This window comes from Pseudomonas sp. MS01C9 (assembly GCF_058202755.1).
Genome location: NZ_CM177073.1, coordinates 5742960 through 5800630, shown reverse-complemented (window position 1 = coordinate 5800630; position 57671 = coordinate 5742960). Strand labels below are relative to the sequence as shown.

Sequence of the window (57671 nt, the reverse complement as noted above, 5' to 3'; positions counted from 1 at the left end):
ACGCCGCGGCCTTGCGTGCCGGTGACGACCGTCGCGACGCGCTGCTGTCGACGCTGGGCGTGCGGGCCGGGCATACCCTGGCGTTGTCCAGGACGCAGCAGTTGCAGCTGTCCGGAACCCTCGGCTGGCAGCACAACCTGAGCGACACCCGTTCCGAGCAGGACCTGGCGTTCGTCGGCGGTGGCAGCACCTTCGCGGTGCAGAGCGTGTCCATGGACCGCAACGCGGCGGTGGTGGGGGCCCGTGCCGGGCTGGCGGTGGCCAAGGACGTCCAGCTCAACCTGGACTACAACGGCCTGCTCGGTTCCCGGGACAAGAACCACGGCGTCGGCCTGACGCTGGACTGGCGCTTCTGAAAACGTTGCCCGGCCGCTGCTGTGCGAGCGCGTCGGGCAAGGCATATCCACTCATTCCAACAACAAAAAGAGTGCAACAACCATGGGAATCTACGACTACAAGAACTTCGGCACCATCGAATCGAAGGCATTGGTCAGCGATGCGATGGCGATCATGCTGTATTCCTATCACAACCTCGACCACGGTTTTGCCGCCGGGTACCAGCAGAACGGCTTCGGCGCCGGCCTGCCCGCGACCTTGGTGACGGCCCTGCTGGGAGGCACCGACTCCCAAGGGGTGATTCCCGGCGTGCCATGGAATCCCGACTCGGAAAAGCTGGCCCTGGAAGCGCTGCAAAAGGCCGGCTGGACCCCCATCGGCGCCTCCCAGTTGGGCTATGCCGGCAAGGTGGACGGCCGGGGAACGTTCTTTGGCGAGAAGGCCGGCTATACCACCGCCCAGGTGGAAATCCTCGGCAAGTACGATGCCGACGGGCAGCTCAAGGAAATCGGGATTTCCTTTCGCGGCACCAGCGGTCCTCGTGAAAACCTGATCAGCGACTCCATCGGCGATGTAATCCATGATGTGATGGCCGCGCTGGGCCCCAAGGACTTCGCCAGAAACTATGTCGGCGAAGCCTTCGGCAACCTGCTCGGCGATGTCGCGGCATTTGCCCGGGCCCATGGCCTGACAGGCGAAGACGTACTGGTCAGCGGCCACAGCCTGGGCGGGCTGGCGGTCAACAGCCTGGCGGACCTGAGCGGCGACAAGTGGGGGGGCTTCTACAGCGGCGCGAACTACATCGCCTATGCATCACCCACCCAAAGCGCCAGTGACAAGGTCTTGAACATCGGTTACGAGAACGACCCGGTGTTCCGGGCGCTGGACGGCTCGACGTTCAACCTGTCGTCGGTGGGGGTACATGACGCGCACCAGGACTCGGCGACCAACAACATCGTCAGCTTCAACGACCATTACGCCTCGGCGGCATGGAACGTGCTGCCGTTTTCCATCCTCAACATCCCGACCTGGATTTCCCACCTGCCCACGGGCTACGGCGACGGCATGGGGCGGATAATGGACTCCGCGTTCTATGACCTCACCGGCAAAGACTCTACCATCGTGGTCGCCAACCTCTCGGACCCGGCACGCGGTAATACGTGGGTGCAGGACCTCAATCGCAACGCCGAGGCTCATACGGGCAGCACTTTGATCATCGGCAGCGACAAGGATGACCTGATCCAGGGCGGGCAGGGCAGCGATTACCTGGAGGGACGCGCCGGCAATGACACCTTTCGCGACAGTGGCGGCTACAACGTGATCCTGGGCGGTCAGGGCAACAACACCTTGCAGCTGCAACAGTCGGTGAAGGATTTCAGTTTCGCCCATGATGGGGCGGGAACGCTGTACGTGCGTGACGCCCATGGGGAGATCAGCATGACCCGCGACATCGGCACGCTGGTGAGCAAGGAGTCCGGCTCGTTCTGGGGGCTGCTCAAGGATCAGGTGAGCCACAGCGTCACCGCGAACGGCCTGGTCAGCGATGGCCATGTCACCGCGTATGCGTCAGCGGTCAAGGGCGGTGCGGCCAACGATACCCTGGCGGCCCGGGCGACAGGCGACTGGCTGTTCGGCCTGGACGGCGACGATGTGCTGGTGGGCGGCGCGGGGAACGACACCTTCGTGGGCGGTTCGGGCAAAGACGTGATGCAGTCCGGTGGCGGACAGGACACGTTTATCTTCAATGGCGCGTTCGGCCAGGACCGCATCAGCGGGTATGATGCCGGCGACACACTGGTGTTCCTGGGCGTCCAAGGCGCCGGCGCGGGTTACGACTACCGCCAGCACCTGTCGCAGGTGGGCAACGACACCTTGCTCAAGGTAGGCGACAGCTCCGTGACCCTGGTGGGTGTCGGACTGGCCCAGGTAGGAGGCGACGGCCTTGTGTTCGCCTGATTGACTTGATTCGAGGAAGACGTGAGAGGGGGCATCGACCAGGAGGGAAACCGGGCCGTCAAGGCTTCGGCACCGCATGAGGTCATGTCCCCTCGTCACGTATGAGGAGAGGTACTGCAGTGAAGGGTAGACAAGGGTTGTTCATCGGTCTGATGGGGGCAATGGTTTCGGTTGGCGTGCTGGCGGATCTACCGGATCAGTCGATCCTGACCCGGTATGGCATCTCTGCCGACCAGTTGCCCATGGCCGAGGGCGACCACCGCGCAGATGCGCCTTCGCACCTGCCGCGTTTCGAGTTGCAGATGCCCAGGTCCTGGATCAGGGTGGACATCGAGGCGGCGAAGAGGCCGGGCATCACCGGAAACATCAGTATCGATCGTTCCAACCGGCAGGAATACGAGCATTGCCTGCGCATGCAGGAACAGTCCTTGCGAAGGACGGGGGCGACCATCAGTTGCGACGAGGGCGGCCTGGCCCTGGAAATGGATGTCGATCAGGTCCGCTGAGCGAGAGCGGCCCCCCGGGGGCAGAGGGCCTGTAGAGGATCAGTCTTCCTTGCGGATCGTCGCCACTTCGTCGGCGCGAACCCGGACTTTCTTGCCCGAGATGTCTTCGAATTCATAGAAGCCATCGGAGGTGCGGGTGTTGGGGGTGTCCTGGGTCAAATACTGGGTGCCGTTCTGCAGGGTCACCACGGTCGGCGTCGAGCAACCGGCCAGCGCCAGGAACGCGGCAGCGGCCAAAGGCAGGCCCAGAAATCTGATGTTCATATCCATAACCTCTCGATCAAAGGCGCGGTCAGGCTGATTCGACCGCGCCACTACTGTAGTCAACCGCCATTGGTCTCGCTTGTTGTAGGAAAGTTCATCGCTGGCCGCAGGATTTCACCTTTAAATATAGGAGACCGCTCATCTTTTGCAGTTGCCTGTGCCCTTCGTTGCTGATATCTGTACGCATAACCAGTATTTGTGACGCTTCTTTCCGTGACCGCCAACCCCCTCGACGATCCGTTCTACTATCTGAACAACTTCCAGCAGGTACTCGCCTGGTTGACGCAGCGTTATGCCGATGTGCTCAGCCCCGAGGAACAGCGCTTCATCGATGAGTTCGCAGCGGTCCCCCGAGCGTCCCAGGCCCTGCTGGTGCGAATGGTGATGCGCAAGGGATTGCGCTTTCGGCACAGCAAGCTCAGTTATTGCGAAATCGGTGACATCGGCACCGCCGTCGAACCGTTGCTGGCCCTGGGTTGGGTCGTCGAACAGGTTCCCGTAAGCCTCGCCGAGTTGTTCGACGTACTGCTCAAACCGGAAATTCTCCTGTGCCTGGGGCACCTGATCGAGCGGCCCAAGGCGAAGAAGACCGAGTGGCTCCAGGCCCTGGGCGAGCAGTTCAACGAGCCGCAGCCGTTCCACGCCTGGTGTCCGCAACTTGAGGATCGGCTGTACAGCTTGACCATCATGGGCATCTGCGATCGTCTGCGGCTGATGTTCTTCGGCAACCTCTATCAGGACTGGTCGGAATTCGTACTGGCAGACCTGGGCATCTTTACCTATGAAACCGTGGCGTTCAGCGCCGAATCACGGGGCTTGCGCAGCCGTCGGGACGTGGATGCCTGCGTATTCCTGTACGAGTGCCAGCAACGCCTGGAAGCTGGTGAGGCCCCCCAGGACATCGTCGCCCAGGTCAATGCCCTGGAGCTGGGCAACCCGTGGCTGGAGCGCCGCCGGGGCAAGCTGTTGTTCCAGGTCGGCCAGTATGGCGAACGCATCGCCGACTTTGCCTTGGCCCTGGGCATCTACCGTGACTGCACCTACCCCGGGGCCCGTTTGCGGATGATCCGTGTGCTGGAGCGCATCGGCGAGTACGCCCTGGCCCTGGCATTGAGCGAAGAGGCTGCGGGGGCCCCCCAGGACGCCGCCGAGGCCCAGGCCCTGCTCAGGATCGTGCCCCGCCTGCGGCGCAAGCTCGGCGGCCCGCCGGTGCCGCGCATGCTGGCCCGGGAAGTGGAGCGCCTGGACTTGCAACTGCCGCGCATCGACCCGACCCTGTCGGTGGAATATCACGTCCAGGCCCACCTGCACGATGAAGCCGCTCCGGTGCATTACGTCGAGAACAGCCTGATCAACTCGCTGTTCGGGCTGCTGTGCTGGCCGGCGATATTCGCACCGTTGCCCGGGGCGTTTTTCCACCCGTTCCAGCGTGGTCCGGTAGACCTGCTCAACGAAGATTTCCACGCCCGTCGCGCCGACCTGTTCGCGGACTGCTTTGCCGAGCTGGACGACGGCCGCTATCGCCACACCATTATCCGGCGCTACGTGGAAAAGTGGGGCATCCAGTCGCCGTTCGTGTTCTGGGGCGCCTTGTCCGAAGAGCTGTTGAACCAGGCGCTGGACTGCCTGCCGGCCGAGCACCTCAAACACTGGTTCAACCGCCTGCTGCTGGATATCAAGGCCAACCGCGCCGGCATGCCGGACCTGATCCAGTTCTGGCCGCAGCACAAGACCTACCGGATGATCGAAGTCAAAGGCCCCGGCGATCGCCTGCAAGACAATCAGTTGCGCTGGCTGGAGTTCTGCCATGAGCATCGGATGCCGGTCGCCGTGTGCTACGTGCAATGGATGGAACAGGGCGCATGAGCCAGGAGCCGGTGTACAGCATCGCCGTGCGGGCACTCTGCGAGTTCACCGCCAAGACAGGCGACCTTGACCTGCGATTCACCCCGTCGCCCACGGCCCTGGAGGGTATCGTCGGTCATCGCACCGTGGCGTCGCGGCGCAGTGAGGGCTATCAGGCCGAAGTCAGCCTCGAAGGTAGCTACCGTGGGGTGAAGGTCAGGGGCCGGGCCGACGGTTATGACCCGCTGTGCAATTGCCTGGAGGAAGTGAAGACCTATCGGGGCGACCTGTCCCGGCAACCGGCCAATCATCGTCAGTTGCACTGGGCCCAGGCCAGGATCTACGGCTGGCTGATGTGCGACAGGTTGCAACTGCCGCGCATCGATGTGGCGCTGGTGTATTTCGATATCGTCAGCGAAAGGGAAACCCGCCTGGCGCAAAGCTTCGAGGCGACCCAGCTGCGGGATTTCTTCGAGCAACAGTGCGCGCTGTTCCTCGACTGGGCCGAGCAGGAGGTTGCCCATCGACAGGCCCGCAACGACGGTGCGCTGGCCCTGGCCTTTCCCCACGCCGGCTTCAGGCCGGGACAGCGACACCTGGCCGAGTCGGTGTTCAAGGCCGTCAGCACCGGTCGATGCCTGATGGCCCAGGCGCCCACCGGCATTGGCAAGACCGTCGGTACCCTGTTTCCGATGCTCAAGGCCCTGGCGCCGCAGAAACTGGACAAGGTGTTCTTTCTCACGGCGAAGACCCCGGGTCGCAAACTGGCCCTGGATGCGGCACGGGTGCTGACCCGCAGCGCGCCGTCGATGCCGTTGCGGGTATTGGAGATGATTGCCCGGGACAAGGCTTGCGAGCATCCGGACAAAGCCTGCCACGGCGAGTCCTGCCCGCTGGCCCGGGGGTTCTATGATCGCCTGCCGGCTGCCCGCCAGGCCGCGAGCCAGGTCACGCTGCTGGATCAGGCCGCGTTGCGAGAGATCGCACTGGCCCACCAGGTGTGCCCGTACTACCTCAGCCAGGAAATGGCCCGTTGGGCCGATGTGGTGGTGGCCGACTATAACTATTACTTCGATTTCAGCGCCTTGCTGTTCGGCCTGGCCCAGGCCAATGGCTGGACCGTCGCGACCCTGGTGGACGAAGCCCATAACCTGGTGGAGCGGGGCCGGCAGATGTACAGCGCGACCCTCGACCAGTCGACCCTGGCCGCCGTGCGCAAGAGCGCTCCCGAACCGCTGAAGAAAGCCTTGCAGCGGGTCCACCGGCAATGGAACGCCCTGCACGCGCCACAACTGGCGATCTACCAGGCCTACGACAAACCGCCGGACAAGCTGCTGCAGGCCTTGATGCAATGCACGACGGCCATCGGTGATTATCTCAACGACCATCCCCAGGGCCTGGACAGCGCATTGCAGGCGTTCTACTTCGATGCCTTGCAGTTCGCCCGGGTGGCGGAGTCGTTCGATGAGCACTTTCTGTTCGATATAGACAAGCGCGAGCCGCACAGCCAGCGCAGCCGGTCCACCCTGTGCCTGCGCAACGTGGTGCCGGCCGGTTTCCTGCGGCCACGGTTCACGGCCGCCCGGGCCAGCGTGCTGTTTTCCGCGACCCTGAGCCCCCGGCATTATTATGCCGACCTGCTGGGCACGCCGGCGGACACGGTCTGGATCGATGTGGAGTCGCCATTCCAGGCCGAACAGCTGGACGTCCAGGTGGTCAGCCGGATTTCCACTCGGTTTGCCCATCGCCAGGCATCCCTGGAACCGATCGTGGCGTTGATGGCCCGCCAGTTCAGCGCGCGTCCTGGCAATTACCTGGCATTCTTCAGCAGTTTCGACTATTTGCAGCAAGTGGCCGGGCTGTTTGCCGAGCGTCACCCGGACATCGCCACCTGGACGCAATCGCGGGGCATGGGAGAAGCCCCCCGCCAAGCCTTCCTCGAACGCTTCGAGGAACATGGCCGGGGCATCGGTTTCGCGGTATTGGGTGGGGCGTTCGGGGAAGGTGTCGACTTGCCGGGCTCCCGCCTGATCGGCGCGTTCATCGCGACCCTGGGCCTGGCGCAATTCAACCCGGTCAACGAGCAGATCAAGCAGCGCATGGCCGCGATCTTCGGCGACGGTTACGACTACACCTACCTGTATCCGGGGTTGCAGAAAGTCGTCCAGGCCGCGGGAAGGGTCATTCGTACCCAGCAGGACCGTGGCGTGGTCATGCTGATCGACGACCGTTTCGGCGAGGCCAGGGTGCGGCACTTGTTGCCGCGCTGGTGGTCAGTGACGGAGGAACACCCCCAGATGGCCCACCCGAATGTTCCGTCGGGCTTGCCTGGTGCTTTTTCCTGAGAGCAGACTTGCCCCATACTTCGCAAAAACGCCTCCACGGATGCCCTGGCCAACATGCCCGATAACGACAACAAGCCCATCCTCATCAACGAAGAACAGCGTTTTCGCCTGCTCATCGATGCCGTGGTCGACTACGCCATCTACATGACCGATCCAACGGGCATCATCATCAGCTGGAACTCCGGTGCCCGACGCTTCAAGGGCTATGAGGAAGCGGAAATCATCGGCCAGCACTTTTCCCGTTTCTACACCGAAAAGGACCGTGCCGCCGGACTGCCGCAACGGGCCCTCAGTACGGCGGCCCGGGAGGGGCGCTTCGAAGGCGAAGGCTGGCGGGTGCGCAAGGACGGCACGCAATTCATGGCCCATGTGGTCATCGATGCGATCCGCAGCGATACCGGCGTATTGCTGGGCTTTGCCAAGATCACCCGTGACATCACGGATGTCACCCAGGCGCAGTTGGCCCTGGAGCAAGCCCGCGAAGCGCTGTTCCAGTCCCAGAAGCTGCAAGCCATCGGTCAACTGACGGGTGGTATCGCCCATGATTTCAATAACCTGCTGACGGTGATCCTCGGCAACCTGGAGATCGTTCGCAAGCGCATGCCTGGCGACCCCAAGCTTGCCCAACTGCTGGACAACGCAACCCAGGGCGCGTTGCGCGGCGTTTCCCTGACCCAGCGGATGCTGGCGTTTGCCCGTCGGCAGAAACTGACGTCCGAATCGGTCCAGTTGCCGGCCCTGGTGCAGGGCATCAGTGGTTTGCTGCAAAGCTCCCTGGGCCCGTCGTTCCACATCCAGACTTCCTTTGCCCCTGGCCTTTCCCCCGTGCTGGCGGACGTCAACCAACTGGAACTGGCGATCCTCAACCTGGCGACCAACGCCCGTGATGCCATGCCCAACGGGGGGCGTATCCTGATCGCGGCCGATGAGCGACGGGATACCCCGGCCTCGCCACAGGCCGCCATGAAGCCCGGGCGCTATGTATGCCTGTCGATCATCGACGAGGGCGAGGGCATGGATGAAGCGACCCTGGCCTCGGCCGTCGAACCGTTTTTCACCACCAAGGGAGTGGGCAAGGGCACCGGCCTGGGGTTGTCCATGGTCCATGGCCTGGCGGAACAGCTGGGCGGCCGCCTGCTGCTGCTCAGCGAGAAGGGCGTGGGCACCACCGCTGAACTGTGGCTGCCGGTGGCGCAGGCCCAGGTGTCGCAGAAGGCCCAGGTGCAGGACTCGGCTTCACTGATGACCCAGGAGTTGCTGGTGCTGGTGGTGGACGATGACAGCCTGGTGCTGACCAGTACCCGGCTGCTGATCGAAGACCTGGGACACCGGGTCCTTTGCGCGTCCTCCGGGGCCCAGGCCCTGGAGCTGTACGAATCCAACCAGGACATCGACCTGGTGATCACCGACATGGCCATGCCGCAGATGGACGGCTCGCAGTTGGCCAAACTGCTTCGTGACCGGCAGCCCACCTTGCCCATCGTCCTGGCCACCGGTTATGCCGAACGCCTGGAAGGCTTCGCCACGCAATTGCCGCGCCTGACCAAGCCGTTCAAGCAGATCGACCTGGTGAAGGCCATCGGTCAGACGATGAAATGAGCGCAGGGCCCCCGGTTCGCAGCGCTATGTGGTGTTCTTCCTGAACCCCCGCAGGTTCATTGCGCACAGGCAGAACTGCAACACGATCAGTGCATAGGCATCCGTATGCAGGCCCCAGATCACCCATAGGATGTTGCTCGCGATGAAACAACTGAACCCAGCCACCCGCCGGCGCGGCTGGCGCGAGCCGATCAGCCAGGCCGCCAGTACCGTCACCACCATCGCGGGCCATTGCACCCATCCAACATAATCCACCGCTTGCTCCTCGTGCTTTCGATGATCTACAGACCGCAGGCAGCGCCCCGACGTTTCGTTGGACCGGCGGTCCATCGACTTGAACTTGCCCGATGGCGCGTTCCTCCAACGAAGCTCAATCATCATCGAGGAATGACCTGCGCAATGCCCCGCATCCTGACCAGCCAGACCCAGGAAGAAGAACTGACGGAACACAACGCCAAGCTGTTCGGCTCTCCCAAGGAGCGGCTGGATTTCTATCGACGGGAGATCCAGTACGAAACCAGCATCCTGGCCAATCGAACCGATGCCTACCTGGCCGCCCAGTCCTTCCTGGTGATCGCCTTCGCCTCATGCATGGCCAACCTGAACCCGGAGTGGGGCAAGTTGTTCACCCTGGTGGTGCCACCGTTCCTGGCGCTACTGGGGTTCTTGAGTTCCCTCAATGCCTGGCCGGGCATACGCGCGGCCTACGAGATCATCGACCACTGGCATTTCAAGCAGAGCGAGCTGCTGCGCGCCGAACCGATGATGGGGCTGGTCTATGACGAGTCGCCGTTGTTCAGCGAGCGGGAATCGACCCACAAGGGCTATCGCAAGTCGCTGCTGTTTTCCCTGCGCACGCCCTGGATCTTCGCTACGTTCTGGGTACTGCTGGGAGGCTATTCGATCTTTATCCAGGTGACCGATCCGGGGGGCTAGGCCGACGGTCCGGTTGCTTGCGACTCTCATACCAGGTCAGCGTTGGCTGGGTGCTCAGGCCATGGACCAGGATACTCAGGGCGACCACCGACAAGGTCAGGTTGGTGCACAGTTGCGCCACGTCGGGTGGCAGCACATGGTTCAAGGCGAAGAACAGATAGAACAGGCTGCCGATGCCGCGTATGCCGAACCAGCCGATCAGCAGGCGTTGGGGCCGGTCCAGCAGGCGGCCCCAGGGCATTGCCAACACACTCAGTGGGCGGATGAGCAGAAACAGCAGTGCTCCGATGGCCAGGGCGCGCCAGTCCCAATGGCTGGCCAGCACGACCCCCAACAGGGTGACGAGGAACACCTCCATGGCGCGTTCCACCAGGCTGCCGAAGGCCAGCATGTCCCCCATCATGACGCCAGCGGCCACCTGTCCTTCATCCAGCGATTGTGTGTCGCCCACCAGCGCCTCGGGCGGCGCGACGGTCTCATGGCCCACCACCGGTTGTACCAGGTGCTCGGCGGGCGGCGCGTCCTTGTCGGTGGAGGCGACCTCGGCCTGACGCAGGCCCAGCCCGGCGGCGAACACCGAGAGAAAGCCATAGCCCTGGATCGACTCGGCGGCGACATAGGCCAGGGCGATCAGCGCCAGGGCCAGGTAATCGTTGGGGGAGAGGGTGCTATCGGCATTCCTGATGCGCATCGACAAGGTGAGCTTGCCGATCCCGCGTCCCATCCAATAGCCCACCAGCAAGCCGGCCGGAACAGCCCACAAGACATTGCGCAAAGTCCACTCCAGGAGGAAACCGCTGCCGTCCTCGCGCAGCATCAGCAAACCCAGGATCACGAACGGAAATGCCGTACCGTCGTTCAACCCCGCCTCGCCGGACAGGCCAAAGCGCACCCGGTCGTCGTCGCGGGCATCGTTGACCTGGACCAGCGCCGCCAGCACCGGATCGGTCGGGGCCAGCATCGCGCCGATCAGCAGCGACACGCCCCAGCCGAGACCGAACAGGTAGTGCAGCGCCAGGCACAGGCCGGCGATGGTCAGGATCATCACCGGGCCGGCCAGGCCATAGGCCACGCGCCAGGTGTGGTCCTTGAATGGCAAGCGCAACTTGAGACCGCTGACGAACAACGAAAACACCACGGCGATTTCGGTGAGGTGTTCCATCCAGGCAGACGAGTCGGCGAGGTCCAGCCTCAGCAGATCCAGCCCCATCGGGCCGATGGCGGCGCCCAGTACCAGGCACACCGCCGAGGTGGTGACCGGCATCCAGCGCAGGTAGGAGGAGGTCAGGGCCAGGGTCAGCAGAACGGCACCGAGCACAGCGACCCAAGCGGTGAAAATCATTGTCGCTCCTTGGAGGGGGGCCGTGGTCATGCCAGCCATGGTTACCGGGTGCCCCATCGAATCGAGGCGCTAGAGCCCTTGGGCGAAGCGGTTCAAGGCGGCCTGTCATTCATTCGAGGCATGGGGGGGCGATACGGTTCCGTTTATCCGGCGGCCGTTCAACCGGAGGGAATTTTTCGTCGTGCCAAGCGCTCTGCAATGAAAGAGACGTGCTGGTTCAGCGTCCTGCCGACCATACATGAGGCCCTTATGACTGCGCTGACATCCCTCCACCGGCCTGCCACCGGACACCCGCTTGCAGATGCACCGTTCCCCCAGGCCGGGAGCGTACGCCAATGCTACGAACGGTTGCTCCAAGACCCCGACGACGCCGACAAGCAAGCCGCCGCCCAGGCCTTTCTCCAGCCATGCCTGGAAAAAGCCGCGGCGTTGCCTCAGCAAATGCCCGACGACCCTACAGCCTTGCATGCCTGGGTCGAACAGCACAGCGCTGGCGTGGCCCGGCAATATGCCGATTACCTGGAACGTCGCAAAGGCGGCGGTGCGCGGGAGTTCTTCGGCAGCAAGGCCCATGCCTTGTACTTTCTGCAGGCTGTCGCGCCCACCAAGCTGGTGGACGGCGCCTGGCTCTACGCAGTGCTCAAGCATTGGCATGACCACCGCTTCGAAGGGCTGTTGTGTACCTACCTGGAAGAACTGGGAGATGGCAACCCGGCGCAGAACCACGTGGTGATCTATCGCAAGCTGCTGGCCGAACACGGGCTGGCGGACGCCCCGCAGATCGACGATGAACTCTACCTGCAGGGTGCGGTGCAACTGGCCTTGGGTCATGCCGGCGACGATTACCTGCCGGAAGTCATCGGCTACAACCTGGGCTATGAACAACTGCCCCTGCACCTGCTGATCAGCGCCTACGAGCTGAGCGAGCTGGAGATCGACCCGTATTATTTCACCCTGCACGTCACCATCGACAACGCCAGCACCGGCCACGCCTACAAGGCCGTGCAAGCGCTGCTGCAATTGATGCCGATGGAAGCCGACCGCGAGGCTTTCTGGCGACGGGTCACCCTGGGCTATCGCCTCAACGACCTGGGACAGGGCAGCCGGGCGATCATCGAGTCGTTCGACCTGGAGCGTGAAGTGCTGGACATGCTGGAACGCAAGCGCCCGTTCGGCCAGCACATGCATTCCGATTACTGCAAGTTCGAAGGCCAGACCGTCAACCAATGGCTCTCCAGGCCCGGGCAACTGCAAGGGTTCCTCCAGGCACTGCAGAACAAGGGCTGGATCAAGCGCCACGAAGACCCACGCAACAGCCGCTTCTGGACCCTGATCGAAGGGGCCGGCGCGGCCATGTTCGGGGTCTTCAGCCCCTACGAAAAACAGTTGCTGCACGATTGGATCGCCGGCGACTGGCAGCCCGAGGGCGGCCGCAGTACTCCACGCCGCAACCAGGGGGCTGCCTGCGAGCCGCCGATGCCGGTGGAAGATCCCGATGTCCAGAACCTGCAACAGGCCCTGCGGGGCAAGGCCGCCGATGAGCAGATGCAGATCCTGATGCCCTGGCTATCGGCCCATCGCCACAGTCATCCGGCGGGTCTGTTGGCCACCCGACGGTTCATCGAACTCAAATCCGTACTTCGCTAGGAGCCCTGCATGAATCAGGAAGAACGCCTGTCCGAGCCCGACCTGGCGCTACTGCAGCTTGGCCGCCGCCTGCAAGCGGACGGCTATCGTTTCATCACGCCGACGCCGTTGACCCACGAGCGGGTCAACCAGCGGCCCGGCAACGAACGCTCCAGGACGCTGCGGGATGTGTTCGGCTGGTCGCGGCCGTTTGCGCCGGGGCTGATTTCCGCCGACGAGCAGCGCCAGTTGCAGGATGCGCAGGTGCTGGAAGCGCGCGACGGTCTGCTGTACAGCCGGGTTCGCTGGTCGAGCCTGGACGGGATGCTTTTCGCCCACTCCCGGTTTCCGACCCAGGCCAACGATGCGGTGTTCTTCGGGCCAGACAGCTATCGCTTCGCCCAGCTGATCCATGCGCACCTGCAACAGAACTTCACTGCGGTGCATCGGGCGGTGGACATCGGCTGCGGCGCCGGGGTCGGCGCGATCGTGATCGCTCGGGCCCGGCGCGAGGCGCAGGTGTTGGCGCTGGACATCAATCCATTGGCCCTGCGCCTGAGCGCGGTCAATGCGGCACTGGCGGAGGTGGGTAATATCGAGATCGCCCATAGCGATCTGCTCAAGGACGTGGAGGGCGACTTCGACCTGATCGTCGCCAACCCGCCCTACATGGCCGATCCGGACGAGCGTGCCTATCGCCATGGTGGCGGGGCTCTGGGCGCCGGCCTGTCGCTGCGCATCGTCGAACAGGCCTTGCCGCGCCTGCGCCCCGGCGGTTCGCTGGTGCTCTATACCGGTGTGGCGATGGTCGACGGTCGCGATCCGTTCCTGGAGGCTCTGGGTGCGTGGCGCGACTCGGCGCAATTTGGCTGGACCTACAAGGAATTGGACCCGGATGTCTTTGGCGAGGAATTGCTGACACCGGGGTATCAGGACGTGGAAAGGATCGCCGTGGTGGCGTTGGTTGTAACCCGCATTGGCGCGGGAACCGGAGGGATCATCGATGAACAGGCGTCTGAAGTTCGGCATTGAAGAGGAATATTTCCTCACCGACCTGCAAACCCGCAGCATGCCCGGGCAACCGTCGGCGGCCGCCGTCGCGGCTTGCCGGACCGAGTTGGGCAAGCATTTCGCCCATGAGATGTTCCAGAGCCAGATCGAGATGGCATCGCCCATCTTTCGCAGCCTGCCCGAGGCCGCCGATTTCCTGGCCCAGGTACGCGCCGGGTTGACCCAGCGCCTGGCGCCTTATGGGCTGGGGCTGCTCAGCGCCGGTTCGCACCCCATGGCGACCCAGGACCTGCAGCCCACCGATGAACTGCATTTCCAGCAATTGTTCGACGACTACCAGCGGGTGGCGCGGCGCAGCGTGCTGTCGGGCTTGCATGTGCACGTGGAGGTGCCGGCCGATCGGGACCGGGTCAAGGTGATGAACGAGGTCCTGCCCTGGCTGCCGATGTTCCTGGCCTTGAGCGCATCGTCACCGTTCTGGAATGGGGCCTACAGTGGCTTCAGCAGCTATCGTCAGGTCGCCTGCGATGAGTGGCCACGGATGGGGGTGCCGGAATATTTCGAGAACGAATCGGCTTTCGCCAGCTACGTCGACCTGCTCATGCGCACCGGCTCGATTCGTCAGGCCAGCGATTGCTGGTGGGTGATACGGCCTTCGTCCCGCTATCCGACCCTGGAGCTGCGGATCTGCGACGCCTGTCCCCGGGTCGAGGATGTGCTCTGCCTGGTCTCGCTGTTTCGCCTGATGGTGGCCCATGCCGCCGCCCAACCCAAGCCAGGTGCCCGGTACAGCCAGATGTCCCAATGGATCCTCAAGGAAAACCGCTTGCGGGCCAAGCGCCACGGCATCCTGGCGGAGTTCATCATCGAAGGCCAGGAGCAACCGGTGCTCATCGGTGAATGGTTGACCATGGCCGAACAGACCTTCGGCGACACCGCCGCTGCACTCGGGGTCCAGGACGTATTCAAGCAGGCTCGACGCATCGTCCAGGAAGGCACCAGCGCCGACCGGCAGGTGGTGCTCTACGAACAGGGGCTGTTGCTGGGGGACTCCATCGAGCAGGCCTTGGGCCGGGTTGTCGATCAACTGCTCTCGGAAACCGCCGGGCTGCCTGTTGCCAGCCCGCAATTGCCCCAGGCCGCAGGTGCATGATGGCCAGCAAGACCCTCGACGACTACAACCGCATGCGCGATTTCGCCGCCACCCCGGAGCCGGCGGCGAAGCGCTCGCGTCGAGCGAAGAAGGCGGCCCACGCCCTGCAGTTCTGTATCCAGAAGCACGACGCCACGCGCCTGCATTACGACTTCCGGCTTGAACTGGACGGTGCGCTCAAGAGCTGGGCGGTGCCCAAGGGCCCGTCCCTGGACCCCAAGGCCAAGCGCCTGGCGGTGCATGTCGAAGACCACCCGCTGGACTATGCGACGTTCGAGGGCAGCATTCCGGAAGGGCACTACGGTGCTGGCGATGTCATTGTCTGGGATCGGGGCGTATGGATTCCCCAGGGCGATCCCCACGAGGCCTACGAAAAGGGCCGACTCAAGTTCGAGTTGCAAGGCGAGAAGCTCGCCGGCCTGTGGAACCTGGTGCGCACTCACATGCCCGGCAAGCAGGAGCAGTGGTTCTTGATCAAGCATCAGGACGAAGCGGCCCGCCCGCAAAGCGAATACGACGTGGTGCAGGCCGAGCCCGACAGCGTGCTCAGCGACCGTACCATCATACCCAAGCGCCGTGGCAAGGCCGCCGCTGCCAAGGCCGTGAAACAGCCGGAAAAAGCCTCCCCGCCAAAGTCGTCGAAAAAAGCTTCCGGTACCACTCTCAGCGGGGCGGTCTCGGGGCCGATCCCGGAGACTCTCAAGCCGGAACTGGCGACGTTGGTGCAAAGCGCTCCCGACGGCGAATGGCTCTACGAGATCAAGTTCGACGGCTACCGGGTCATGGCCCGTATCGAAGACGGCGACGTTCGCCTGATCACCCGCAACGGCCATGACTGGACCCATAAATTGCCACGCCAGGCCGAGGCCCTGGCCGGGCTGGGGCTGGAGTCGGCCTGGCTCGATGGGGAAATGGTGGTGGCCAACGAGGATGGAGTACCGGACTTCCAGGCCCTGCAGAACGCCTTCGATGCGGGCAGCAGCGGCAAGATCGCCTATTACCTGTTCGACCTGCCTTATCTCAATGGCATGGACTTGCGCAAAGTGCCGGTGCAGGAGCGGCGCGCGGCGCTGGCGGCGGTGCTCGAACGCAATCGAGACCCGCTGCTGCACTTTTCCGATGCCTTCGAGGAAACGCCCGAAGCCCTGCTCAACAGCGCCTGCCAGATGCGCATGGAAGGGTTGATCGGCAAGCGAATGGGCAGCGCCTACGTGTCCCGGCGCAGCAACGACTGGATCAAGCTCAAGTGCAAGAATCGCCAGGAGTTCGTAGTGGTGGGCTTCAGCGAGCCCAAGGGTGCACGCAGTGCCTTCGGTGCGCTGCTGCTGGGGCTGCATGACGCCGACAGCGGTGAGTTGCGCTACGCCGGCAAAGTGGGCACGGGCTTTAACGAAACCACCCTCAAGAGCATCTACCAGCAGCTATTGCCCCTTGAGACGAAAAAAGCCGCGGTCGCGAATCCGCCCACCGGCTACGAGGCCAAGGGCGTGCATTGGCTCGAACCCAGCTTGCTGGCCGAAGTGGCGTTCGCCGAAATGACCAAGGAAGGTTCGGTGCGACACGCGGTGTTCCATGGTTTGCGCAACGACAAACCGGCCAAGGACATCACCCAGGAGAAGGCCAGACCGGTGAAGAAATCAGCCGACACGAAGAAGGCCAAGGCTGCCGAGGCCCAGAGCGCTCCCGCTCGTGCGCCAGACAAACCCAAGGCGAAAGGCAAGGCCAAGGCGTCGGCAGCCCAGGGCATGGAGGGCAAGGTCCGCATCACCCACCCGGACCGGATCATCGACGCCACCAGCGGCACCACCAAGCTGCAGTTGGCCGAATATTACGCCAGCGTCGCCGAATTCATCCTGCCGGAATTGGCCGAGCGTCCCGTGGCCCTGGTGCGGGCGCCGGATGGCATCGCCGGCGAACTGTTTTTCCAGAAAAACGCCGAGCGCCTGGCCATTCCGGGCATCACGAGCCTGGACAAATCAGTCACCGGACACCCGGTGATGATCATCAACAATCCCGAAGCGTTGATCGGCGCGGTGCAGATGAGCACGGTGGAACTGCACACCTGGAACGCAACGACGGTGGACCTGGACAAGCCTGATCGCTTCGTCCTGGACCTTGACCCGGATCCGGCGCTGCCCTGGAAAAGCATGGTGGAGGCCACGCAGCTGACCCTGTCGGTGCTCGATGAGCTGGGCCTGAAGGCGTTTCTCAAGACCAGCGGCGGCAAAGGCATCCATGTGGTGGTGCCATTGACGCGCAAAGCGGGTTGGGACGAGGTGAAGGGCTTCAGCCACGCCATCGTCAGCCACATGGCGAAGTTGCTGCCGGACCGTTTCTCCGCGGTGTCCGGGCCGAAGAACCGGGTAGGGCGGATCTTCATCGATTACCTGCGCAACGGCCTCGGTGCCACCACCATCTGTGCCTACGCCGCCCGCACCCGGGAAGGGTTGCCGGTGTCCGTACCGATCTATCGCGAAGAGGTGGCCGAGCTCAAGGGGGCAAACCTGTGGAACATCCACAACGTTCACGAACGCCTCGCCGAGGTGGGTCATGAACCCTGGACCGAACTCAGGAAAACCCGCCAGAGCATCACCGCCGACATGCGTCGGCGGATCGGCATGAAGAAGGCGGGCAAATGATCCTCAGCCCGCCGGGAAGCGCAGGTACTCAGGCTGCAGCACGTTGAACCAGAACAGGATCATTTCCACCAGGATGGTCACCAGGACCAGCAGCCCCACGCCCCAGACACTGGCCGAATACAGCAGGCCTTGCTCCTTCTTCAGGTTCATGAACCTGGGCAGGCCAACGAACAACAGGAAGGTCGCGTAGGCCGACGCCGCCAACAGTACAATGGCCGCCAGCCAACGGTTGGGGTAGAGGCCCATCAGACCGGCGAGAAAGTAGGGCGTGGCGGTATAGGCCGCAAACCCGATGCATTGGTTGAGCGTGGGACGGGCCTCGAAAGTACGCGACATCCAGCGGATGAACGCGCCCATGAGCACCACGCCCGCCACGATGGTCAGGTACAGCAGCACGCACAGCTGCAAGGCGCTGGCACTGTTGAGGCGTACGGTTTCGTTCTCGGCCAGGCTCCAGCCGGTCCAGGTGGTGCCGATGAACAGGCACACCGTAGGGATCAGGGCCAACAGCAGCAGGTGGCCGAGGTAATGGCTCGGATGAGCCTGTTCCTGTTCGCGGATGTCTTTCCAGGCGAACTCGGGATGGGTGAACAGCTTGACGAGGGGTGCTGACATGACGACCTCCTATCGAGACAGCCTCTGCGTGAGGCCCATGTGGTTTTGAGGTGCGGGATTTCCCTGGGGTTTCATTTATTTGCTGCTCACAGGCGGCGATGCGATCAAAGGGAATGAATGACGGCGACGGCGGTCAACCCATCAGATCTCCTGAAGGACCCATGTGCCATGACTGTCGCTCATTCACTGGTTGCTTATCTGCGTGACCACAACCTGCGCCTGACCACTGCCGAATCCTGTACCGCCGGCCAGATCGTCACGCTGCTGGCCGAGGTGCCGGGCAGCGGTTCGTTGATCGAAAGCGGCTATGTGGTCTATTCCCCCGAGGCGAAACAACGGCTGCTGGGGGTCAACCCCCGCACCATCGATACCTTCAACCTCACCAGTCGCGAAGTAGCCGAGGAAATGGCCTTAGGCGCCTTGCATGACGCCAATGCCAATGTTTCGGTCGCCACCACAGGCATCCTCGGCCCAGACGACATGGACGGGATTCCCGCCGGCACCGTATGTTTTGCCTGGGCCTTCGATATCCAGGGCCAACGGGCGCTGTTCAGTCGCCAGGAGCGTTTTTTCGGTACGCGCAGCCAGGTCCAGCTATGGGCTGCCGAGCATGCGCTCCTGCAGTTGCGACACTTCCACCAGCGCGCCTTGGCGGGAGAGCGCAGGTAGCAGGCAGGAGGCGTGCATGAACGAAAACACCGAGCCCGACGATTTCCACAATCGGGTATTTCCGGTACGCGAAGACATGGCCTACCAGCTCAAGGTCTGGCGCTTCGAGCGCGTGGGTTGGTACGTGCTGGTGCTCTTGGTGATCCTGACGCTGGCGGGGCTGTTTTCCCGGGGCCCCCTGAGCAGCCGTGAGGCACAGAGCAGCGATGGCCGGCTGAGGGTCAGCTACGAGTTGTTTCATCGCAACGGCTCCACCCATCCCATGATCCTGCAGCTCAAGGGCCAGCCGGATGCCTTGCTGGAGGTGGAGCTGGGCGGTGACTGGATGGATGGGTTCGACGTGCAGACGCTACAGCCCCAGCCTGTGCGTTCGGCAAGCGCGGGGCCGGGTATGAAACTCTGGGTCCGGGCCGATGCCCGGGGCGAGGCGAGTCTTCACCTGTCCTTGCTCAGCGAGGGACTGGGTACGTACCACAGCCGCATCGCCATGCCCGGTGGCGTGGCGGTGAGTTTCGATCAATTCATTTTTCCGTAGGTGACGTATGGATTCGGTGCTGCGGGCCGCTGTGATGTACCTGGCATTGATGGTGCTGTTCAAGATCGCCGGCCGTCGTTCCCTGGCGGACATCACCACTTTCGACTTCGTGCTGCTGATGATCATTGGCGAGGCGACCCAGCAGGCCCTGCTGGGGGATGACTTCTCGTTGACCAATGCGCTGATGGTGATCGTGACGCTGATCGCCATCGACGTGGGGCTGTCGCTGCTCAAGCAGCGTTCCAGTTGGGTGTCACGGCTGATCGATGGCGGACCGACCGTGATCGTCGAGGATGGCCGGCTCCTGCGGGGGCGCATGCGGCATGCGCGGTTGATAGAGGAAGACATCATGGAAGCGGCGCGTTCGAGCCAGGGCATCGAGACCCTGGCGCAGATCAAGTTCGCGATCATCGAGCGCAACGGGAAAATATCGGTGATCCCCAAGGAGCCGTCCTGACGGGCGAGGGATAAGCTTACTCGCCCGTACCGCCGCAGCTTCAGAGCATCGGTTTGCCGCCGGTAATGCCATAGCGGGACCCGGAAATATAGCTGGACTCATCCGATGCCAGCAGTACATAGATCGGCGCCACTTCCACCGGCTGGCCCGGACGGCCCAGGGGTGTCTGGGAGCCGAAATTCTGCACCTCTTGCTCGGGCATGGTCGCCACGATCAGCGGCGTCCAGATCGGCCCTGGCGCCACGCTGTTCACACGGATGCCCTTGGGGCCGAGCATCTGTGCCAGGCCACCGGTGAAGTTGGCGATGGCGCCCTTGGTCGTGGCGTAGGCCAGCAAGGTCGGCTTGGGCATGTCGGAGTTGACCGAACTGGTATTGATGATCGAGCCACCGGCCTTCATGTGCGGCACGGCTGCCTGGCAGATCCTGAACATCGCGGTGATGTTGATATCGAAGGTGCGAACCCATTCTTCATCTGGAATGTCTTCCAGGTTCTCGTGGGTCATCTGGAAGGCGGCGTTGTTGACCAGGATGTCGATATGCCCGAAGCGGGCCACGGTCTCGTCAACCGTCTTGCGACATTGCGCCTTGTCCGCGAGGTCCCCTGGCAGCAACAGGCATTGGCGGCCGGCCTGTTCGACCCAGCGGGCGGTCTCCCTGGCGTCTTCGTGTTCGTCCAGGTAGGCGATGGCCACGTCCGCGCCTTCCCGGGCGAAGGCAATCGCCACGGCGCGACCGATGCCGCTGTCGGCTCCGGTGATCAGGGCAATCTTGTTGGCCAGGCGCCCGGAGCCGGTGTAGCTCTGTTCGCCGCAGTCCGGGTACGGATCCATCTTGCGCTGTGTACCGGGTACCGGTTGGCTCTGTTTCGGAAAAGGTGGGAAAGGGTAGTCGGCCATTGTCGTTCTCCAGGGCAGGTTGAAGTTGCGTTGCAGGGTGGACTGCCTGCCTTCGGCCAGAGTTCGGTCGGATCATCGCGTCGGTCGATGAGCGTGGCGCGGGACGTTTCGGCGACCGCTCATCAACGGCAATGAACGCCTTGGAACAGGCGTCATCCAACGGCCATGCGCATCCAACCGGGAGATGGAAGTGTTCAGCCACATACAGATCGGCGCGCGCGACCTGCCGAAAATGATCGCGTTCTACGATGCAGTCCTTGGCTGCCTGGGGTTGGTGCGCATGGAAAGCGAGGACGATTCGGGCCCGCCGGGAGAAGGCTGGCATCAACCCGGAAAACGCTGGCCCCAGGTGTTCGTGCAGTTGCCGTTCAATGGCCTGCCCGCGACCTGGGGCAACGGCATGCAAGTCAGCTTCGCCGCCGACTCACCGCAGACCGTGCGCGCCGCCTGGGAGCTGGCCATCGCCATGGGTGGGCACGACGAAGGCCCACCGGGGCTGCGTCCGCAGTATTCGCAAGGATATTTCGGCGCGTATTGCCGGGACCCGGAAGGTAACAAGCTGTGCTTCGTGCACACCCCGGACATGCACGAATAGTCGGCATCGGTGCGACGGGGCCCGCGCGTGGCCAGGGCTGGGCAGCAGCCCTGGCCATTCGGCCTATTCCAGCACGACGGCCCTCTAACGATCAGCCCCTGGCTTTCAGGCTGCGCTCCATCCGGGCGATACCTTCTTCCAGCAGTGCCCGCGGACAGCCGAAGTTCAGGCGCACGAATTGCCCGGCATCGTCGCCGAAATCCAGCCCGGCGCTGAGGCCTACCCTGGCCTCGTCGAGGAAGAACGCGTGGGGATTGTCCAATCCCAGCGCCGAACAATCCAGCCAGGCCAGGTAAGTGCCTTGGGGAACGGTCATGGTGATACCGGGCAGCCGGGTATTGACCGCATCCACCAGGTAATCGCGGTTGGCCTGCAGGTACGCCTTGAGGGCTTCGAGCCAGGGGCCCGCTTCGCTGTAGGCGGCGCGTGTGGCCTCCAGACCCATGGCGTTGACGCTGTCCACCATGCCTGCCCGGGCATTGTTGACCCGTTCGCGGACCTTGGCGTCCTGGATAATGGCGAACGAGGTTTTCAAGCCGGCGATGTTGAAGGCCTTGCTGGCCGACATCAGGGTGATGGTGCGCTCGGCGATAGCCGGGCTCAGGGACGCGGTGGGAATGTGCACGCGGCCGTCGAAACACAGTTCGGCATGGATCTCGTCGGAGATGATCCAGGCGTTCTGCTCCAGGCAGGTGCGCGCCACGGCTTCGAGTTCTTCCCGGGCGAACACCTTGCCCAACGGGTTGTGGGGATTGCTCAGCAACAGTGCGCCGCCACCTTGCAGGGCATCGCGCAGTGCCGCCAGGGGCGTATGGAATTGGCCGTCGAGCGGCTCGAACGGCAGCTCCACCTTGTTCAGGTTCCAGTGGCCCGGGGCATTGCGCAGCGGCGGATAGTTGGGCACCTGCACCACCACGTTCTGGTCCGCCTCCACCAGGGCGTGCAGGGCCATGTTGAAGCCCGGCTCGACCCCCGGCAGGAACACGATCTGCTGGGGCTCCACGCGCCAGGCATATTTATTCCACAGATCCGTCACGATGGCCGCCCGCAGGTTGTCCTGGGCCACGCTGTAACCCAGCATCGGATGTTCCAGGCGTTTGCGCAGTGCATCGATGACCACCGGCGGGGCGGGGAAGTCCATATCGGCCACCCACATCGGCAGCACGTCGGCCGGATAGCGACTCCACTTGGTACTGCCGGTGCCGTGGCGGTCGAATACTGTGTCGAAATCGAAAGTCATGATCGTTCCATCGGGTCGCAAAGGAAATGGCGCACATGATAAAGCAATCGGCCGGGCACTTCGCGTCCGCGTCACGTGTGCGCTACGTTCAGGCCTCGGCTTTTGTCGTCGGCGCGAGTATGGTTCCATGGAACTTCGCCTGCGACTTGCCCGCCCGCTTGGCCTGGTAGAGGGCCTCGTCGGCCTGGGCCAAGGCCTCGGTGAACGCGCCGGTGGTCCACAATGCTCCGCCAATGCTGCAACCGATGCCGATGGCTTCCCCGTCCAGGACCACCGGTTCGGCCAGCTTCGCGATGATCCGTTCGGCGGCGCCTTGCATGCTGGCCAAGGGGTCTGCCGTGCGCACGCGCAGCAGGAGCACGAACTCATCCCCGCCATGGCGGACGGCGATATCGCCTTCGCGTACGGCCGTCATGAGCCGGATGCCGACTTCCCGCAACAGCGCATCGCCAACGGCATGGCCGAAGCGGTCATTGACCGGCTTGAATCCGTCCAGGTCCACGCACAGGACGCCGAAGTCAGGCGATGCCCCAGCCTCGCTGCGTACAGCCTGGACGTACTTGTCGAGGGCCGCCCGGTTCGGCAGCCCGGTAACCACGTCGCGATAGGCAATGCCTTCGACGACGGCCAATTGGCCTCTTTTGCGCGTCAGGCTGTCGACCAGGTGACGGATCGCCGCGCTGAGGGTTTCGACTTCCCGGCTGCCCTTGAGCAATGGGATGCTCACATCGGCACCTTCGGACAGGCGAGCGGCGGCATCGGCGATTGCGTTCACCGGCCCCGTGACGATGCCGGCCACCACCCAGCCGATCACGGCGAACAGCAAGGACAGGATCACCCCCCATATGAAGATTTCCTTGCGCACTTCATGGGCTTGGGCAAAGGCGACCTCGGCGGGCTGCCGAGTCACCACCGTCCAGCCCAGGCCCGCGTATTCGTCGACTCCGACGCTCTGGGCAGAGCCTGCCACGTACAGGTTGCCGTCCGGCCAGCGTTCCACCGACCAGCTGGACTTGGCGTCATCGAGTTTCAGGCCGATGGGCTTGCCGATCATGTCCCGAGGGCCCAGCAACACCGTGCCGTCCTTGCTCAGGACCAGGAACTCCAGGCCAGGGAGGCGCTTCTGCAGCGGCACAAAGAGCGAGCGCCCCACCTCGGCGGCCCACTCCCAGGAGAGATGCGTCGCGAGCACGCCCATGAAATGCCCGCTTTCGTCCCGGACCGGCATGCTGATATCGACAAACTTCATGGCTTCGCCGGAAGGGTTGGGAAGCAGCTTCGCCAGCATCACGGCTTCATGCACGTCGCCGACGAAGGTACTGTCCCGTCCATTGGTGAAGACCGGCCGATGGGAAATGTCGACGCCTTCGAGCAGGCTGTCGGTGGATGCCACGACCGTGCCTCGGGCATCGGTCAGCCCGATCCAGGAATAACTGGGAAACTGGTCGCTCAGGTGATTGAGCAGCGCCTGCGCTTGGGCGCGGTCTGCGGAGTCGCGCAACGCCTCCAGCTTGCTCAGGACGGTGAGGGCCTTCGAACGGCTATTCATATCGCGATCGAGGCGATCGATCATGGAATAGGCGTATTCGCTCAGCTGGAGACCGGTCTGTTCCTTGAGCCGGGATACGGATGAGTCGCCAATGACGGTGCCGAATATGCCGCTGAGCACCAGCACGACCAGGGCGACGACGACGGCGAATCGCGCGCGCAAGCTACGAAATGACAGGAAAGACATGTTATGCCCGTAGGGAAGGAGACGAGGGGCCTGCATTCCCTGGCCATTTTTTTGCCTATGGTCGCAGAATTCATGGATTTGAAACACTGCTTGTTTCAACAAGCGGCCTGCGGGGCGACAGAGTCTGGTCGGGCGCTGCGCCGTGAGCGAACGAGTCTGTAATGCCGGAGAGTCGCGGGTGACGGGGTGGCGCGGCGTCACCCAGGCTTGAGGGTTGATTGCCTCGATCCTCGGGCCTCCATTTGTTCGCAACCGTGCTAATTTCTAGCAAGTCGACGCACACATTTTTCAAGGATGACACGATGTCCAAAGGATCTGTTTATCTGGCTGGCTGGGTCATGGCGGTCTGCTCAGGCTTTTCCACCGCACCGTTGGCCGACAAGGAGGCCCGTGTCTACACCGGTACGCTGGGGGGCATGCCGATCGTACTGGAGCTCGATTCCAGTTCGGGCGAGGGCCGCTATTTCTATCGCAAGTACCGCAAGGACCTGATGCTCAGCGGCAAGAAGCAAGGCCAGACGCTGGTGCTGGACGAAGGCCAACGTCGGCATGACAGCGATGCGCCGGGGCCGCAGCTTCATCTGGTGACCACGGCCGACGGTCTTGACGGCGAATGGCGCAGTGGCAAAGGCAAGGTCCTGAAGATTGAGCTCGAGCCGGCCAGGCTGGCCGAGGTGCCGGGCGGAACGTTGCCCTATATCGCCCGGCTCCACGACAGCGCGCCCTACGAATACCTGCGTCTTCAGGGCATGACGCTCAAGCCGGGCAAGACCGGGACGTTCAATGGCTACTCGTTGCAATGGTGGATCGAGCCGCAGACGAAGTTGACCCTGTTCGAAGTGGTGTCGGGCTACAGCGTCGAAGAGCGGCAGCGGATCAACCAGCAATTGTTGGGGCGCCTGTGGCAGGAAGTGGTGGGGTACTACGGGTGCCTGGCCGGTGGTGAGGCAAGCTCCTACGATCAGACGATCAAGCCGCTGCTGATGACGCCCTCGGTCATCAGCGTGAACATCGGCACCGCGTACAGTTGTGGCGGTCCCTATCCGGATCACAACAACGTTGCGCTCAATCTCGATGCGAAGACCGGCCGGCCCCTGGTGCTCGAGGACGTGCTCTGGGTCGGCGAAGGCAAGCCGTTGCACTACGACGAACTCGACAGTCAGAGCGACGCATCCGCCGACGGATTCGCGGCCTTCTCCGCCTACCGTTCCAACGAGTTCGCGCCCTGGCTGGTGGCGCAGTTCCTCAAGCTTTATCCGAACCCGATGAGCAGCGACGAAGAGTGCGCGTACAGCGAGGAGGACCCGTGGCGCTTCCCATCCTGGTACTTCACCGACAAAGGCCTGATGATCGAGCCTTCCTTCCCCCATGTCGCCGCGGCGTGTGGTGGAGTCGAGTGGAGCGTCCTGCCCTATAGCCTGGTCAGCAAGCATCCGGGTGCAGTAGCGCTGAAGTTGCCCTGAAGGGCGGTGGACACCCTGATCCGGGGTGTCCCAACATGCATCACTCGTACACTGTCACCCGGTTGCGCCCGGTCTTCTTGGAGGTATACAAGGCCTGGTCGGCCCGGGCGATCAGGTCGGCGTGGCTGTTCAGCGGCTGGTTGAGCTCGGCCACCCCGAGGCTGATGGTGAAACGGATGACCTGCTCACCGTAAGGCACGTCCATTTCCTCGACGGCCTTGCGCAGGCGTTCGGCGAACATCCCGGCGCCGACCTTGTCGGTGTCCGAGAGCACCACGCCGAATTCTTCACCACCATAGCGCCCGGCAATGTCCGAATCACGCACGTGCTCGCGAACCATCGCTGCGATCTGTTCGATCACCTTGTCGCCCGCCGGGTGCCCGTAGGTGTCGTTGATCCGCTTGAAATGATCGATGTCGAACATCACCAGGCTGGAAGTGTTGCCATAGCGCTGGTAGCGGGCAAAGGCGGCTTTCAGGCTTTCTTCCCAGTGGCCGCGGTTGTACAGCCCGGTCAGCCGGTCGGTGCTGGAGAGCTTCTGCAGTTGCGCGTTGGCGGCCTGGAGCTGATGACGGTTGGTGGCGACGTCCGTGACATCGTAGATCACCAGGCAGATGTGGTTGATCTTGCTGTCGGGCGAGCGCAGGGGCAGCAACGTGGTGTTCTGGAACATGTACTCTTCCTGGCCGGTGATCGGCTGGTAGCTCTTGAACCGTACCAGGTATGGACGTTGCTCCCAGACCGTGAACGCTGGCGTGCCCAGGGCGGCGACGCTTTCGACCTTGCGACTGAACCATTGACGGTCGACTTCAGGAAACAGGCTGAAGAAATGCTGGTTGTGGGCGTCCTTGGGTTGTATCCCGGAACGGTTCTCCATGAAGGTGTTCCACACTTGCACCCGGTAGTCGCGGTCGAGCACCACCACGCCGACATCAATGCTCTGGACAATCGCCAGCAACCAGTGGAATTCGTTCAGATCGACAGGATTGTTCATGGCTCAGCTCATCAAGTAGGCGAGTTTGTGGGTCAGCCGCTCGATGGAGTCTTCCGTGAACAGCAACAGCAGGTCGAAGCGAATGTCGTGGCCTTCCAGGCCGTAGCTGATTTCCACCGCCAGGGTCTTTTTCCAGTGGGTGCGGTTGACCCGGATGAGCTCCTCGATGGCGGCGTGCTGACCGAGCACTTGTGGGTGGCCTTGGGAAAACACCACATCGATCTGCTCGGCGATGCTGCTCAGGCATGCACCGATCAGCACGCTGGAAAGGTCCAGTAGCATTTCCAGGTCCGAGTAGTCGGCGCTCTGGCGCTGCATCAACTGGGCGATATCGGCGATTTCCGAATCGTGGAATATCAGCAATGCTTCGCCGGCGATGCCACTGCCGATGAACCCCTGGCAGATGGCGGTCAGTTGCTGGGAGCTGCCGGCGTCGGCCAGCGCCATGTGCAGCTCGCCCACTTCCAGGATATTCACGTTCGGCACCGGCAACTGCACGAAGACCCCCAGCACCCTGGCGATCAGCGCGGCGGCGCGACCAATGGCCACGTTGACCGTTTCGCGAAAGGCATCGTGAAAATTGATGGCGGTATTGGCGGCCGAACGATTCTGCGACGACACCAGGCCGGGGCCGTTCAGCAGGCCCAGGCGACTGAGGGTCTGGCGCAGCTCGTTTTCGTCGAAGGGTTTTTTCAGAAAGGCAAGGGCGCCCAGTTCATGTACGCGGCGCACCGCTTCTTCCTGGATGTCGCCGGAAATCACGATGACCTGGGCCTTCAGTCCCTCGGTGCGCAAGGCGCTCAGTACCTGATAACCGTCCATTTCCGGCATGGTCAAGTCAAGCAATACCACCTGGCCCAGCCCCTGGCGTATGGCGTCCATCGCCTGGCGTCCATGGCTGGCCTCGGTGATGGAGACGGGCCAGTCCGCCGGTAATGCCCGTAGAACCTGCTTACGGGCCATATTGGAGTCGTCGCATACCACTAGGGGAATCACTGACACAGACAAGGCTCTCATCGGGGAAAGTACTAGGGCATGATGCCATAGGCCCTTTAAACCACCTAATAAGAAGGGTTATTACCTGCAAATTGTTTCGATGGTCTTCTGTTTTGAAGCACCGGCCGCCGCGGAAGTTCGATTTGAAAGCCGGCGCACCCAGGTGCCGAGAGCTAACGAGACGCCGCACATGCGCTTTGACGGCAAGACCAATAACCGGCATATTGCTCGCTTATGATTGTTTGTGCTTGTTTATGCGGGTTGTTGATCCATGAATACATCATCAGAAGCTTTTCCCGGCGAACGCCAGCAGTTGATCAGGGACCGCCTGGCCCTGTATGGCCGGGTGATCGCGGCCGATCTGGCCAGCGAGTTCAAGGTGTCCGAGCATTCCATACGGCGAGACCTGAGCGCATTGGCCGCGGCGGGGTTCTGCAAGCGTGTCTACGGCGGCGCCATCCTGTTGCCTGTCGCCGAAGGGCCGATGGATGTGCGGGTACGCCAGGATACGGCGCGCAAGGGGCGACTTGCCCAGGCGGCGGCTTCGTTACTGAGTGAAGGGCAGCACGTGTTCATGGATGCGGGTTCGACCAACCTGGCCATCGCCCGTGCCATCGACCCCAGGCTGCCATTGACCGTGGGCACCAATTCACCGCTGATCGCGGTGCAGTTGATGAAGCTGCCCTGCGCCAAGGTCATTTTGCTGGGCGGCCAACTGGATCCCGTCACGGGTGGGGTGATCGGCTTGACGGCTGTACGGCAGTTGCAGCAGTTCAGTTTCGACCTGTGTTTCCTCGGCGCCTGCGCCATCGATGCGGACAACGGCATCACCGCGTTCGGCCTGGATGACGCGGAATTCAAGCGTGCGGTGGTGGCCGCGAGCGGCCAGGTGGTGGTGGCGGTGACCAACCAGAAACTGTCCAGCATCGCTCACTATCAGGTGGCGTCCTGCGAGGAGGTCTCGGCCCTGGTGGTGGAGCACGATGCGCCACGTGAGCGGTTGGAGCCGTTCCTGAGCAGGATTTCCAATGTCCTGACCGGGGCCCGCGAATGATGCCGGGAGATGGCAGATTTCGCGCTCGACGACTGCTGGCTCAGACGGCCTGCTTGACCTTTCGGCAGGCCCACTGCGCTTCGCTCTGCAGCTCCAGCACTTGCCAATGGAAGCGTTCCAGGGAGGCATTGTGGCCGACGCTGATCATGATGGTTTCCGGCAGTGCCTGCCTGAGCATCTGGTAGCAGCGCGCTTCGTTCTCCGCGTCCAGCGCTGAACTGCTTTCATCCAGGAACAGAACCGCCGGGCGAGCCATCAGCGCCCGCACGAAGGCGCAGCGTTGCTGCTCGCCGATGCTCAGGGTCTGCGCCCAGTCCCGATCCTCATCCAGTTGCTCGCCCAGGTGCTGCAGGCCGACTTGCTCCATGGCCAGGCGCAGGTTGGCCTCTTCTTCCGGGCGGGGCGGGTTGGGATACCACAGCGCCTCGCGCAGGCTGCCCAGGGGCAGGTAGGGTTTCTGCGAAAGGGTCAGGGCCCGTTCGCGATCATAGGAACTCGAGCCGCAGGCGTGATGCCAGAGCCCGGTGACAGTGCGAATCAACGTCGACTTGCCGTAGCCCGACGGGGCGCTGATCAGCAGGCTGTCGCCAGGTTCCAGGGAGAGGTTGAAGCCCTTGAGCAAGCGTCGGCCGTTCGGCAGCCAGACGTCCAGGTCCTTGATGTGGAGCCCCTTGGCTTGGCGTCCGAGGGTGACCTTGGACTTGACCTGGACGTTGTCCAGGCGCTCCTGGAAGCCTACCAGCCGGTCGATCACCGATTTCCATTCCGACAGCTCCGGGAAGACCCCCACCAGGTAGGCAATGGCCGCGTGGACTTCGCCGAAAGCCGCGCTGATCTGGGTCAGGCGGCCCAGGGGAAAGGCGCCGGAGAAGAACTGCGGCGCCATGATGAACATCGGGATGACCGTGGCGCTGCGCAGATAGAAGGTCGAATAGCCCATGATCAGCTTCTGTTTTTTCACCAGCGCCCAGAAGTTCTCCAGTGCCGCTTCCAGGCGTTGGTTGAAGCGCTGGTTTTCCACGGCTTCGCCCCGATACTGCGCGACCGAGTCGGCGTTTTCCCGCAGGCGGATGAGGGAGAAGCGGAAATCCGCCTCGCGGCGCTGTTGCATGAAATTGAGGCCGGGCAACGCGCGTCCCAACCAGAATGCCAGGCCGGTGCCCAGCAGCGCGTAGACCAGGGCGATCCACACCAGCAGGCCCGGGACCACCACGGCATCGCCGGCGAAGGGGATGCTGACCAGGCTGGAGGCTTGCCAGAGGATGTGCAGGAAGGAGAACAGCGACACCACCGAAGTCAGCAGGCCCAGGCTCAATTTCAGCGATTTGACGATGAACAGGTCGATGTCTTCGGCGATCCGCTGGTCCGGGTTGTCCACCTCGGTCTCGGTGAGTTTCAGCTTCTGATACCGTTGGGCGCCCAACCATTGATCGAGCATGTTGCGCGTGGCCCAGCGACGCCAGCGCAGGGTCAGTTTCTGCTGGAAGTGAAAGGCGCCGACGGTGAAGGCGGCGGTGCCGACCTGCAACAGGATGAATTGCACGCTGCCGACCAGAAAGCCAGGGTAGTCCAGGGCTTGCAAGGCGTTATAGAAATGCAGGTTCCAGAAATTGGTGAGGATGTTGACGCCCACCAGGCACAAGGTCATCAGCACGGTGGCCGCCAGCAACAGCAGGGCCGGATACTTCTCTTCGGATGCCCAGAAAGGCCGCGCTAGACGCCAGAAATTGCGGAGTGTGTGCATGTGGTTTTCGGTGAGCCCGGTCGCTGACGACGTTGAGTTTGCAAAGGAGGGAGGATAGGATCGGCCAATGCTAATCGTTTGCATTAATTTGGGAAAGCCACGGGAGCCCCGTCATCGAATTTCCAGAATGGCTTGAACAAGCGTGGCCGCCGATTAAACGGGTGGTCCGGCCGCTATCCGGCGAGCAATCGTCCGTCGCCCTGAGCCGGCTCGCCGACCCAGCCGTGCTGAATCCGTTGCTGGCCAGCTTCGCCTTGCAATACCCGGGGGTGAATCGTGCCGCCGTGGTTTCGCAGTGGTCGATGAACTACATGAGCATCGTACTGCCCGCCACGTTCGCCTGCGTGCTGACACGCCATGGCCGGATCGACTTCTGGGGCGAAGAGGCGGTGCTGTTCCATGAACAGGGCCAACCCCAGTCCCTCGGCTTGCCCGGCTCGCTACCGGCGCTGTCCGCCGGCGAGCGTGCCGAGTATTGGTCGCAGTTGATTCATCGGCACATGGCGCCGCTGTTCGCCACCTTGGCCGCTGCCGGTGGCCTGGCGCCGAAGATAATGTGGGGCAACCTGGTCGCCATCTGGGACGGTGCCTTCGCCAGGATGGACCCCGACCTGTGCCGGGACGGTTTCGCCGAGGCACACCGCTGGCTGGAACAGGCCGTGGTGAACGATGGACGGTTGAAACTGCGGGGTCTGCAACGCATGGTGGAATCCCCCGCGCCGCAGATCTGCCCCTGCTTGCCGTTGCGTCGGCATTGCTGCCTGCATTACCAACTGCACGAACCCGTCGAAGGGCAGACACCGGTGCTCTGCGAGTCCTGTCCCAAGCTGCATCGCCTGCCTCTGGCCGAGCAGGTGAGTTACCTGCACTCCATCTACGAGGACGCCTGAGGGGCGTCGCCGCTTCGTTGTTGCCTATGAATACGCCTTGGCCAGCGCCGTCGGGCCCTCTTCGCAACGGGGCTCGATTTCGCTGAGTTTGCCGTGCTCGATGCGAATCAGGCGGTCGGCCAGGCCGAAATAGGCATCGTCGTGGGAAATGACGATCAGCAGTTTGCCGCGTTCGCGAAGGTCCGGCAGGATCCGGGTGTAGAAGAAGTGCTTGAACACCGGATCCTGGTCGGCCGCCCACTCGTCGAAGAGGTAGCAAGGGCGGTCGTCCAGGTAGGCACTGAGCAGGGCCAGCCGCTTGCGTTGTCCGGTCGAGAGCGCCAGGGTGGTCAGCCGGCCTTCCTCGATCTGCACTTTATGGTCCAGCTGCAGTTGCACCAGATAGTCCTGGGCCTGCTGCATCAGGTGTGGATCGTCGCCGTCGAAGAGGTTTTCGAACAGGCAGAAGTCGGTGAAGATCGCCGAGAAGTGCTGCCGGTAGTGGTGGTTGTCGTTGCTCGACGACACCTGTTCGTCGAGTATGATGTCGCCGCTTTCCGGACGGTACAAACCTGTGAGCAACAACGCCAGGGTGGTCTTGCCGCTGCCGTTGCCGCCCGTGATGAACACCACCTCGCCGGCATTGAGGGTCAGGTCGATGGGGCCCAGGGTGAAATGCCCATCCTCACGTTCACGGTAGTAGGTGTGGGCAACCTGTCGGCAGACCAGGTGGCGGACCTGGGTCGGCGGGATCGTCTCGATGATTTCGCCACCGGCTTGCATCTCGCTTTCCAGGGCCCGGATCTTGTTCAGGGCGACGCTGGCTCGGCCCAGGGTGGGCAAGGCATGCATCAGTTCCGACAGCGGGGTGATCATGTAGAGGATGGCCAGGATGTAGCCGGTCACCAGGCTGGCGCTGAGTTCGATGATATGGGGCGCGGCGAACAGCACCACACCGATCAGCATGTAGAACACCGCATTGCCCCAGTTCATGACCAAGGCATAGATGCTCATGCCACGGACGAAGTCCCGGCGGTATTGCAGGCTCACCGGTAGCAACAGGCGTGAGAAGAAATGCTGCCGGCGCGGATGGTTGAGCTGCAGTTCCTTGCTGCCTTCGGTCAGCAGGCGGTACTGGTCGAACAACTGATCCTTGAGTTCCCGGGCTCGGGAGATCGACGTCAGGGCCCGCCGTTGCGGCCAGTTGAAACTGAGGCTGCCCAGGATGATCAGCGCCAGCGTCAGCCCCAGCAGGGGCAGGCTGAGCCAGCCCAGGTAACCCAGGCAGGCCGCAATGATCCCGGCGTTGACCAGCAGGATCGGGACCAGTTCCACCGCCTGGCTGATGGTTTGCGTATCGTCGGTCAGCATCGCCAGCAGGCGATGCTTGCCCAGGCGTTGCAATTGCGCATAAGGCGTATCGATCAACTTGGCGCTCAGGTGCAGCCGCATATCGTGCACCGCCCCCTGTCCCAGGCGCAGGAGGCTGACATCGGAAATTACCCGCGAGACCGCTACCAGCACCACCAGGGCGGCGAAATACAGGCCGTCCACGGGGCGCAACCGATCGAACACTTCAAGGCTGTGATTGATGTTGGCGATCAGGCCCGCCGCAGCCAGCCCGCAGACCAGGCCCGTCAGGGTCGCGATCGACAAGGCGCGCCAGGAACGTTTGGCCATGAGTAACAACAAATCCATTTCAAACAGCTCCGTCAGGTGTGATGGTCTCGAGGCAGGCGGCCAGTTGCTCATGCAAGGCGGGTTGCTCGAGAAGGGTCAGGTGTTGCGCAGCGATGACCTGTCGAGTGAACGGCCCACTGCTCAAACCTTCCCAGTGCGGGTCGGCGAAGGCAGCCTCGGCCAGGGTATCGCTGGCCCACCATACGTGTACCGGGCAGCTTAACCGCGGTGGCTCGAAAGTCGATAACAGATGCTGCGTATGCTGCTGGTAGCGCAGCCGGGTCTGCAGATGGTCCCAGCTGTCGCCATCGAGCTGCAGGCCTTGCTGACGCGCCCACTGGGCCAGCTCCGGCAGGCGCTGCACGGCGGGCAGGGCAGCCAGTTGCGTCATCAGGGCCGTCAGGGTCGATGGCGGCAGCTGGCGCAACACGGCCTGGCTGTCGGCCGTCAGGGAGGGAACCGCCGATTCCCAGAGCGCTTCGACGCTGTCGTCCGCTTCTCGATGCTGGTATTGCGAGTCGAGGATTGCGAGCAATGCCACGGTTTCGCCCTGGCTCTCCAGGCGGGCGGCTGCGGTAATCGCCAGCAGGCCGCCCAGGGAGAACCCCAGCAGGTGATACGGGCCGTGTGGCTGCTGCTGGCGCAGCTGTTCGACGTAGATCGTCGCCAGTTGCTCGATGTCTCCCCCCAGCGTCGTGCTGTCGTCGTTCAGGTAGGCCGCCTGCAGTCCCCACAATTGCCAGCCCGATAACGGTGCCAGCAGGCAGCGATAGTCCTGCACATGGCCGGTGGAGGGGTGGAAGCAGAACAGCTTGGCGCTCTGCACCGAGGTAGCGTTGGGGGGCGATAGCCTGACCAGGGGCGAGAGCTTGAGTTCGGCCTGCACCAGTGCCGCGAATGCCGAGACGCTGGGGGCGTTGAACACCGCATTGACCGTCACCGGGGCCGACAACGCGCTCTGCAGACGGCTGGCAAGCGTCACCGCCGCCAGGGAATGCCCGCCCAGTTCAAAGAAGTCATCGTCGATGCCCACCCTTTCCAGGCCCAGCACCTGCGCCCAGATATCGGCGAGCAGCGCTTCCAGAGGAGTGCGCGGCAGGGCGCTGCCTACGGTGTCCAGGACCTTGTCGGCCCACTGCTGCAAGGTCTTGCGGTCCAGCTTGCCGTTACCCATCAGGGGCAAGGCTTCGACGATCCGCAAGGTGGGCAGCATGTAGTCCGGCAGGCAGTCCTGGGCCTGGCCATGGAGGCGCGCGATGGTGGTCGAATGCCCGGGCACGAGGGTCAGGAAGGCGAACAGTTGCTGGCCGAGCTCACCTCGGGACAGGCATTGCACCGCCGCCTGGGCGACGCCTGGAAGGCGAACCAGCTGCGCCTGTATCTCATCGAGTTCCACCCGGAAGCCACGGATCTTGACCTGGCGGTCCGCGCGTCCGGTGATCTCCACGCTGCCATCATGGAGATAACGCGCCATGTCACCGGTGCGATAGAGGCGTTCGCCGAAAGTGGCGGCCGGTTCGATAAAGCGGTCGGCGTTCTGCTGGTCATCCAGGTAACCGCGGGCCAGTTGCGGACCGGCGATGTACAGTTCCGCGCTCTGGCCGGGGCCCACCAGTTGGCCTTGTTCGTCGAGCAGGTACAGGCGCATGCCGTCGAGACGGTCGTCCAGGGGCAGGCAGCGATAGTCCACGGCTGGCTCGGTCTTGTGCATCGCCACCCCGACGGTGGTTTCGGTCGGGCCGTAATGGTTGAAGATGGCCAGGGCCGGTGCGAGCTCGCGAATGCCTTGCAGCAGGCGGCGCGAACAGCTTTCGCCGCCGAGCACCAGTTGCTTGCGGGGCAGTACCGCGGCACTTTGGGCGTGCATCAACCAGGCGTCGAGCAGCGAGGGCACGACTTTCAGGTGGTCGATGGGGTACTCGGCCTGCCAGGCGGCCCAGGCCTGGGCGTCCATGGCAGTGTCCTTGTCCAGCAGGTGCAATTCACCTGCGCTGAGCAATGCCGGGAACAGCAAGGTGTAGCCCAGGTCCGCCGCCAGGGAAGTGACCACCGCGCTGCGTTCGCCAGGGGCCAGTCGCAGGCGCCGGGACACGCTGTCGACATAACTGGCCAACTGGGCGTGTTCGACGATGACGCCCTTGGGCGTGCCGGTGCTGCCGGAAGTGAACAGCACGTAGGCGGCATCCTCGGGTTGGATCCGGGCGTCCACCACGGCCGTGGATGCCTGCTGCCAGATCGCCTCATCCCTCAGGTCGAGGCTGCGGGCCGAGGGCAACGCGGGCGCGCTGCCGGCCGAGCCGCTGAGCACGAAAGCGGGCCGGGCCTGCTGCAGGATCGCCAGGGAGCGTTGCGCGGGCTGGTGCACGTCCAGGGGAACGAATGCGGCGCCACTCTTGAGCACGGCGAGCATGGCCAGGATCATCTGCGAGGAGCGATCCAGGTACAACGCCACGCGGTCTTCGCGGCCGACGCCCTGGGCGCGCAGGTAATGCGCCAACTGATTGCTGCGGGCCTGCAATTGAGCGTAGCTCTGGTGCCCGTTGGGGTCGCGCAGCGCCAGGTGGTCGGGGAAGCGCGCGGCGCACGCCTCGAAACGCGCCGGCACGCTGGCAAACGAGGGGGCCGTGACCTGGCCATGCAGGGCCGCCAGGGTCGCCTTGAAGCTCGGCGCTTGTAACGACAGTCCGGCCAGGGGTTTTTCTGGATTGGCCAGGGCATCGAGCAGCAGCGACTGGAACTGCTCCAGCAGCGTGCGTGCGGCTTGTTCGCTGTAGCGGCTCGGCAGGTGGCACAGGTTCAGGCGGTAGCCGTGGCCGACGGTCTCGTTGCGGGTCGTCTCGACAACCAGCAGCAGCTCCATGCCCCCCGGGACCGCCTGTGCATCCAGTACTGAGAGGGTCGAGGCAGGACTGCCCAATGCAGGGAGTCGCTCCGGCAGTTGCCCGCCCCATTGGAAACCGTAGTGCAGCGTTTCGGCCGGCAGCGGGGTACTGACCCCGCAGTACTCCTGCCATTCGGTGGCTTGCTCGCACAGGGCCTGCAAGTTCGTCAGCGCCTGGGCAAAGCCCCGGTCCGTGGCCGGTTGCCAGCGCAAGGGCAACGGCTTGGCGAACAGGCCCCAGCAGTCTTCGAGTTCCTCGTAGTCGTCACGGCAGTCGTGCACCCAGTTCAAGGTCAGTGGCGGACTGTCCACCGTGCCCAGGCGCTGCAACAGGGCGCCCCAGGCAGCCATCAGGACATGCTCGGGGGATGCCCCGTGACGCTGGCAGAAACTGTCCAGGGCCGCATTCACCAGGGGGCCGGCTTGCTCACGGGTGGTCAGCGGGGTGTCCGGTCGATCGGTGCGCACCTGGCGATACAGCAGCTCGCTGGCGGTCGGTTCGTCGAGGGCCTGGCTGGCCCAGAAGCGCCGGCCCGGCACAGCGTCTTCATCGGACTGCAGCTCGTAGAGCCAGGCGCTGTACTGGGTGTAGGTCATGGCTTCATCGTCGGGCAACGGCGCATCCGCCGTGCCCAGGGCCCGAGCCAGGCGCAGCAGGGTGCCGCGATCCGCGCTCAGGCCGGGCAGCTGCAAGGTGACCCGATGCCTGTCGGCTCCGAGCGCTTGCACATCGACGCCGATCACGTCCGTGGCCGTGACGGCCGCCTCTATCACCTGCAACGGCAGCAGCAGGCCCGGCTCAGGCCGCACCCGCAGGCGCAGGGCCTCGTGGCAGGCGCTGAGCGCGGCCAGACGCTGCTGCAAGCGTTCCAGCGCCAGCGCCCCGGTGATCTCCAGTTCCAGGCGCACGGGCGGCAAGCCCGCCAGCCATTGGCTGCGTTGCTGCGGCGAGAGGGCGAAGGCTTCTTCACGCTGTTCGTAGATCGTCATGCCTGCACCTCCGCATCCGACGCCGATCGGGCTTCAGGCACAGGCCCCGTCAGCTCTTCACGACGCATCATCTGGCCCATGGCGACGCAGATCTTGCGTTCGCCCTCGAAGGGGTCCCGGGCATGGGCCACCAGCATATTGTCCAGCATGACCATGTCGCCCTTTTGCCAGGTAAAACGTACGGCGCAGGCTTCGTACGCTTCCCCGATCACTTGCATGACAGCGTCTTCGATCACGCTGCCATCGCCGTAATAGACATTGCGGGGCAGGTGGCCGGGGCCGAACAGGTTGATCAGGTTGGCGCGCACTTCAGGCTCCAGGCAGGCGGTGTGGTGCAGTTGCACCTGGTTGAAGAACGACAGTTCGCCGGTCTGCGGATGAGCCACGATGGCCGGGCAATGCTGGGCGATGCGCAGGTTATCGGTACCGAGCCATTCCCAACGCATGCCCGAGGCGAGGCATTGGCGCTCCACTTCCTCGCGCTGCTCGGTCTTGAAGAAGTCCTGCCAGCGCACATCCAGCTTATCGGTGAAATGCCGCACGTACAGCAACCCCAGCGTCTTGAAGCGCTCGACAACGTCTTCGGGCAACCGCGCCAGTACCTGGCGGCAATCGACGATGGGCGTACAGCCGCCACGCGGAGCGGGAGTCTCGCAATAGAACCACTGCTTGCGCGGCCATTGGGGCAGGTGCGAGCTTTCGTTGTGGAAGAGAATCATGTGTTGTTCCGGGTACGGCGTGGAATGGTAGATGTTCTTGCCGGAGGTGTTCTTCGGCAGGTCACCGTAGGTGCCGTAGAGATCAGGCTCGATGGCCTGGGCGAATTGCTCGAAGGCTGCGGCATCCGGCAGGTTGAAGCCGCGGAACAGCAGGCCGCCGTGGGTACGCAATTGAGCATTGATCCACTCCCGGGCCTGCAGCGCCCAATGCACCGGGTCCAGGTCGCCGAGCAGCGGTTCGATCACCAGGGGCAAGGGATTGCCGGCGTCGAGATGACGGGTGCGCACCTGTTCGTGGGCCACTTGGCTCACGGCCGTGGCCCGGGTCTGCTTGAGCTTGCTCAACTTGGACTGCTTGCGTGCGCTGCGCGCGGTGGCATCGTCCGGCGCCCCTTCGGCCTCGGCCGATGGCGCGTTGTTCCTGGCGGCCTCGACGCCCCAGCTCCAGTGATCCAGGGCCTGGCCGGGGGCCGAGGCCAGCGCTGCCAGCAGGCTTTCGAAGCCTTGTTCGAAGCGCTGGACCGTCGCTTGCTGCAATACACTGGTGCGATAGACCCAACGCACGTTCAGGCCTTGCTCCTCGTCTTCCTCGACGAATACGGCCAGGTCGAACTTGCTGCTCTCCTGGCGAGCCACCAGGTGTTCCACGTCCAGGTCCGGCAGGCTGGCGTTGCCGCTGGGGGTGTTCTGCATCACGAACAGCACCTGCACCAGCGGGTTGACCCCAGGGGTGCGCGGCGGCTGCAGTTCCTCCACCAGCTTGTCGAACGGCACCTGCTGGTGCTGGAACGCCGACAGGCAATCCTCGCGCAAGCGTTGCAAGCGCGCATCGAAGCTTTCGCCCTCGTTGAGGCGGGCCCGGATCGGCAGCACGTTGACGAAGAAGCCGATGAGGTTTTCCAGGGCCGGGTGCTCGCGGTTGGCCAGGTCGGTACCGACGATGAAGTCATTGGCGCCGGTGGCACGCTGCAAGAGGCTGTTGAACGCATTGAGCAAGACCATGAACAGGGTCGCCCGCTGCTGTTGCGCATAGGCCTTGAGCACCTGGGCCTGGGCCGGCGTGAAGCGTTGTTCCAGGGCTGCGCCCTGGTAGTCGGGCCGCGCCGGGCGCGGGCGGTCGAGGGGCAGCGGGATCAGCGTCGGCGCACCGTCCAGCTGGCGGCGCCAATAGTCGATTGCCCGCGCCAGCAGCCGTTGCTGGGCTTCGCTGCGCTGCCAGTAGGCATAGTCGGCGAACTGCACCGGCAATGTCGGCAAGACCGGTGTCGAGCCGTGGCTGAACGCCTGGTAGCCGGTAATCAGTTCCTGCACCAGGATACCCATGGACCATGCATCGGTGGCGATGTGGTGCAGCACCAACTGCAGCACGTGATCGTCCGTGCCCAGGCGCAGCAGGTGGGCCCGCAACATCGGCGCCTGTTGCAAATCGAACGCCCGCCCGGCCTGTTCGTCGATCAGGCGTTGCAGGGTTTGTGCCTGCTGTTCGCCGTCCAGGTGAGCGAGTTCGGTGGGCGTCAGGTCAAGCACGGGGGCCGGGCTGATCACCTGGCACGGCTGGTCGCCGTCGAGCTGGAAAGCGGTGCGCAAGGATTCATGGCGCTCCAGCACACACTGCAGCGCCGCTTGCAGCGCGGCGATGTCCAGGACTCCACGCAGCCTGACCGTGGTGGTCATGTTGTAGGCGGCGCTCGGGCCTTCGAAGCGATCCAGGAACCACAGCCGTTGTTGGCTGTAGGACAGCGGTAGCGGCTGGTTGCGCGGTGCCAGGGCCATGTCGGCTTCGCCATCGGGCTCGGCCTGTACGGCGAGCTGCTGGTCCACCGCAGCGGCCAGTTGCTCCAGGGTCCCACGTTCGAACAGCGTGCGCAGTGGCAGGTTGACGTTCAACCGCCGACGGATGCGCGACAGCACCTGGGTCGCCAGCAACGAGTGCCCGCCGATGGCGAAGAAGTCGTCGTGTACGCCAACCTCGTCCAGGCCGAGGATCTCCTGCCACAGTGCGGCCAGGACTTTTTCGGTCGGCGTGCGTGGCGCCACGCACTGCTGCTGTGCGTTTTCGTCCTGAGGCACGCCCAGGGCGGCGAGGGCACGGCGATCGACCTTGCCATTGGCATTCAACGGCAGTTGCACAAGCGCCAGCCAACGGGCCGGCACCATGTAGCTTGCCAGTTGCTTGGCCAGGTAAGCGCTCAAGACCTGCTGCGCGGGTTCGCCGCCCAGGTCCACGGTGTCGTCGAGCACGTACCAGGCCACCAGTTGCAAGGAACCCCGGGCATCGGGCAGGGCCAATACCGCCGCGCTGTCCACCGCCGGATGCTGCATCAGGCGGTTTTCGATTTCACCCAGCTCGATGCGGTGGCCGCGGATCTTGACCTGCTGGTCGCGGCGACCGAGGTATTCGATCACGCCATCCTCACGCATGCGGCCGATGTCGCCACTGCGGTACAGGCGTGCGCCTGCCTGGAATGGATGCGCAACGAAAGCTTCACGGGTGCGTTGCGGGTCGCGCAGGTAGCCGCGGCCCACGCCGACGCCGCCGATGCACAATTCACCAGGTACGCCGACGGGAACCATGCGCAGCGCCGAGTCGAGGACGAACACCTGGTTATTGGCGGTCGGCTTGCCGATGGGCATGTGCAGGCAGTCGTGGGCCGGCGCCTCGGTGATGGGGTGGAACGCCACGTCGTCGGAGCATTCGGCCGGACCGTAGGCGTTCATCAAGGCGACGGCCGGGAAACGTGCGAACCAGTCCCGGGCCAGGGCCGGGGGCAAGGCTTCGCCAGTGGGCAGCAGCCAGCGCAGGCTCGCCAGGGTGTGATGGGCCTGGCCTTCCTGGAGCATGCCGCGAATCAGCGCCGGCACGGTCTCCAGCAGCGTCAACCGGTGTGCCTGGACCGCATCGAGCAAAGCCACCGGGTCGTGGGCCTGGGCATCGGGAAGAATGTGGACCGTGGCACCGAACAGTGGCGCGGCAAGGAACTGCCAGACGCTGATGTCGAAGGCCGCCGAAGCCGTCTGGGCGATGCGATCATGTTCATCCAGGCCCAGGCTCGGCACCTTGCCGAACATGTTGTTGAGCATGCCGCGCTGTTCCACCATGACCCCTTTGGGGGTGCCGGTGGAGCCCGAGGTGAAGATCACGTAGGCCAGTTGGTCAGGGGAGTGGGCGTAGCCGATCGGTTCTTGGGCGGCGCCGTTCCAGAGGGCCTGGGCAACCAGGCAGGTCGGTTGCTGGCGCATCTGTGGCAGGACGTTGTCCAGGGTCGATGCGGCATTTTCGCAGACCAGCAGCAGCGGGGCCTCGCCCAGGTCCAGCAGTTCGGCCAGGCGAGTGCCAGGCTGTTGGATGTCCAGGGACTGGAACGCCGCACCGGCCTTGAGCGTGGCGACCATCATCGTCAGCAAGGCCAGGCCACGTTCGGCAAACAGCGCCACCAGGGTTTCCGGACCGGCGCCGGCCGCTTGAAGGGCATGGGCGATGGCATTGGCGCGACGGTCCAGTTCGGCGTAGGTCAGCGACTCCCCCTGGCAGACGGCGGCGATGTGCTGCGGGCGACTGCGCACCTGATCGGCGAACAGCGACGCATAGCCACGCTCCAGCGGGAACTCGACGGCGCTGCGGTTGCATTCGATCTGCAGTTGCTGGCGCTCCGCTTCCGGCAGCATGTGCAGGCTGCCCAGTGGGGCCTGGGGTGCCTCCAGCATGCCCGACAGCAGTTGCACCAGATGCCCGAGCATCCGCTGCACGGTGGCGGTGGTGAAGCGCTGGCTGTCGTAGGACAGGCGGATGCCCAGGCGATCGCCCGGATACAGCACCACGGTCATCGGGAAGTTGGTGTGCACCCGGTCTTCGTAGATGTCGATGCTGAAGGCGTCGAGCTGCACGCTGCTGATGTCCAGCGGGGCGTTTTCGAACACCACCAGGCTGTCGAACAATTGCTGGCCGCGCGGCACCTGGCTGCAACGCTGGATGTCCACCAGGGATGCGCTTTCATGTTCGCGCAACCGGGCGTTGTGGGACAGCAGGGCCTGCAGCCAGTCGGCCACCGGTGCCTGCGGGTCCACGTCGATGCGCAGCGGCAGGCTGTTGATGAACAGCCCGACCATTTCTTCCACCCCGGCCAGGTCGGTCGGACGACCGGCGACGGTCACCCCGAACAGCACGTCGCGGTTGCCGCTGTAGCGCGACAGCAACAATGCCCAGGCGCCCTGGATCCAGGTGTTGGGAGTCAGCTGGTATTGCTGGCAGAGCTGCTGCAGGCGCTGGGTCTGGGCAATGCTCAGGGTATGGTCGAAGTCTCCCACCTGTTCCGGCGCCTGCTCGGGACGCGCCACGGGGCTGTCCACGTGCAACGGCGTCGGTTCGCTGAAGCCGGCCATCTCGGCCTGCCAGAACGCGTGGGCGGCGGCCATGTCGTGACGCTCCAGCCAGCTCATGTAGCCACGGAACGAGCGCAGGCGAGGGCGAGCCACCGGCTCCTGGCGCACGATGGCCTGGTAGATCGCCAACAGGTCTTCCATCAGCAGGCCGAAGCACCAGGCATCGGTGAGGATGTGGTGGAAGCTGCGCACCACGGCAAAGCGACGCTCATCCAGCTGGAACACCCGCAGGTGAGTCAGTGGTGCGCAGGCCATGTCGAAGCCTTGCAGGCGTTGCTCTTCCAGGGCCTTGTCCATGGCCAGGCGCTGCTGTTCTTCGTCGAGATCACGCAGGTCCTGCCAGTCGAATGCCCGATGGGTCTGACGGTACACGCACTGCAGCGGCTCATGGTCGTCCTGCCACCAGAACGCGGTACGCATCATCGGATGGCGCTCGAGGAACAGTTGCCAGGCCGCTTCCATCGCCGGACGCTGCATTACGCCGTCCCAGCTGTAGCGTTGCTGCATCAGGTAGATCCCGCTGTGAGGTTGCAGCAGGGTGTGCAGCAGCATGCCCTGTTGCATGGACGACAGCGGGTAGACGTCTTCGATGTTCGCCCAGTCCAGGGGCTCGGCGGCCAGGGTCGCCGCCTGCTTGTGGCACAGTGGGAAGGCCTGGCTGGCGGGGCGCAGGTCAGGCGTGTCGGTCAGTTCGGCGAGTTCGATCAACCGTTGCACAAGCCTTGGCGCCCAGTCGGCCGCCAGCGCCCCTTGGCTGCGCAGGTGCAGGCAATCGTCCTGCCACCAGGCGTCCAGGGTCAGGGGGCACGAGGCCGCCGGTGACGGCGCCGCCTCGACCCGGGCCAGGATGCCACGCTCTTCGCGATGGCTGTCCAGATCGCCCTGCCAGCGGATGGCGATGGCGGCTGGCGGGAGGTCGCGCAGCGGTTCTTGCAGGTAGGTATTGTCCGACAGATAGCGCAGGGCACCATAGTCGACACCATGCTGAGGATACGCCCGCATCTGCCCGACAAGGGCTTGCAAGCGTTGCAGCCGGCTGTCGCCTTCGGGCTGGAGGAAGTACGGCACCGCCAGGGTCAACGGACCCAGGATGCGCGCCGGGTCGAAGTCGGCCACGGCAATCGGTGCGTTGGCGGGCAGGCGCTCGACCCGGGGACGAGCCGCCTGCACGCTCAGGGCCAGCAGGCCTTCGCCGCACACTTCACGGCAGTGCTCGGCCACGGCGCTGGCCAGCAGGCTGTTCCAGTCCAGTTGCAGCACCTCGCCCAGGCGCTTGAGAGCCGCCGAGGTGGCGGCCGGCAGCGTCTGTTCGACCACGCTGGCCGGTTGCTGGCCGTCAGGCAATTGAAGCGGCTCCATGCCGGCGTATTGCAGCCAATGCTCCCAGGCGTCGTCCAGTCCATCACCCTGGGCATGGGTCTGCTGGTGGCGGGTCCACTGGCTGAAATCACCGCCGACGTGGGACAGGCGCACCGGCCGTTGGTAACGCAGTTGGGCCAGCGCCAGGTTGAGGTCGTTGAGCAGCAGCTCCCAGGAGGCTTCGTCCAGGCACAGCGGGTGCGCGGCCAGCAGCAGGAATGGCTTGCCCGCCACCTCCAGCAGGCTGGCATGCAGGGTCTGGCCGGCGTCCAGCGCCAGTGCGTCGACGCCGGCCTGGGCCAGGGCCTGCAACTGTGCCGGGTCGTTTGCCGCGAGTGTCCCGGTGGTGACGGCCGGGGCCTTGGCCGTTGCCAGCACCCGTTGCTGCCATTCCCCATCCGGTTGGGCCTTGAGTGCCAGGCGCAATGCCTGGTGGTGATGTTGCAAGGCGCCGATGGCCTGGCTCAGCAGCTCGCCGTCGACCGCCTGGCTCAACGCCACGCAACGCCAGGTCGCCTCCAGCGGCCCCTGTTGCAAGCGGGCCAGTTGCCCGGCGGCCAGTGGCAGCTCATAACCATCGGCGTTGCTTTCGGCCACGCCATGGCCGGCGTCGGCGCCCAGTACACGGGCGATGTCGGCGATGGTGCGGTTCTCGAACAACTGGCGTGGAGTGAGCTTCAAGCCTTGCTGGTTGGCCCGGGCGATGATCTGCAGGTTGATGATCGAATCGCCGCCGAGGGCGAAGAAGTTATCGTGTACCCCGACACGTTCGAGCTTGAGGACATCCTTCCAGATCTGCGCCAGCAGCGCCTCGACTTCGTTGCGTGGGGCCACGTGGGTGGCGCTGTCGTCGCTGGACTTGTGGGGGATCGGCAGGCGCTGTACGTCGACCTTGCCGTTGCGGGTCAGGGGCAATTCATCGAGGGTGATGAAGTGCGCCGGCACCATGTAGTCCGGTACTCGCGCCCCCAGGTCGTTACGCAACTTGGTGGCGGACAGCGACTGGCTGGCCACCAGGTAGGCCACCAGGCGCAGGCTGCCGTCCAGTTCCACGGCACGCACCAGGGCTTGCTCGATCAGCGGCGACAGGCGCTTGAGCTGCGCTTCGACTTCGCCCAGTTCCAGCCGGTTGCCGCGGATCTTGACCTGGCTGTCGATCCGGCCGAGGAACGCCAGTTGACCGTCCACCTGCCAGCGTACGCGGTCACCGGTGCGATACCAGCGTTGCTGGTCTTCATCGAGCAGGAAGCGTTCGGCGGTGAGGTCCGGCCGGTGCAGGTAGCCCCGGGCCAAGGCGCCGTTGATCAGCAACTCACCGCAGACGCCGGTCGGCACCAGACGACCGATGGCATCCACCACACGCACTTGACGATTGGGCAGCGGCCTGCCGAGAGCAATGCTGCGCAGGCCTGCGGGCAGTTCGGTGGCAATCGCCCCGACCGTCGCTTCGCTCGGGCCATAGTGGTTGAACACCCTGAGCCCTGGCGCCAGGTGGTTCACCTGTTCCAACAACCCCGGGCTGAGAGCGTCGCCGCCAAACACCAGCAGGGTGCGGGGCAGCAACCGGGCATCGGGAAGCGCCTGCAACAGGCCGGCCAGGTGGCTCGGGGTGATCTTCAGCACATCCACCGGGTGCCGGTCGAACAGTTCAGCCAGCGCCAATGGGCTGAAACCGCTGTCTTCATCCACCAGCAGCAGGCTGCCGCCGTTGCACAGGGCACCGAACAGCTGGGTGTGACCCAGGTCGGCGGCGATGCTGGACAGCAGGCCATAACGGGCCGCCGCCGGAGGGTTGAGCACCGCGTGCACGGCTGTCAGGTAGTCGACGATGGACTGGTGTTCCACCACCACTCCCTTGGGTGTGCCGGTGGAGCCCGAGGTGTAGATCACATAGGCGGCGTCCGTCGGGCTATGGGCCACGGCGGGTGGCGTAGCCGGCTGGCTGGCGATGGCCGCAGCCTGTTCCTCCAGCCAGAGGGCCGGCGTGCGTTCGGCCAGGCCTGCGAGCAGTGGCGAAGGGGCGGCGCCTATCAGTAGCGCGGCGCGGCTGTCCACTAGCACATCGGCCAGGCGGCCGGCGGGCTGCTTGATGTCCAGGGGCAGATAGGCCGCGCCGGCCTTGAGGACACCCAGCAAGGTGACCACGAAATCGACACTGCGCTCCAGGGCCAAGGCCACCACGCTGTCCTGGCCGATACGCCGGGCGCGCAGATAATGGCCGAGGCGGTTGGCCTGCTGATCCAGCTCACGGTAGGTCAGCGCCACCTGACGGTCCCGGACCGCCAGCGCCTCGGGGTTCGCGGCCGCCTGCTGTTCGAAGCGCTGGTGCAGGCAGGCCAGGGGCACCGGCAGTTGCACACCACGTCCCTGGACCCGCAACTGCTGGCTTTCCTCCGAAGCCAGCCATTCCAGCTCGCTGACGCGGCGCTGTGGCTGCGCGGTCATCGCCAACAGGATGCTGCGCAACTGCGTCGACAGTATCGTCACCTCGGCATCGCTGAAGCGGCTGCGGTCGTAACTGATCAGGTAGTGCAGCTGCTTGTCCGGCATCACAATCAGCGAAAGCGGGAAGTGGTTGCGGCCCTGGGTGAGGGTCAGGCCTTCGACCTGCTGGTCGTTGGCCGGCGCGCTGAAGCTCAGGCCACCGGTGTCCTGGTTGAGGGCATCGGTCACCGGGAAGTTTTCGAATACCAGGATCGAATCGAACAGCGCCTGTTCAGCAGCAATGCGCGACATTGACTTGAGCTTGCCCAGGGGCAGGTAGGCGTGGTGGCGCAAGTCGCTGTTGGCCTGCTGCAGCTGTTGCAACCAGTCCACCAGGGCCGGGCCCTCGGACCATTGCACGCGCAGCGGCAGGGTATTGATAAACAGCCCGACGATGCCGTCCACCGCGGCCAGGTTTTCAGGACGGCCGGCGACGGTGACGCCATAGACCACGTCGTCACGCCCCGCATGCTGGCCCAGCAGCAGCGCCCAGGCGCCCTGGATCAGGGTGTTGATGGTCAGGTCGTTCTGGCGCGCGAAGTGCGACAACCGCTCGGTTTCGCTGGCGTCCAGACGGCTTTCCCGCTCGGCGAAGGGGGCGCCCGAGGGCGCTGCCTGGCGTTCGGCGAAATGGGGCAGCGGGGTCGGCTCGCTGACATCGTGCAATTGCTCGCGCCAGAAGCCTTCGGTGGCGGCCATGTCCTGCTCCGCCAGCCAGGCGATGTAGTCGCGATAAGGCCGGGTCGGCGCCAGGTTGGCAGGGCGGCCGTGAGCCCGTTCGTAATAGAACGCCAGCCACTCCTGAACCGCGATGCCCACGCTCCAGCCATCCATGAGAATGTGGTGGAAGGTCCAGATCAGGTGCCAGCGCTCGGGGGCCAGGCGTACCAGGCACACGCGCATCAGCGGCGATTCGTTCAGTTCCAGGGGCTGGGCCCGTTGCTCCAGCGCCAGTCGCTCCAGGGCTGCCTGGGGTTCGGCCTGGTCCTGCCAGTCCAGTTCGGTCAGGGGCAGCGCCACGTCCTGCTGCACCACTTGATAAGCATCGTCCAGCTCTTCCCACAGAAAGGCACTGCGCAGCACGGCATGGCGCTGCATCAGCGCCTGCCAGGCGCCGCGAAACGCGTTCAACTGCAGCGGACCGTTCATTTCCAGGCTCAATTGCTGGTAATAAACCCGCGAATCCGGTTCATAGACGCTGTGGAACAACAGGCCGTGCTGGGTCGGCGAAAGGGAGTAGATGTCTTCGATGTTGTTCATGCTTGCTTGGTCCATTTCAAAGGCTTGAAACACAGTGAGCGTCAGTCAGGGGGCCGCGGTGGTCGAGGACCCCGCGGCCGCATCGCTCGCTAGCTTTGGGAATTCGGTTTGGTCTTGAGCTTGCCCAGCAGCTTGTCCAGGGATTTCTGGTTCAGCGCCTTGGCCAGCGGGAAGTCCGATGGCATCAGCGCACCGGCCTGGGGATCGAGGCAGTGCTCGACCAACACCTGCAAACGTTCCAGCAGGCGAGCGGGCAACTGGCGGTCGATGGCTGGCGTGACGCTGTGCCACTCGACGCGCAATACGCCTTCCTCCAGCCAGGCCACCACTTCCCGGCCATGGGTCACCCGGTTGGCGGGAGCCACGTCCGGTGGCGGAGTCAGGCTGCTGGGGCGCAACCAGCCCTCGGGCGTCTGCTCATGGCCCAGGTAGTTGAACAGTACATCGCCGCTGCTGGCCGGCAATTGACCCCGCTGGCGCAGCAGCCCGTAACCCAGGCCCTGGCCCGGCACGGCGCGCAAGGCTTCCTTGGCGTTACGCACCTGGTCGCCCGGGGCGCCGCTGGCATTGACCCGCAATGGGTACAGCGTGGTGAACCAGCCGACGGTACGGCTCACGTCCAGGCCGTCGAATGGCGCATCCCGACCATGGCGCTCCAGGTCCACCACGATGTCGCTGCGGCTTTCCACCTCGGCCAGGGTCGCGGCGAGGGCGGCGATCAACAGTTCTTCCGGTTGCGTGCGGTAGGCCGCGTGGGCCTCGGTCAGCCATTGATGGGTACGAGTGGCATCCCAGCGGGCTGACAGGGTCTGCCGTTCGGCCACGGTGGCCACAGGCGCCGGGTTCGCTCCCGGCTGGGTGCTCCAGTAGCGCTGTTCGGCGCTGACCTTGATGGCATGGGCCTGCAAACGCTCCGCCCATTGACGGTAGGACGTGGTCTTGGCCGGCAACGTCGGGTTTTCGCCGCGTTCCAGGGCCGGGTACAGGTGCTGGAAGTCTTCCAGCAACGGCGTCCAGGAGACCGCGTCCACCACCAGGTGATGGGCCACCAGGTACAGGCGTTGCGGTGCGCCTTCCAGCAGTGCGGCGGCAAACAGCGGACCGTCCTGCAGGTCGAGGCTGCGGGCCACGTCCAGCAGCTGTTCGGGATGTTCGCAGCAGGTCAGTCGTGCAGGTGCCACGGGCGCGATGCGCGCTTGCCATTGTCCCTCGACCTGGGCGAAACGCAGGCGCAGGGCGTCATGGTGGGCCACCAGTCGGTCCAGGGTGGCCTGTACCACGGCCGCGTCGAGACGTCGCTCGCTGTCGGCCAGCACCGACTGGTTCCAATGGCCGGCCTCGGGCTGCTGTTGATCGAAGAACCACTGGTGCAGCGGCATCAGCGGCATCGTACCGGTCACATCACCCTGTTCGGCCTGGCTCAGCAGGGCCGTGGTCACCTGGGCCAGCGCCGCCGGGGTCGGCGAGCGGAACAGGTCCCTCGGGGTGAGGGCATAACCCTGCTCGCGCAGGCGGGAGATCAGTTTCAGGCCAAGGATCGAGTCACCGCCCAGGGCGAAGAAGCTGTCCGAGGTGCCGACCTGCTGTCCACCGGTCAGGGTTTCGCCGAGCAGTTCGCCGAACAGTTGGCAAAGCAGGCGCTCCAGGTCATTGCGCGGTGCCGCGTAGTCTTTCTGGGTCTGCGGCAAGGGCAGCGCCGCCAGGGCCTTGCGGTCTATCTTGCCGTTGCTGTTCAACGGCAAGGCCGGTACTTCGACCCATACCGAAGGCACCATGTACGCCGGCAACTGGGCCGCCAACAGGTTGTCCAGTTCCGATTGCACGGCGCTGCCGCTGTAGAACGCCACCAGGCGGTTGTCGATGACCAGGGTGCAGGCAGCGGTGATCGCCGGCAGGTCCAGCAGGGCCGCATCGATTTCCCCCAGCTCGATGCGCTGGCCCCGCAGCTTGACCTGATGGTCGAGACGTCCCAGGTATTCGATGTTGCCATCGGCCAGGAAACGGCAGCGGTCGCCGGTGCGGTACAGGCGGTCGCCGGCCACGAACGGGCTGGCGAGGAAGCGTTCTTCGGTCAGGTCCGGGCGTTTCAGATAGCCACGGGCCACGCCGACGCCGCCGATGTACAGCTCGCCGATGCTGCCGATGGGCAATGGCTGCATGGCTTCGTCGAGGATGTACAGGCGCAGGTTGGCGATGGGCTTGCCGATCGGCACGATTGTGTCGTCCGCCGAGCAACGCCAGACCGAGACGTCGATGGCCGCTTCGGTGGGGCCATACAGGTTGACCAGGGCTGCCGGGTGCTGGCCCATGAAACGCCGCACCAGGTCCACTGGCAAGGCTTCGCCGCTGGCGAACACCTGGCGCAGGCTGTGGCAATTCACCAGGCTCGGTTCCTCGACGAACGCCCGCAGCATGGACGGCACGAAGTGTAACGTGGTGACCTGTTCCTGCTGGATCAACTGGCTGAGGTAAGCCGGGTCACGGTGGCCGTCCGGACGGGCCACCACCAGGGTGGCGCCGGTGATCAGCGGCCAGAAGAACTCCCACACCGACACGTCGAAGCTGTACGGGGTCTTCTGCAGGACCCGGTCGTTCGGGCCGATCGGGAAGGCGTCCTGCATCCAGTACAGGCGGTTCATCAAGGCGCCGTGTTCGTTCATCACGCCTTTTGGCTGGCCGGTGGAACCGGAGGTGTAGAGCACGTAGGCCAGGTCATTGGCGGCGACGCTGATGGGTTCGAACGCCGGGGCCTGGGGCAGAGCGTCGAGGGTCCAGGCCAGGTGCCCGGCCGGCAGGCGCTCCAGCCACTGCGCCTGGGTCAGGGTGACCTTGGCATCGGCGTCCTGGATCAGGAAGGCCAGGCGCGCGGCCGGCAATTGCGGGTCCAGCGGCAGCCACGCGGCGCCGGCATGGACGATGCCGAGCAAGGCCACGACCATTTCCACCGAGCGCTCCATGCACACCGGCACGATGTGCTCGGCGCCGATGCCGACGGCGCGCAGGGCGCGGGCGACGGCCTGGGCGCGCTGGTCCAGTTCGGCATAGCTCAGGCGTTGGCCTTCGAACACCAGCGCCGAGGCGTTGGGGCTCAGGGCTGCCTGCTGGCTCAGGGCCGTGTGCAGGTTGGTCGGGCCGCTGTAGTGGCGGTCGGTGGCGTTCCACTGGTCCAGTCGTGGCTGGTCCTGCTGCTGCGGGAACAGCTCGATCAACGTGCGCTGCGGCGTCGCCACCAAGGCATCGAGCAGAGCGCACCACTGTGCGCTCCAGCGCTGCATTGTCGTTTCGTCGAACAACGCCGCCTGGTACTCCAGTGACAGGGTCATGTCACTGCCGTCGTCCTGGACTTCCCAGCTTTGCTCGAACTTGGCATCGACCACTGGCAGGGTCTGCTCTTGCACCTCCAGCCCCGGCCATTGACGGCTGTCCACGCGACCGTAGTTGAGAGAGAACAGTACCTGGAACAGCGGCGTGCGGTTCAGGTCACGATGCTGGGCAACGGTGCTGACCAGGGTGGCGAAAGGCAGGTCGGCGTGGGCCTGGGCCGCACGCAGGTCGGCTTCGAGGCTGGTCAGCAAGCGTTCGGCCGGCGCACGCTGCTCGACGTCGCTACGGATTACCAGGGTGTTGACCAGACAGGCCAGCAGCGCCTGGGATTGCGCCTGGTCACGCTGGTCCGCCGGCGTGCCGAGGCGAATCTCGCGTTGCCCGCTGTAGCGCGCCAGCAGCGCACTCAAGGCGGTGGCCAGGACCACATAGGTGGTGGTGCCCCGTTGACGGGCGAATCGGCGGATGGCTTCGGCCCGTTCGGCACCGAGGCTGACGATTACCTGCCGGGCACGACGGTCGACTTCGGCGCCGCGCGGATGATCGATGGGCAGGTCCAGTTGATAATTGTCCTGGCCCAGATGGTTTTTCCAGTATTCCAGGCTGCTGTTACGCCGTGCCTGGGTGTCCGGGTGCTGCTGCCATAGGGCGAAGTCGACGTAATCGATCTCCAGCGGTGCCCAGGCGGGGGCCTGTCCGTTCAGCCCGGCGGCATAGGCCTGGGTCAGCTCGTCGATGAGCAATTGCATGGCCCAGCCATCGGTGGCGCTGTGATGCAGGCAGACCAGCAGACGGTGCTCGTCGCTGTCCTGGCGCTGCAACAGGTGCGCGCGCCATGGCGCGGCGGCAGCCAGGTCGAACGGTGCCATCAGTTCGTCCTGGGCCTTGGCGCAAGCCCAAGTCCAGTCCTGGGTCGGCACCGAGGTGACCGCGAGTGCCGGACCCTGCGGGTCGATCAGCAACTGTGGCTCCCCCTGGACCTCGACGATCCGGCTGCGCAGCACCAGGTGGCGCTGGCTGACCTGCTCGAATGCCGCGCGCAGGGCCTGGACCTGCAGTTCGCCGCGCAAGGTCAGAGCGAATGGCATGTGGTATTCGCGGGACTCCGGCACCAGTCGGCTGAGCATCCAGAACCGGCGTTGGGCCAGGCCCAGGGGCAGTTGCGCCGGGCGCGGTTGTACGCTGATCGATTCATCGGGCAGAGCCGCCCGCAAGTGCCTGGCCAGGGCCGCCACCGTCGGCTGGGCGAACACCAGCGGCAAGGGCAGGGACACCCCCAGGCGTTCACGGACCCGGCTGACCAGACGGGTGGCCAGCAAGGAGTGGCCGCCGAGTTGGAAAAAGTGGTCCTCGATACCGACGACAGAGCAGTCCAGCACCTCGCTGAACAGTTCGCAGAGCACGGTTTCAGTGGCATTGCGCGGCGCGGTGCGCGGCTGGTCGCTCTGGCTTTGCGGCAGCGGCGTGGCAGCCAGGGCCTTGCGGTCCAGCTTGCCGTTGCTGTTGAGCGGCAGGCGGTCGAGCTGCACGAAAAGACTCGGCTGCATGTGCGAAGGCAGGCGTTCGCCCAGGGTGGCACGCAGGGTGGCTTCGTCAGCCTCACCGCACCAGAAGCTCACCAGGCGCTGGTCCAGCAACAAGGTCGCGGCGTCGCGAACGCCCGCTTGCGCCAGCAGTCCGGCGTCGATTTCCCCCAGCTCGATGCGTTGGCCCCGCAGCTTGACCTGGTGGTCGAGACGTCCCAGGTATTCGATGTTTCCATCGGCCAGGAAACGGCAGCGGTCGCCGGTGCGGTACAGGCGGTCGCCGGCCACGAACGGGCTGGCGAGGAAGCGTTCTTCGGTCAGGTCCGGGCGTTTCAGATAGCCACGGGCCACGCCGACGCCGCCGATGTACAGCTCGCCGATGCTGCCGATGGGCAATGGCTGCATGGCTTCGTCGAGGATGTACAGGCGCAGGTTGGCGATGGGCTTGCCGATCGGCACGATTGTGTCGTCCGCCGAGCAACGCCAGACCGAGACGTCGATGGCCGCTTCGGTGGGGCCATATAGGTTGACCAGGGCGGCCGGGTGTTGGCCCATGAAGCGCCGCACCAGGTCCACTGGCAAGGCTTCGCCGCTGGCGAACACCTGGCGCAGGCTGTGGCAATTCACCAGGCTCGGTTCCTCGACGAACGCCCGCAGCATGGACGGCACGAAGTGCAACGTGGTGACCTGTTCCTGCTGGATCAACTGGCTGAGGTAGGCCGGGTCACGGTGGCCGTCCGGACGGGCCACCACCAGGGTGGCGCCGGTGATCAGCGGCCAGAAGAACTCCCATACCGACACGTCGAAGCTGTACGGGGTCTTCTGCAGGACCCGGTCGTTCGGGCCGATCGGGAAGGCGTCCTGCATCCAGTACAGGCGGTTCATCAAGGCGCCGTGTTCGTTCATCACGCCTTTTGGCTGGCCGGTGGAACCGGAGGTGTAGAGCACGTAGGCCAGGTCATTGGCGGCGACGCTGATGGGTTCGAACGCCGGGGCCTGGGGCAGGGCGTCGAGGGTCCAGGCCAGGTGCCCGGCCGGCAGGCGCTCCAGCCACTGCGCCTGGGTCAGGGTGACCTTGGCATCGGCGTCCTGGATCAGGAAGGCCAGGCGCGCGACCGGTAATTGCGGGTCCAGCGGCAGCCACGCGGCGCCGGCATGGACGATGCCGAGCAAGGCCACGACCATTTCCACCGAGCGTTCCATGCACACCGGCACGATGTGCTCGGCGCCGATACCGGCGGCGCGCAGGGCGCGGGCGACGGCCTGGGCACGCTGGTCCAGTTCGGCATAGCTCAGGCGTTGGCCTTCGAACACCAGCGCCGGGGCGTTGGGGCTCAGGGCTGCCTGCTGGCTCAGGGCCGTGTGCAGGTTGGTCGGGCCACTGTAGTGGCGGTCAGTGGCGTTCCATTCGACCAACTGGCGTTGGCGCTCGGCTGCCGCCATCGGCGTCCATTCCCCGAGACGGGTCTGTGGCGCGTCGAGCATGGCTTCCAGCAGTTGCTGCCATTGCGTCAACCAACGCCGGGCGGTGGTTTCGCTGAACAATGCGGCACGGTATTCCAGCAACACCGACAGCACTTCGCCGTCGTGCACTTCCCAGTTCAGGTCGTACTTGGTGGCCTGGGCGGTCACCGCTCGTTCGCTGACGTGCAGTCGCGGCCAGTGCCGGCCGCAGGCATCGGCGTTCTGCATGGCGAAGAGCACCTGGAACAGTGGCGTCTGGCCGAGGCTGCGGGAAGGCTTGAGGTGGTCCACGACCTGCTCGAACGGCACGTCCTGGTGCTGCTGGGCGTCCAGTACGCGGTTGCGCACCTGGCTCAGCAAGCCTTCGAAATCCAGGCTCGGATCGAGATCGGCGCGCATGACCACGGTGTTGACGAAGCAACCGATCAAAGGCTGCAGCTCGGCGAACGGCCGCTGGGCCACCGGACTGCCGACCCGCACATCGCGCTGGTTGGCGTAGCGGCCCAGCAGCAGTTGTGCCGCACTCAGCATCAGCATGTACAGGGTGGCGCCGCGTTGCTGGGCGAATAGCCGCAGACGCGCTACCAGCGCTGGTGGCAGTTGCAGTTGGACGGCACCGGCGGCCGGCGCGAGGTGGTCGGGACGACCTTGCTCGGTGGGCAGGTCCAGCAGGTAATCGCCATCCTCCAATTGGTTGCGCCAGTATTCCAGTTGCTGGCTGAACAGGCGCTGCTGGGCGGGTTCGCGTTGCCAGAGGGCATAGTCCGGGTATTGCAGGGCCAGCTCTGGCAGTACTGTCGCGGTGCCCTGGCATTGGGCGGCGTAGAAGCGACCCAGCTCATCCAGCAGGTTCTGGCTGGACGCATCGTCGGTTGCGCAATGATGCACGGTGAGCAACAACAGCGACTGGTCACCGCCACTGCGCTGTATCAAGGTGGCGCGCACGGGGATTTCGCGGGCCAGATCGAACGGACGTCCGGTTGCTTGGCGCAGGGCATCGTCGGTCAACTGCTGCCAGGCGGCGTCGCAGGCAGCTTCCAGCACCGTTGCCTGCAGCGGGACGTCGACCTGCCCATCGACCACCAGCATCAGCTCGCCGTCGGTGTCGCGCACGATGCGGCTGCGCAGGATCTCGTGACGTTGGATCACGTTGTTCAAGGCTACCTGCAGGGCCTGGGTATCGAGTTCGCCGTCCAGCTGCACCGCGCTGACCACGTTGTATTCACCGCCACCGACGCTCAGTTGTTCGAGGAACCACAGGCGCTGCTGCTCGAACGACAACGGCAAGCGCGCCGGGCGTGGCGCCGGGACGAAGGCCGTCGCCGCTTGCAGGGGATCGCCCAGCAAGGCGGCCAGGGCTTGGAGGGTCGGGTGTTCGAAAACGGCCCGCAGCGGCGGTACCGTGGCGAACTGTTGGCGCAGGCGGGCGAACAGTGTCGCCGCCAGCAGCGAGTGGCCGCCAAGGTAGAAAAAGTGGCTGTCGCGACCGATCTGCGCCGCCGGCACCTTCAGCAGTTCGGACCACAGGGCCGCCAGTTGCCGCTCGGCACCGCCGCGTGGCGGATCCAGCGCGTCCGGCGCGGCCTGGATGTCCGGCGCCGGCAACGCCTTGCGGTTGAGCTTGCCGTTGTCGGTCAACGGCAGTTCATCGAGCACCACGAAGGCCGAGGGCACCATGTAGTCGGGCAGGGCTGCGCCAATGGCCTTGCGCCAGGCATCGATATCGGCCTGCTGTTCGCAAGTGACGTAGGCCACCAGGCGCTTGTCGCCGGGCACGTCTTCGCGAGCCAGCACCACGGCCTGGCGCACGCCTGGTTGCGCACCGAGCAGGGTTTCGATTTCCCCCAGTTCGACGCGGAAGCCACGGATCTTCACCTGATGGTCCATGCGTCCGAGGTATTCGAGCTGGCCATCGGGCAACCAGCGCACCAGGTCGCCGGATTTGTACATCCGCGCACCGGACAGGGACGAGAACGGGTCTTCGATGAAGACCTTGGCGGTCTGCTCGGCGCGGTTGAGGTAACCCAGGGTCACGCCGGCACCGCCGATGTGCAGCTCCCCCGGGACGCCCACCGGCATCGGGTTGAGGAAGGCATCGAGCACGTAGGTGCGCACGTTGGCGATAGGGCGGCCGATGATCGGGCGCTGGGGGAAGTCGTCCACCGCGCAACCGGTGGCGTCCACCGTGCATTCGGTGGGGCCGTAGGTGTTGAAGAAGCGGCTGCCGGCAATCGCTGGCAGGCGTTGCCACAGCTGGGTGTCCACGGCATCGCCACCGAACAGCACGAAGCGGGGCAGGTACACCTCGCCACGTCGCACGCCTTCGCTTTCCAGCAAGGCCTTGAGCTGTGCCGGGGTGCACTCGAAGGCCTCCAGGCGGGTCTCGCGAAAGAACTGCGCCAGCGCCTCGGGGTCGTAGCGCACGTCTTCCGGCGTCAGGTACAGGCTATGGCCGTCGAGCAGCAGGATCAGCTCGGCCACCGAACTGTCGAAGGCGAAGGAGTAGTTGAAACTGGTACGCATCGGCTGGTCGGTGTAGCGCCGGTACAGGCCATGGATACGTGCCCAGGCCAGGTTGACCACCGAGGCCTGGGTAACCAGGGTGCCCTTGGGCTTACCGGTCGAGCCGGAGGTGTACATGATGTAGGCCAGGTCTTGCGGGCCGGAAAGCGGCGCCGGGTTGCTGTCCGGCTGGTGAGCGAACAAGGCCGCGTCGCTGTCCAGATGAACGCGTGGCAGCCCGGCCCCCAGTTGTTCCAGCAGCCCGTGCTGACCGAGGAGCAACGTCGGCTGCGCGTCTTCGAGCATGTAGGCCAGGCGGTCCGCCGGGTAGCTCGGATCCAGCGGCACATAGGCGCCCCCGGACTTGAGGATGCCCAGCAGGCCGATCAGCAGTTCCAGGGAGCGCTCGACACACAGCGCCACCGGGCTGTTGGCGCCCACGCCACGCCCGCGCAGGTAGTGCGCCACCTGGTTGGCCCGGCGGTTCAGTTCGCCATAACTCAGGCTGCGTCCTGCGAAGGTCAGTGCGTCACGCTCCGGAGTTCGCTCGGCCTGTTGTTCGAACAGTTGGGCGAAGGTCAGGTGGCGCGGCACCTCCATTTCGGTGCGGTTCCACTCGACCACGGTGCGCTGCCATTCGTCCGCCATCAGCAACGGCAACGCTGCCACCGGACGTTGCGGTTCGGCGAGCATCCGCTCCAGCAGATGCTCCAGGCGGGCCAGGGTCTGGCGGGCGCTGTCGGCCACGAACAGGTCCAGGGCGAACATCAGTTCCAGCTGGATCGGTGCATCGGCCGGACACAGCACATGCAGGTCCAGGTCGCATTCGGAGTGGCGCAGCGGGGTGTCCAGAGCCTCGAATGCCAGCCTGGGGAAGCGCAGGCGCGATTCCATGGCCAGTTGCTGGGCGACCATTACCTGGTACAGCGGTGCATGGCTGAGGCTGCGGGGCAGTTGCAGGCTGTCCACCAGCTGTTCGAAAGGCAGGTCCTGGTGCCGCAGGCCGTGGCGCAGCCGCTCGGCCACCTGTTGGACCAGGGCGGTGAAGTCCGCTTGTGGCTCGAAGTCGGCGCGGATCGCCAGGTTGTTCAGCAAAATACCCAGCAGGCCTTCGGTGCCCGGCTGTTCACGATGGGTCACCGGGGTGCCGACCAGCACCGTGGCGTCGCCGCTCAAGCGGTGCATCAGTACGGCGAAGCTAGCGAACAGAACGGTGAATGGCGTGGTGCCGAGGCGACTGGCAAAGGCCTGAACTCGCTTGCTGAGGTCGGCGCTGAGTTCGCGCTGGACGATCCCGGCGCGGTAGCTCTGCACCGATGGCCGCGGATGGTCGGTGGGCAGCGCCAGCAGTGGGCTGCCTTCGCTGTCGCGGCGATCCAGGGCGGCGGTCCAGTAGTCCAGTTGGCGCTTGAGTTCGGCGCCCTGCAAATGCTCCCGCTGCCAGAGGGCGAAGTCGGCGTATTGCACCGGCAGCGCCGGCAGCTCGGCGGCGGCACCGTTGCAGCGGGCTTCGTAGCCCAGGGCCAGCTCGCGCAGGGCGATGGTGGCCGACCAGGCGTCGGAGACCATGTGGTGCAGGGCGATGCCCAGCACATATTCATCCGGCGCCAGGCGCAGCAAGCGGGCGCGCAGCAACGGCGGGCAGGCCAGGTCGAAAGGCTGTTCGAAGGTCTCTTGCAG

At 64.6% G+C, this 57671-nt stretch carries 32 protein-coding genes (2 of these 32 cut by a window edge); 18 read left to right on the top strand and 14 right to left on the bottom strand.

Annotated elements, in window-relative coordinates; all coding sequences use genetic code 11:
• The 3 genes from AC1M7R_RS25980 to AC1M7R_RS25970 all read left to right on the top strand — a co-directional run.
• Window positions 1–356, top strand: the 3' end of a protein-coding gene (locus tag AC1M7R_RS25980; protein ID WP_490610500.1) for an autotransporter domain-containing protein. Its footprint begins 2665 nt before the window's first position; 356 of the gene's 3021 nt are visible here — the last part of the coding sequence; its start codon lies off the left edge, out of view; it ends in the stop codon at window positions 354–356.
• Window positions 357–438: 82 nt separating this feature from the next.
• Window positions 439–2292 carry a polyurethane esterase gene (locus AC1M7R_RS25975; protein ID WP_490610116.1) on the top strand — a complete coding sequence of 618 codons (1854 nt, stop codon included), beginning with the start codon at window positions 439–441 and terminating at the stop codon, window positions 2290–2292.
• Between the two features lie 119 nt (window positions 2293–2411).
• Window positions 2412–2798 (top strand): hypothetical protein, encoded by a 387-nt coding sequence (locus AC1M7R_RS25970; protein ID WP_072398463.1) that lies wholly within the window; start codon window positions 2412–2414, stop codon window positions 2796–2798.
• Between the two features lie 39 nt (window positions 2799–2837).
• On the opposite strand, the gene AC1M7R_RS25965 is transcribed toward AC1M7R_RS25970, so the two are convergent.
• Window positions 2838–3062 carry a YgdI/YgdR family lipoprotein gene (locus AC1M7R_RS25965; protein ID WP_053151286.1) on the bottom strand — a complete coding sequence of 75 codons (225 nt, stop codon included), beginning with the start codon at window positions 3060–3062 and terminating at the stop codon, window positions 2838–2840.
• Between the two features lie 213 nt (window positions 3063–3275).
• Between AC1M7R_RS25965 and AC1M7R_RS25960 the strand changes: the two genes are divergently transcribed.
• Genes AC1M7R_RS25960 through AC1M7R_RS25950 form a run of 3 tightly spaced genes read left to right on the top strand, consistent with a single transcriptional unit; the run spans window position 3276 to window position 8851 of the window.
• The gene (locus AC1M7R_RS25960) at window positions 3276–4928 is read left to right on the top strand and encodes a VRR-NUC domain-containing protein (RefSeq protein ID WP_072398464.1); all 1653 of its coding nucleotides are present in this window, start codon (window positions 3276–3278) and stop codon (window positions 4926–4928) included.
• On the top strand, window positions 4925–7252 hold the full coding sequence (locus AC1M7R_RS25955) for an ATP-dependent DNA helicase (RefSeq protein ID WP_072459344.1): 2328 nt from the start codon (window positions 4925–4927) through the stop codon (window positions 7250–7252). The genes AC1M7R_RS25960 and AC1M7R_RS25955 overlap by 4 nt, the downstream gene beginning before the upstream one ends.
• Window positions 7253–7306: 54 nt before the next feature.
• Window positions 7307–8851 (top strand): response regulator, encoded by a 1545-nt coding sequence (locus AC1M7R_RS25950; protein WP_072459345.1) that lies wholly within the window; start codon window positions 7307–7309, stop codon window positions 8849–8851.
• A gap of 24 nt (window positions 8852–8875) precedes the next feature.
• Here AC1M7R_RS25950 and AC1M7R_RS25945 read toward each other — a convergent pair whose 3' ends face one another.
• A complete protein-coding gene (locus AC1M7R_RS25945) occupies window positions 8876–9106 on the bottom strand; it encodes a hypothetical protein (protein WP_053151292.1) in 231 nt (76 codons plus the stop codon).
• 144 nt (window positions 9107–9250) lie between these two features.
• Between AC1M7R_RS25945 and AC1M7R_RS25940 the strand changes: the two genes are divergently transcribed.
• On the top strand, window positions 9251–9787 hold the full coding sequence (locus AC1M7R_RS25940) for a hypothetical protein (protein ID WP_072398468.1): 537 nt from the start codon (window positions 9251–9253) through the stop codon (window positions 9785–9787).
• Here AC1M7R_RS25940 and AC1M7R_RS25935 read toward each other — a convergent pair.
• Window positions 9759–11129 carry a cation:proton antiporter gene (locus AC1M7R_RS25935; RefSeq protein ID WP_072398469.1) on the bottom strand — a complete coding sequence of 457 codons (1371 nt, stop codon included), beginning with the start codon at window positions 11127–11129 and terminating at the stop codon, window positions 9759–9761. The genes AC1M7R_RS25940 and AC1M7R_RS25935 overlap by 29 nt on opposite strands.
• A 249-nt stretch (window positions 11130–11378) precedes the next feature.
• Between AC1M7R_RS25935 and AC1M7R_RS25930 the strand changes: the two genes are divergently transcribed.
• Genes AC1M7R_RS25930 through ligD form a run of 4 tightly spaced genes read left to right on the top strand, consistent with a single transcriptional unit; the run spans window position 11379 to window position 17558 of the window.
• On the top strand, window positions 11379–12776 hold the full coding sequence (locus AC1M7R_RS25930) for an iron-containing redox enzyme family protein (RefSeq protein WP_072459346.1): 1398 nt from the start codon (window positions 11379–11381) through the stop codon (window positions 12774–12776).
• A gap of 9 nt (window positions 12777–12785) precedes the next feature.
• Window positions 12786–13787, top strand: a complete 1002-nt coding sequence (locus AC1M7R_RS25925; RefSeq protein WP_072398471.1) for a methyltransferase — start codon at window positions 12786–12788, stop codon at window positions 13785–13787.
• Complete coding sequence (locus AC1M7R_RS25920; protein WP_076406953.1) at window positions 13759–14919, top strand: carboxylate-amine ligase; 1161 nt, start codon at window positions 13759–13761, stop codon at window positions 14917–14919. Before AC1M7R_RS25925 ends, AC1M7R_RS25920 begins: the two co-directional genes overlap by 29 nt.
• Window positions 14919–17558, top strand: coding sequence for a DNA ligase D (gene ligD / locus AC1M7R_RS25915; protein ID WP_490610499.1), 2640 nt, complete (start codon window positions 14919–14921; stop codon window positions 17556–17558). The genes AC1M7R_RS25920 and ligD overlap by 1 nt, the downstream gene beginning before the upstream one ends.
• Window positions 17559–17561: 3 nt before the next feature.
• On the opposite strand, the gene AC1M7R_RS25910 is transcribed toward ligD, so the two are convergent.
• Entirely contained in the window at window positions 17562–18173 is a 612-nt protein-coding gene (locus AC1M7R_RS25910; RefSeq protein ID WP_072398474.1) for a Yip1 family protein, read from the bottom strand.
• A 168-nt stretch (window positions 18174–18341) separates the two neighbouring features.
• Here AC1M7R_RS25910 and AC1M7R_RS25905 point away from each other — a divergent pair, with 168 nt between their 5' ends.
• Genes AC1M7R_RS25905 through AC1M7R_RS25895 form a run of 3 tightly spaced genes read left to right on the top strand, consistent with a single transcriptional unit; the run spans window position 18342 to window position 19834 of the window.
• Entirely contained in the window at window positions 18342–18842 is a 501-nt protein-coding gene (locus AC1M7R_RS25905; protein ID WP_072398475.1) for a CinA family protein, read from the top strand.
• A gap of 16 nt (window positions 18843–18858) precedes the next feature.
• A complete protein-coding gene (locus tag AC1M7R_RS25900; protein WP_072398476.1) occupies window positions 18859–19377 on the top strand; it encodes a hypothetical protein in 519 nt (172 codons plus the stop codon).
• A gap of 7 nt (window positions 19378–19384) precedes the next feature.
• Entirely contained in the window at window positions 19385–19834 is a 450-nt protein-coding gene (locus tag AC1M7R_RS25895) for a DUF421 domain-containing protein (RefSeq protein ID WP_072398477.1), read from the top strand.
• Between the two features lie 40 nt (window positions 19835–19874).
• On the opposite strand, the gene AC1M7R_RS25890 is transcribed toward AC1M7R_RS25895, so the two are convergent.
• Complete coding sequence (locus AC1M7R_RS25890) at window positions 19875–20732, bottom strand: SDR family oxidoreductase (RefSeq protein ID WP_072398478.1); 858 nt, start codon at window positions 20730–20732, stop codon at window positions 19875–19877.
• A 190-nt stretch (window positions 20733–20922) separates the two neighbouring features.
• Here AC1M7R_RS25890 and AC1M7R_RS25885 point away from each other — a divergent pair, with 190 nt between their 5' ends.
• On the top strand, window positions 20923–21327 hold the full coding sequence (locus AC1M7R_RS25885) for a VOC family protein (RefSeq protein WP_083526383.1): 405 nt from the start codon (window positions 20923–20925) through the stop codon (window positions 21325–21327).
• Window positions 21328–21418: 91 nt separating this feature from the next.
• Here AC1M7R_RS25885 and AC1M7R_RS25880 read toward each other — a convergent pair whose 3' ends face one another.
• Both AC1M7R_RS25880 and AC1M7R_RS25875 read right to left on the bottom strand, forming a co-directional pair.
• Window positions 21419–22567: a MalY/PatB family protein gene (locus tag AC1M7R_RS25880; RefSeq protein ID WP_072398480.1), complete on the bottom strand. Its 1149-nt coding sequence runs from the start codon at window positions 22565–22567 to the stop codon at window positions 21419–21421.
• Window positions 22568–22655: 88 nt separating this feature from the next.
• A complete protein-coding gene (locus AC1M7R_RS25875; protein WP_490610115.1) occupies window positions 22656–24302 on the bottom strand; it encodes a diguanylate cyclase domain-containing protein in 1647 nt (548 codons plus the stop codon).
• Between the two features lie 302 nt (window positions 24303–24604).
• Between AC1M7R_RS25875 and AC1M7R_RS25870 the strand changes: the two genes are divergently transcribed.
• On the top strand, window positions 24605–25765 hold the full coding sequence (locus tag AC1M7R_RS25870; RefSeq protein ID WP_490610114.1) for a hypothetical protein: 1161 nt from the start codon (window positions 24605–24607) through the stop codon (window positions 25763–25765).
• Between the two features lie 40 nt (window positions 25766–25805).
• Here the strand turns inward: AC1M7R_RS25870 and AC1M7R_RS25865 are convergent, their stop codons facing one another.
• Both AC1M7R_RS25865 and AC1M7R_RS25860 read right to left on the bottom strand, forming a co-directional pair.
• A complete protein-coding gene (locus AC1M7R_RS25865; RefSeq protein ID WP_072398483.1) occupies window positions 25806–26759 on the bottom strand; it encodes a sensor domain-containing diguanylate cyclase in 954 nt (317 codons plus the stop codon).
• A gap of 3 nt (window positions 26760–26762) precedes the next feature.
• A complete protein-coding gene (locus AC1M7R_RS25860) occupies window positions 26763–27722 on the bottom strand; it encodes a response regulator (RefSeq protein WP_490610113.1) in 960 nt (319 codons plus the stop codon).
• A 304-nt stretch (window positions 27723–28026) separates the two neighbouring features.
• On the opposite strand from AC1M7R_RS25860, the gene AC1M7R_RS25855 reads away from it, so the two are divergent.
• A complete protein-coding gene (locus AC1M7R_RS25855) occupies window positions 28027–28809 on the top strand; it encodes a DeoR/GlpR family DNA-binding transcription regulator (protein WP_072398485.1) in 783 nt (260 codons plus the stop codon).
• 40 nt (window positions 28810–28849) lie between these two features.
• On the opposite strand, the gene AC1M7R_RS25850 is transcribed toward AC1M7R_RS25855, so the two are convergent.
• A complete protein-coding gene (locus AC1M7R_RS25850; RefSeq protein WP_072431189.1) occupies window positions 28850–30553 on the bottom strand; it encodes an ABC transporter ATP-binding protein/permease in 1704 nt (567 codons plus the stop codon).
• Window positions 30554–30753: 200 nt separating this feature from the next.
• Here AC1M7R_RS25850 and fhuF point away from each other — a divergent pair, with 200 nt between their 5' ends.
• On the top strand, window positions 30754–31443 hold the full coding sequence (fhuF, locus tag AC1M7R_RS25845; protein WP_083526384.1) for a siderophore-iron reductase FhuF: 690 nt from the start codon (window positions 30754–30756) through the stop codon (window positions 31441–31443).
• Between the two features lie 24 nt (window positions 31444–31467).
• Here the strand turns inward: fhuF and AC1M7R_RS25840 are convergent, their stop codons facing one another.
• From AC1M7R_RS25840 to AC1M7R_RS25825, 4 genes are all read right to left on the bottom strand, one after another.
• Window positions 31468–33120, bottom strand: coding sequence for a cyclic peptide export ABC transporter (locus AC1M7R_RS25840; RefSeq protein WP_072431190.1), 1653 nt, complete (start codon window positions 33118–33120; stop codon window positions 31468–31470).
• Between the two features lies 1 nt (window position 33121).
• A complete protein-coding gene (locus AC1M7R_RS25835) occupies window positions 33122–36973 on the bottom strand; it encodes a non-ribosomal peptide synthetase (RefSeq protein WP_490610112.1) in 3852 nt (1283 codons plus the stop codon).
• Window positions 36970–47175, bottom strand: coding sequence for a non-ribosomal peptide synthetase (locus AC1M7R_RS25830; RefSeq protein WP_490610111.1), 10206 nt, complete (start codon window positions 47173–47175; stop codon window positions 36970–36972). The genes AC1M7R_RS25835 and AC1M7R_RS25830 overlap by 4 nt, the downstream gene beginning before the upstream one ends.
• A gap of 89 nt (window positions 47176–47264) precedes the next feature.
• Window positions 47265–57671: the 3' portion of a non-ribosomal peptide synthase/polyketide synthase gene (locus tag AC1M7R_RS25825; RefSeq protein WP_490610110.1), read on the bottom strand. Its footprint extends 3537 nt past the window's final position; 10407 of the gene's 13944 nt are visible here — the last part of the coding sequence; the start codon falls outside the window, past its right edge; the stop codon is at window positions 47265–47267.

What these genes read in the sequence shown, in the direction of transcription:
- AC1M7R_RS25975 (WP_490610116.1), top strand. Translation starts at nt 439, where the DNA reads ATGGGAATCTACGACTACAAGAACTTCGGCACCATCGAATCGAAGGCA.
- AC1M7R_RS25965 (WP_053151286.1), bottom strand. Translation starts at nt 3,062, where the DNA reads ATGAACATCAGATTTCTGGGCCTGCCTTTGGCCGCTGCCGCGTTCCTG.
- AC1M7R_RS25955 (WP_072459344.1), top strand. Translation starts at nt 4,925, where the DNA reads ATGAGCCAGGAGCCGGTGTACAGCATCGCCGTGCGGGCACTCTGCGAG.
- AC1M7R_RS25950 (WP_072459345.1), top strand. Translation starts at nt 7,307, where the DNA reads ATGCCCGATAACGACAACAAGCCCATCCTCATCAACGAAGAACAGCGT.
- AC1M7R_RS25940 (WP_072398468.1), top strand. Translation starts at nt 9,251, where the DNA reads ATGCCCCGCATCCTGACCAGCCAGACCCAGGAAGAAGAACTGACGGAA.
- AC1M7R_RS25935 (WP_072398469.1), bottom strand. Translation starts at nt 11,129, where the DNA reads ATGATTTTCACCGCTTGGGTCGCTGTGCTCGGTGCCGTTCTGCTGACC.
- AC1M7R_RS25930 (WP_072459346.1), top strand. Translation starts at nt 11,379, where the DNA reads ATGACTGCGCTGACATCCCTCCACCGGCCTGCCACCGGACACCCGCTT.
- AC1M7R_RS25925 (WP_072398471.1), top strand. Translation starts at nt 12,786, where the DNA reads ATGAATCAGGAAGAACGCCTGTCCGAGCCCGACCTGGCGCTACTGCAG.
- AC1M7R_RS25920 (WP_076406953.1), top strand. Translation starts at nt 13,759, where the DNA reads ATGAACAGGCGTCTGAAGTTCGGCATTGAAGAGGAATATTTCCTCACC.
- ligD (WP_490610499.1), top strand. Translation starts at nt 14,919, where the DNA reads ATGGCCAGCAAGACCCTCGACGACTACAACCGCATGCGCGATTTCGCC.
- AC1M7R_RS25910 (WP_072398474.1), bottom strand. Translation starts at nt 18,173, where the DNA reads ATGTCAGCACCCCTCGTCAAGCTGTTCACCCATCCCGAGTTCGCCTGG.
- AC1M7R_RS25905 (WP_072398475.1), top strand. Translation starts at nt 18,342, where the DNA reads ATGACTGTCGCTCATTCACTGGTTGCTTATCTGCGTGACCACAACCTG.
- AC1M7R_RS25900 (WP_072398476.1), top strand. Translation starts at nt 18,859, where the DNA reads ATGAACGAAAACACCGAGCCCGACGATTTCCACAATCGGGTATTTCCG.
- AC1M7R_RS25895 (WP_072398477.1), top strand. Translation starts at nt 19,385, where the DNA reads ATGGATTCGGTGCTGCGGGCCGCTGTGATGTACCTGGCATTGATGGTG.
- AC1M7R_RS25890 (WP_072398478.1), bottom strand. Translation starts at nt 20,732, where the DNA reads ATGGCCGACTACCCTTTCCCACCTTTTCCGAAACAGAGCCAACCGGTA.
- AC1M7R_RS25880 (WP_072398480.1), bottom strand. Translation starts at nt 22,567, where the DNA reads ATGACTTTCGATTTCGACACAGTATTCGACCGCCACGGCACCGGCAGT.
- AC1M7R_RS25875 (WP_490610115.1), bottom strand. Translation starts at nt 24,302, where the DNA reads ATGTCTTTCCTGTCATTTCGTAGCTTGCGCGCGCGATTCGCCGTCGTC.
- AC1M7R_RS25870 (WP_490610114.1), top strand. Translation starts at nt 24,605, where the DNA reads ATGTCCAAAGGATCTGTTTATCTGGCTGGCTGGGTCATGGCGGTCTGC.
- AC1M7R_RS25865 (WP_072398483.1), bottom strand. Translation starts at nt 26,759, where the DNA reads ATGAACAATCCTGTCGATCTGAACGAATTCCACTGGTTGCTGGCGATT.
- AC1M7R_RS25860 (WP_490610113.1), bottom strand. Translation starts at nt 27,722, where the DNA reads ATGGCCCGTAAGCAGGTTCTACGGGCATTACCGGCGGACTGGCCCGTC.
- AC1M7R_RS25855 (WP_072398485.1), top strand. Translation starts at nt 28,027, where the DNA reads ATGAATACATCATCAGAAGCTTTTCCCGGCGAACGCCAGCAGTTGATC.
- AC1M7R_RS25850 (WP_072431189.1), bottom strand. Translation starts at nt 30,553, where the DNA reads ATGCACACACTCCGCAATTTCTGGCGTCTAGCGCGGCCTTTCTGGGCA.
- AC1M7R_RS25840 (WP_072431190.1), bottom strand. Translation starts at nt 33,120, where the DNA reads ATGGATTTGTTGTTACTCATGGCCAAACGTTCCTGGCGCGCCTTGTCG.
- AC1M7R_RS25835 (WP_490610112.1), bottom strand. Translation starts at nt 36,973, where the DNA reads ATGACGATCTACGAACAGCGTGAAGAAGCCTTCGCCCTCTCGCCGCAG.
- AC1M7R_RS25830 (WP_490610111.1), bottom strand. Translation starts at nt 47,175, where the DNA reads ATGAACAACATCGAAGACATCTACTCCCTTTCGCCGACCCAGCACGGC.